Source organism: Paraburkholderia sejongensis (genome assembly GCF_020880815.1).
In the GTDB taxonomy this organism is placed as follows: domain Bacteria; phylum Pseudomonadota; class Gammaproteobacteria; order Burkholderiales; family Burkholderiaceae; genus Paraburkholderia; species Paraburkholderia sejongensis.
Genome location: NZ_JAJITD010000008.1, coordinates 1 through 56,694, shown reverse-complemented (window position 1 = coordinate 56,694; position 56,694 = coordinate 1). Strand labels below are relative to the sequence as shown.

At 64.8% G+C, this 56,694-nt stretch carries 51 protein-coding genes and 2 tRNA genes; 25 read left to right on the top strand and 28 right to left on the bottom strand.

What is annotated here, in order from left to right; genetic code table 11:
- Window positions 1-56: 56 nt before the first annotated feature.
- From LJ656_RS17060 to LJ656_RS17040, 5 genes are all read left to right on the top strand, one after another.
- Window positions 57-524, top strand: a complete 468-nt coding sequence (locus tag LJ656_RS17060; protein WP_230510569.1) for a DUF4863 family protein — start codon at window positions 57-59, stop codon at window positions 522-524.
- Between the two features lie 124 nt (window positions 525-648).
- The gene (locus LJ656_RS17055; RefSeq protein WP_230510568.1) at window positions 649-2,280 is read left to right on the top strand and encodes a benzoate-CoA ligase family protein; all 1,632 of its coding nucleotides are present in this window, start codon (window positions 649-651) and stop codon (window positions 2,278-2,280) included.
- 12 nt (window positions 2,281-2,292) lie between these two features.
- Window positions 2,293-3,189, top strand: a complete 897-nt coding sequence (locus LJ656_RS17050) for an alpha/beta fold hydrolase (protein ID WP_230510567.1) — start codon at window positions 2,293-2,295, stop codon at window positions 3,187-3,189.
- A 124-nt stretch (window positions 3,190-3,313) separates the two neighbouring features.
- The gene (locus tag LJ656_RS17045; protein WP_230510566.1) at window positions 3,314-3,625 is read left to right on the top strand and encodes a hypothetical protein; all 312 of its coding nucleotides are present in this window, start codon (window positions 3,314-3,316) and stop codon (window positions 3,623-3,625) included.
- 103 nt (window positions 3,626-3,728) lie between these two features.
- Window positions 3,729-5,846: a phosphocholine-specific phospholipase C gene (locus tag LJ656_RS17040; protein WP_230510565.1), complete on the top strand. Its 2,118-nt coding sequence runs from the start codon at window positions 3,729-3,731 to the stop codon at window positions 5,844-5,846.
- Window positions 5,847-5,950: 104 nt separating this feature from the next.
- Here the strand turns inward: LJ656_RS17040 and LJ656_RS17035 are convergent, their stop codons facing one another.
- Complete coding sequence (locus tag LJ656_RS17035) at window positions 5,951-6,331, bottom strand: DUF5594 family protein (protein WP_230510564.1); 381 nt, start codon at window positions 6,329-6,331, stop codon at window positions 5,951-5,953.
- Between the two features lie 276 nt (window positions 6,332-6,607).
- Between LJ656_RS17035 and LJ656_RS17030 the strand changes: the two genes are divergently transcribed.
- Window positions 6,608-7,474 (top strand): hypothetical protein, encoded by an 867-nt coding sequence (locus LJ656_RS17030; protein ID WP_230510563.1) that lies wholly within the window; start codon window positions 6,608-6,610, stop codon window positions 7,472-7,474.
- Between the two features lie 45 nt (window positions 7,475-7,519).
- On the opposite strand, the gene LJ656_RS17025 is transcribed toward LJ656_RS17030, so the two are convergent.
- Complete coding sequence (locus LJ656_RS17025; protein WP_230510562.1) at window positions 7,520-8,428, bottom strand: LysR family transcriptional regulator; 909 nt, start codon at window positions 8,426-8,428, stop codon at window positions 7,520-7,522.
- A gap of 180 nt (window positions 8,429-8,608) precedes the next feature.
- Between LJ656_RS17025 and LJ656_RS17020 the strand changes: the two genes are divergently transcribed.
- The 4 genes from LJ656_RS17020 (at window position 8,609) to LJ656_RS17005 (ending at window position 13,682) form a co-directional block, all read left to right on the top strand.
- Window positions 8,609-10,735, top strand: coding sequence for a 3-hydroxyacyl-CoA dehydrogenase NAD-binding domain-containing protein (locus tag LJ656_RS17020; RefSeq protein WP_230510561.1), 2,127 nt, complete (start codon window positions 8,609-8,611; stop codon window positions 10,733-10,735).
- Window positions 10,736-10,813: 78 nt separating this feature from the next.
- Window positions 10,814-12,022 carry an acyl-CoA dehydrogenase family protein gene (locus LJ656_RS17015; RefSeq protein WP_230510560.1) on the top strand — a complete coding sequence of 403 codons (1,209 nt, stop codon included), beginning with the start codon at window positions 10,814-10,816 and terminating at the stop codon, window positions 12,020-12,022.
- Window positions 12,023-12,034: 12 nt separating this feature from the next.
- A complete protein-coding gene (locus tag LJ656_RS17010) occupies window positions 12,035-13,216 on the top strand; it encodes an acyl-CoA dehydrogenase family protein (protein ID WP_230510559.1) in 1,182 nt (393 codons plus the stop codon).
- Between the two features lie 49 nt (window positions 13,217-13,265).
- Entirely contained in the window at window positions 13,266-13,682 is a 417-nt protein-coding gene (locus LJ656_RS17005) for a lysozyme inhibitor LprI family protein (RefSeq protein ID WP_230510558.1), read from the top strand.
- Window positions 13,683-13,843: 161 nt separating this feature from the next.
- Here the strand turns inward: LJ656_RS17005 and LJ656_RS17000 are convergent, their stop codons facing one another.
- Window positions 13,844-14,092 carry a tautomerase family protein gene (locus LJ656_RS17000; protein WP_230510557.1) on the bottom strand — a complete coding sequence of 83 codons (249 nt, stop codon included), beginning with the start codon at window positions 14,090-14,092 and terminating at the stop codon, window positions 13,844-13,846.
- A gap of 28 nt (window positions 14,093-14,120) precedes the next feature.
- Complete coding sequence (locus tag LJ656_RS16995) at window positions 14,121-14,834, bottom strand: SDR family NAD(P)-dependent oxidoreductase (protein ID WP_230510556.1); 714 nt, start codon at window positions 14,832-14,834, stop codon at window positions 14,121-14,123.
- Here LJ656_RS16995 and LJ656_RS16990 point away from each other — a divergent pair.
- A complete protein-coding gene (locus tag LJ656_RS16990) occupies window positions 14,790-15,854 on the top strand; it encodes a LysR family transcriptional regulator (RefSeq protein WP_329958880.1) in 1,065 nt (354 codons plus the stop codon). The two genes, LJ656_RS16995 and LJ656_RS16990, sit on opposite strands and share 45 nt — an antisense overlap.
- A gap of 109 nt (window positions 15,855-15,963) precedes the next feature.
- Here LJ656_RS16990 and LJ656_RS16985 read toward each other — a convergent pair.
- From LJ656_RS16985 to LJ656_RS16915, 15 genes are all read right to left on the bottom strand, one after another.
- Window positions 15,964-16,040 (bottom strand) — tRNA-Pro (locus tag LJ656_RS16985).
- A gap of 78 nt (window positions 16,041-16,118) precedes the next feature.
- On the bottom strand, window positions 16,119-16,553 hold the full coding sequence (locus LJ656_RS16980) for a MerR family transcriptional regulator (protein ID WP_230510555.1): 435 nt from the start codon (window positions 16,551-16,553) through the stop codon (window positions 16,119-16,121).
- Between the two features lie 44 nt (window positions 16,554-16,597).
- Entirely contained in the window at window positions 16,598-17,008 is a 411-nt protein-coding gene (locus LJ656_RS16975) for an integration host factor subunit alpha (protein ID WP_075301562.1), read from the bottom strand.
- Between the two features lie 68 nt (window positions 17,009-17,076).
- A complete protein-coding gene (pheT, locus tag LJ656_RS16970; protein ID WP_230510554.1) occupies window positions 17,077-19,512 on the bottom strand; it encodes a phenylalanine--tRNA ligase subunit beta in 2,436 nt (811 codons plus the stop codon).
- A 164-nt stretch (window positions 19,513-19,676) separates the two neighbouring features.
- Window positions 19,677-20,690 (bottom strand): phenylalanine--tRNA ligase subunit alpha, encoded by a 1,014-nt coding sequence (gene pheS, locus LJ656_RS16965; RefSeq protein ID WP_230510553.1) that lies wholly within the window; start codon window positions 20,688-20,690, stop codon window positions 19,677-19,679.
- A gap of 158 nt (window positions 20,691-20,848) precedes the next feature.
- Window positions 20,849-21,208, bottom strand: a complete 360-nt coding sequence (gene rplT, locus LJ656_RS16960) for a 50S ribosomal protein L20 (protein ID WP_006052502.1) — start codon at window positions 21,206-21,208, stop codon at window positions 20,849-20,851.
- A gap of 29 nt (window positions 21,209-21,237) precedes the next feature.
- Window positions 21,238-21,435, bottom strand: coding sequence for a 50S ribosomal protein L35 (gene rpmI, locus LJ656_RS16955; protein ID WP_006052501.1), 198 nt, complete (start codon window positions 21,433-21,435; stop codon window positions 21,238-21,240).
- 257 nt (window positions 21,436-21,692) lie between these two features.
- A complete protein-coding gene (gene infC / locus LJ656_RS16950) occupies window positions 21,693-22,217 on the bottom strand; it encodes a translation initiation factor IF-3 (protein ID WP_075301568.1) in 525 nt (174 codons plus the stop codon).
- 50 nt (window positions 22,218-22,267) lie between these two features.
- The gene (gene thrS, locus LJ656_RS16945) at window positions 22,268-24,175 is read right to left on the bottom strand and encodes a threonine--tRNA ligase (RefSeq protein ID WP_230510552.1); all 1,908 of its coding nucleotides are present in this window, start codon (window positions 24,173-24,175) and stop codon (window positions 22,268-22,270) included.
- Between the two features lie 250 nt (window positions 24,176-24,425).
- Window positions 24,426-24,502, bottom strand: a tRNA-Val gene (locus LJ656_RS16940).
- Between the two features lie 96 nt (window positions 24,503-24,598).
- Complete coding sequence (locus LJ656_RS16935) at window positions 24,599-26,842, bottom strand: RelA/SpoT family protein (protein WP_230510551.1); 2,244 nt, start codon at window positions 26,840-26,842, stop codon at window positions 24,599-24,601.
- Between the two features lie 78 nt (window positions 26,843-26,920).
- Window positions 26,921-27,274, bottom strand: a complete 354-nt coding sequence (locus LJ656_RS16930) for a RidA family protein (protein ID WP_230510550.1) — start codon at window positions 27,272-27,274, stop codon at window positions 26,921-26,923.
- Between the two features lie 102 nt (window positions 27,275-27,376).
- Window positions 27,377-28,291 carry an alpha/beta fold hydrolase gene (locus LJ656_RS16925; protein WP_230510549.1) on the bottom strand — a complete coding sequence of 305 codons (915 nt, stop codon included), beginning with the start codon at window positions 28,289-28,291 and terminating at the stop codon, window positions 27,377-27,379.
- Window positions 28,292-28,577: 286 nt separating this feature from the next.
- Window positions 28,578-29,219 carry a CoA transferase subunit B gene (locus LJ656_RS16920; RefSeq protein ID WP_230510548.1) on the bottom strand — a complete coding sequence of 214 codons (642 nt, stop codon included), beginning with the start codon at window positions 29,217-29,219 and terminating at the stop codon, window positions 28,578-28,580.
- A 2-nt stretch (window positions 29,220-29,221) separates the two neighbouring features.
- Complete coding sequence (locus tag LJ656_RS16915; RefSeq protein WP_230510547.1) at window positions 29,222-29,926, bottom strand: CoA transferase subunit A; 705 nt, start codon at window positions 29,924-29,926, stop codon at window positions 29,222-29,224.
- 269 nt (window positions 29,927-30,195) lie between these two features.
- Between LJ656_RS16915 and LJ656_RS16910 the strand changes: the two genes are divergently transcribed.
- Complete coding sequence (locus LJ656_RS16910; protein ID WP_230510546.1) at window positions 30,196-30,741, top strand: LuxR C-terminal-related transcriptional regulator; 546 nt, start codon at window positions 30,196-30,198, stop codon at window positions 30,739-30,741.
- 73 nt (window positions 30,742-30,814) lie between these two features.
- On the opposite strand, the gene LJ656_RS16905 is transcribed toward LJ656_RS16910, so the two are convergent.
- Window positions 30,815-31,246, bottom strand: coding sequence for an acyl-CoA thioesterase (locus tag LJ656_RS16905; protein ID WP_075301584.1), 432 nt, complete (start codon window positions 31,244-31,246; stop codon window positions 30,815-30,817).
- Window positions 31,247-31,337: 91 nt separating this feature from the next.
- A complete protein-coding gene (locus tag LJ656_RS16900; protein WP_075301586.1) occupies window positions 31,338-32,114 on the bottom strand; it encodes an SDR family oxidoreductase in 777 nt (258 codons plus the stop codon).
- Between the two features lie 187 nt (window positions 32,115-32,301).
- On the opposite strand from LJ656_RS16900, the gene LJ656_RS16895 reads away from it, so the two are divergent.
- Complete coding sequence (locus LJ656_RS16895; protein WP_230510545.1) at window positions 32,302-33,975, top strand: electron transfer flavoprotein-ubiquinone oxidoreductase; 1,674 nt, start codon at window positions 32,302-32,304, stop codon at window positions 33,973-33,975.
- A 113-nt stretch (window positions 33,976-34,088) separates the two neighbouring features.
- On the opposite strand, the gene aroC is transcribed toward LJ656_RS16895, so the two are convergent.
- From aroC to LJ656_RS16880, 3 genes are all read right to left on the bottom strand, one after another.
- The gene (aroC, locus tag LJ656_RS16890) at window positions 34,089-35,189 is read right to left on the bottom strand and encodes a chorismate synthase (protein ID WP_230510544.1); all 1,101 of its coding nucleotides are present in this window, start codon (window positions 35,187-35,189) and stop codon (window positions 34,089-34,091) included.
- Window positions 35,190-35,263: 74 nt separating this feature from the next.
- The gene (locus LJ656_RS16885; protein ID WP_230510543.1) at window positions 35,264-37,201 is read right to left on the bottom strand and encodes an MFS transporter; all 1,938 of its coding nucleotides are present in this window, start codon (window positions 37,199-37,201) and stop codon (window positions 35,264-35,266) included.
- A 164-nt stretch (window positions 37,202-37,365) separates the two neighbouring features.
- Window positions 37,366-37,836: a CBS domain-containing protein gene (locus LJ656_RS16880; protein ID WP_230510542.1), complete on the bottom strand. Its 471-nt coding sequence runs from the start codon at window positions 37,834-37,836 to the stop codon at window positions 37,366-37,368.
- A 286-nt stretch (window positions 37,837-38,122) separates the two neighbouring features.
- On the opposite strand from LJ656_RS16880, the gene LJ656_RS16875 reads away from it, so the two are divergent.
- From LJ656_RS16875 to LJ656_RS16865, 3 genes are all read left to right on the top strand, one after another.
- Window positions 38,123-39,478 carry an O-acetylhomoserine aminocarboxypropyltransferase gene (locus tag LJ656_RS16875; RefSeq protein ID WP_230510541.1) on the top strand — a complete coding sequence of 452 codons (1,356 nt, stop codon included), beginning with the start codon at window positions 38,123-38,125 and terminating at the stop codon, window positions 39,476-39,478.
- Entirely contained in the window at window positions 39,475-40,308 is an 834-nt protein-coding gene (locus LJ656_RS16870) for an alpha/beta fold hydrolase (RefSeq protein WP_230510540.1), read from the top strand. The genes LJ656_RS16875 and LJ656_RS16870 overlap by 4 nt, the downstream gene beginning before the upstream one ends.
- A gap of 255 nt (window positions 40,309-40,563) precedes the next feature.
- A complete protein-coding gene (locus tag LJ656_RS16865) occupies window positions 40,564-40,884 on the top strand; it encodes an Mpo1-like protein (RefSeq protein ID WP_230510539.1) in 321 nt (106 codons plus the stop codon).
- A gap of 49 nt (window positions 40,885-40,933) precedes the next feature.
- Here LJ656_RS16865 and LJ656_RS16860 read toward each other — a convergent pair whose 3' ends face one another.
- Window positions 40,934-42,247, bottom strand: a complete 1,314-nt coding sequence (locus tag LJ656_RS16860; protein WP_230510538.1) for a YihY family inner membrane protein — start codon at window positions 42,245-42,247, stop codon at window positions 40,934-40,936.
- Window positions 42,248-42,390: 143 nt separating this feature from the next.
- Between LJ656_RS16860 and wrbA the strand changes: the two genes are divergently transcribed.
- From wrbA to LJ656_RS16840, 4 genes are all read left to right on the top strand, one after another.
- Window positions 42,391-42,993 carry an NAD(P)H:quinone oxidoreductase gene (gene wrbA, locus LJ656_RS16855; RefSeq protein ID WP_230510537.1) on the top strand — a complete coding sequence of 201 codons (603 nt, stop codon included), beginning with the start codon at window positions 42,391-42,393 and terminating at the stop codon, window positions 42,991-42,993.
- Window positions 42,990-43,421, top strand: coding sequence for a DUF2069 domain-containing protein (locus LJ656_RS16850; protein ID WP_230510536.1), 432 nt, complete (start codon window positions 42,990-42,992; stop codon window positions 43,419-43,421). Before wrbA ends, LJ656_RS16850 begins: the two co-directional genes overlap by 4 nt.
- A 37-nt stretch (window positions 43,422-43,458) precedes the next feature.
- Complete coding sequence (locus tag LJ656_RS16845) at window positions 43,459-44,877, top strand: FAD-binding oxidoreductase (protein WP_230510535.1); 1,419 nt, start codon at window positions 43,459-43,461, stop codon at window positions 44,875-44,877.
- A 130-nt stretch (window positions 44,878-45,007) separates the two neighbouring features.
- Window positions 45,008-45,814: a metallophosphoesterase gene (locus tag LJ656_RS16840; RefSeq protein WP_230510534.1), complete on the top strand. Its 807-nt coding sequence runs from the start codon at window positions 45,008-45,010 to the stop codon at window positions 45,812-45,814.
- A gap of 118 nt (window positions 45,815-45,932) precedes the next feature.
- Here the strand turns inward: LJ656_RS16840 and LJ656_RS16835 are convergent, their stop codons facing one another.
- Complete coding sequence (locus tag LJ656_RS16835) at window positions 45,933-46,085, bottom strand: hypothetical protein (RefSeq protein ID WP_230510533.1); 153 nt, start codon at window positions 46,083-46,085, stop codon at window positions 45,933-45,935.
- Between the two features lie 255 nt (window positions 46,086-46,340).
- Window positions 46,341-47,279, bottom strand: a complete 939-nt coding sequence (locus tag LJ656_RS16830; protein WP_230510532.1) for a LysR family transcriptional regulator — start codon at window positions 47,277-47,279, stop codon at window positions 46,341-46,343.
- Window positions 47,280-47,651: 372 nt separating this feature from the next.
- On the opposite strand from LJ656_RS16830, the gene LJ656_RS16825 reads away from it, so the two are divergent.
- From LJ656_RS16825 to LJ656_RS16810, 4 genes are read left to right on the top strand one after another with little or no spacing between them, the layout of a single operon-like run.
- Window positions 47,652-49,262 (top strand): efflux transporter outer membrane subunit, encoded by a 1,611-nt coding sequence (locus tag LJ656_RS16825; RefSeq protein WP_230510531.1) that lies wholly within the window; start codon window positions 47,652-47,654, stop codon window positions 49,260-49,262.
- An 11-nt stretch (window positions 49,263-49,273) separates the two neighbouring features.
- Window positions 49,274-51,487 carry an FUSC family protein gene (locus LJ656_RS16820; RefSeq protein ID WP_230510530.1) on the top strand — a complete coding sequence of 738 codons (2,214 nt, stop codon included), beginning with the start codon at window positions 49,274-49,276 and terminating at the stop codon, window positions 51,485-51,487.
- Window positions 51,477-51,677, top strand: a complete 201-nt coding sequence (locus LJ656_RS16815) for a DUF1656 domain-containing protein (RefSeq protein ID WP_230510529.1) — start codon at window positions 51,477-51,479, stop codon at window positions 51,675-51,677. Before LJ656_RS16820 ends, LJ656_RS16815 begins: the two co-directional genes overlap by 11 nt.
- A gap of 13 nt (window positions 51,678-51,690) precedes the next feature.
- On the top strand, window positions 51,691-52,566 hold the full coding sequence (locus LJ656_RS16810) for an efflux RND transporter periplasmic adaptor subunit (RefSeq protein ID WP_230510528.1): 876 nt from the start codon (window positions 51,691-51,693) through the stop codon (window positions 52,564-52,566).
- Window positions 52,567-52,620: 54 nt separating this feature from the next.
- On the opposite strand, the gene LJ656_RS16805 is transcribed toward LJ656_RS16810, so the two are convergent.
- Window positions 52,621-54,327, bottom strand: coding sequence for a methyl-accepting chemotaxis protein (locus LJ656_RS16805; protein WP_230510527.1), 1,707 nt, complete (start codon window positions 54,325-54,327; stop codon window positions 52,621-52,623).
- Window positions 54,328-54,732: 405 nt separating this feature from the next.
- Here LJ656_RS16805 and LJ656_RS16800 point away from each other — a divergent pair, with 405 nt between their 5' ends.
- On the top strand, window positions 54,733-55,995 hold the full coding sequence (locus tag LJ656_RS16800) for an MFS transporter (protein WP_230510526.1): 1,263 nt from the start codon (window positions 54,733-54,735) through the stop codon (window positions 55,993-55,995).
- Window positions 55,996-56,694: the final 699 nt, after the last annotated feature.

Sequence of the window (56,694 nt, the reverse complement as noted above, 5' to 3'; positions counted from 1 at the left end):
CGAAAGTGCCGGTGCACGGGCACGTACCCGGCGCTCGCGCGCATCTGGAGGCTCGCATGTCCCCACAGGATTTCCAGCGTCTGATCGCAGGCGTGACCGGGCAACTAGCCGGGCGGCCGGTCGACGCCGAGCTCGCCGCGTGGCTGAACGACACCTGGCCCGCCGACAGCCCGACTTTCCAGCAACTGGCCAGCGCGTGCCGCAGCGCTATCGCCAGCGGCTGGATGTGCAACCGCGAAGGCGGCGGCATCCGCTACGGCCGTGTGTTCAACGCGTTGCCCGAGACTCATGGCTTTTCGGTCGACGTCGTCGACATGCGGGACATCGCCGGTCCGCACCACGTGCATCCGCACGGCGAAATCGACCTGATCATGCCGCTCACCGAAGGCGCGACGTTCGATGGCCACCCGGCCGGCTGGTGTGTGTACGGCCCCGGCTCCGCGCATCGGCCGACGGTCGCCAACGGCCAGGCGCTGGTGCTGTATCTGCTGCCGCAAGGCGCGATCGAATTCACGCGCGCGTAAGCCGCGCGCCGCGCCGCCCACGCCACGACATCGCAGCCCACACCACGCCCCACGCGAACAATTCGCAGCGAGCGGCTCACGAGCACATAACGGCCGGAGCGCGCCCCACCGATGGAGGAGACCTATGGAAGCCCTGCTGGAAAAGGCCGAGTCGCAGCCCGTCGCGCCGCCGCCGTCGTTCAACTTCGCCGCGCATCTGTTCCAGCTGAACGACGCGCGCGCGAGCAAGCTCGCCTATCTCGACGATCACGGCACGCTGACTTACGGAGAACTCGAGCAACGCGCGCGCCGCTGCGCCAGTGCGCTGCGCGCGCTCGGCGTGCACCCGGAGGAGCGCGTGCTGCTGGTGATGCTCGACACCGTGTCGCTGCCGGTCGCGTTTCTCGGCACGCTGTATGCGGGCATCGTGCCGGTCGTCGCCAACACGCTGCTGGGTGCCGCCGACTACGCGTACATGCTCACGCACAGCCAAGCGCGCGCGGCGATCGTTTCGGAACCCTTATTGCCCAATGTGATCGACGCGCTCGCCAGCGTCGAGCACGACGGTTGCCAGCTGCTGGTGTCGCAACCGTACGGCACCGCCGCGGCGGCAGCCTCTGCGCCGGCATCGCCCGCATCGCCCGCATCGCTCGCATCGCCCGTTCCGCCGCGCTTCGAAACGCTGCTCGACGCGGCGCCGCCCGCGCTCAAAGCCGGTCCGACCGGCGCCGACGACATCGCGTTCTGGCTGTATTCGTCCGGCTCCACCGGCAAGCCGAAAGGCACCGTGCACACGCATGCGAATCTGTACTGGACCGCCGAGTTGTACGGCAAGCCGGTGCTCGGCATCGTCGAAAGCGACGTGGTGTTTTCGGCGGCGAAACTGTTCTTCGCGTACGGACTCGGCAATGCGCTGACCTTTCCGCTGTCGGTCGGCGCGACCGCGATCCTGATGGCCGAGCGCCCGACCGCCGACGCGATTTTCACGCGCCTCGTGCGGCACCGGCCGACCGTGTTTTACGGCGTGCCGACGCTGTACGCGAACATGCTGGAGTCGCCGAATCTGCCGGCACGCGCGGACGTCGCGATACGGATTTGCGCGTCGGCCGGCGAAGCGTTGCCGCGCGAAGTCGGCGAGCGCTTCACCGCGCACTTCGGCGCCGAGATCCTCGACGGCATCGGTTCGACCGAAATGCTGCACATCTTCCTGTCGAATCGCCCGGGCGAAGTCGAGTACGGCACAACCGGTCGCCCGGTGCCGGGCTACGAAGTCGAGTTGCGCGACGAATCCGGGCAGCCGGTGGCCGACGGCGAAGTCGGCGATCTGTTCATCAAGGGTCCGAGCGCAGCGTTGATGTACTGGAACAATCGCGAGAAAACCCGCGCGACCTTCCTCGGCGAATGGATCAGAAGCGGCGACAAATACCGGCGCCTCGCGAACGGCTGCTATGTGTACGCGGGCCGCAGCGACGACATGCTGAAGGTGAGCGGCCAGTTCGTGTCACCGGTCGAGGTCGAGATGGTGCTGGTCGAGCATCCCGCGGTGCTCGAAGCGGCGGTGGTGGGGCTCGCGCGCGACGGCCTCGTGAAGACGCGCGCGTTCGTCGTGCTCAAGCGCGAGTTCGCGCCGTCTGAGATACTCGCGGACGAACTGAAGGCCTTCGTCAAGGGACGACTCGCGCCGCACAAGTACCCGCGCGACATCGTATTCGCCGACGACCTGCCGAAAACCGCGACCGGCAAGATTCAACGCTTCAAGCTGCGCGAACTATCATGAGGTAACCGATCGATGCAGAACCCTGCTTGCGCTGTAGCCTCCGCTGTTGCCCCTTCCATTGCCTCCGAGAAGGCCCCCGCGAACGCATCCGCCGCTGTGAGCCGCTTCGCCGAGTTGCCGGCGAGCGGGTCGCATGGGCCGTTGCGCATCGAATATCGTTGGGTCAACGAAGCCGCGCAAGCCCCGGAAAATGCGCCGATCGCGGTGTTTCTGCACGAAGGCCTCGGTTCGATCGCGATGTGGCGCGACTGGCCGCAACGCTTGTGCGAACGGCTCGGCATGCGCGGGCTCGTCTATTCGCGGCCCGGCTATGGACTGTCGACCCCACGCGAACCCGATGTGAAATGGCCGCTCGATTTCATGACCGCGCAGGCGCGCGACGTTCTCCCCGCGCTGCTCGACGCGCTCGACATCGATACGCAACAGCGCCGGCACATGTGGGTGATCGGCCATAGCGACGGCGGCTCGATCACGCTGCTGTACGCGGCGCTCTATCCGGATGCGCTGGCGGGCGCGGTCGTGATCGCGCCACATGTGTTCGTCGAAGACATCTCGGTGCAAAGCATCGCGCAAACCAGACAGCTTTACGAAACCACCGACCTGCGCGCGAAGCTCGCCCGCTATCACGCGGACGTCGATTCCGCGTTCTACGGCTGGAATGACGTCTGGCTCGATCCTGCGTTCAGGCAGTGGTCGATCGTCGACGCGCTCGCGCCGATCGAAAGGCCGCTGCTCGCGATTCAGGGCCACGACGACAACTACGGCACGATGGCGCAGATCGACACGATCGCCGCGCGCGTGCCGCACGCGCGGCTCGTCAAACTCGATACGGGCGGACACTCGCCGCATCGCGATGCGCCCGCTGCTCTGAACGACGCGATCGCCGCGTTCGTCCGCGCACAGCCATAAACGCCGCGGCGCGGCTCTTGCGCCTTGTTCATAAAAATTACACGGTTCGGCACTTATGCTCTCGCATCGCTGACCTCGGCACCTCGATGCCCAGGCATCCCTTCCCCGTGCCGGAGACAGTGCCATGCCCCTCGTGTCGAAGCCGTTCCGGGCGCCGTCGCGCAAACGTTTGGCACGCGCACTGACGCTCGGCGTGCTGTGCGCGCTCGCCGCCGGCTGCGGCAACGACGATAAGACCAACCGTACGCCTACGCTCAGTGCTACTGAGCATTCCGCCGCCAACAGCTTTAACGGCTCGGGCGACGCGCCGCCGGGCACACCCGCGCCGGCCATCCTGACGATCCAGACTCCCGCGGCATCCTCGTCCGACGCCGGCACCGCGCTGTCGGCGACCGCGCCGCCGCTCGCACCGCCCATGATCCACAGCGTGGATTGAGTTTCATGCTGCGCGCGGCGGCCGGCCTGTCCCCCCGCGGCAGCGCAGCACATCGTCCCCCTTCGCTCTATCCTTTCGTCCACCGAAGATCAAAGCCACCACCATGACCTCAAAAAATCGCCGTGATTTTCTCCGCTCGGCCGCGCAAGCGGCCGGTTCGTTCACCGCGCTCAGCATGCTGCCCGCCGGCATTCGCAACGCGCTCGCGATTCCGGCCAACAACCGCACCGGCACGATCCGCGACGTCGAACACATCGTCGTGCTGATGCAGGAAAACCGCTCGTTCGATCATTACTTCGGCTCGCTCAAAGGCGTGCGCGGCTTCGGCGATACGCGCGCGATCAAGCTCGCGAACGGCCAGCCGGTCTGGTATCAGCCGATGACCACCGATACCGCCGGCGCCGGCTATGTGCTGCCGTTCCGCCCGGGCGCGCCGAACCTCGGCCTGCAATTTCTGCAGGATCTCGCGCACGACTGGGGCAGCACGCACGCCGCGTGCAACGGCGGACGCAACGATCAGTGGGTGCCCGCGAAAGGCACGACGACGATGGCCTATCTGACGCGCGAGGACATGCCGTTCCACTATCAACTCGCCGACGCGTTCACGATCTGCGACGCGTACCACTGCTCGCTGATGGGGCCGACCGATCCGAACCGCTACTACATGTGGAGCGGCTGGGTCGGCAACGACGGCAGCGGCGGCGGTCCGGTGATCGACAATTCGGAACTCGGTTACGGCTGGTCGACGTATCCGGAAGTACTGCAAAACGCCGGCATCTCGTGGAAGATCTATCAGGACATCGGCACCGGGCTCGATGCGAACGGCTCGTGGGGCTGGACGCAGAACCCGTATATCGGCAACTACGGCGACAACTCGCTGCTCTACTTCAACCAGTACCGCAACGCGCAGCCGGGCAATCCGCTGTACGACAACGCGCGCACCGGCACCAACGCGGCAAAGGGCGACGGCTATTTCGACATCCTCAAGCGCGACGTGGAGAACAACGCGCTGCCGCAAGTGTCGTGGATCGTCGCGCCGGAAGCGTACTCCGAACATCCGAACTGGCCGACCAACTACGGCGCGTGGTACATCGATCAGGTACTGCAGATCCTCACGTCGAATCCCGAAGTGTGGAGCAAGACCGTGCTGCTGATCAACTACGACGAAAACGACGGCTTCTTCGATCACGTCGCCGCGCCGTTCGCGGCCGCGTCGGGCGCGAACGGTCTGTCGACTGTCGACACCACGCACGAAATCTATCCGGGCGACGCGAAGACCGCGGCGGCGCCGTACGGGCTCGGGCCGCGCGTGCCGATGCTGGTCGTCTCGCCGTGGTCGAAAGGCGGCTATGTGTGCTCGGAACTGTTCGACCATACGTCGGTGATCCGCTTCATCGAAAAACGGTTCGGTGTCCATCACAATCTGGGCGAATCGAACATCACGCCGTGGCGTCGCGCGGTATGCGGCGATCTGACTTCGGCGTTCGACTTCGCCAATCCGAACGCGGCGATGCCGTCGCTGCCGTCCACGAGCGGCTACGTGCCGGCCGATCAGCAGCGCCACGACGATTACAAACCGCAGCCGCCGGCCGTGCAGGCCATGCCGAAACAGGAAGCCGGCGTGCGTCCCGCCCGCGCGTTGCCCTATGAACTGTTCGTGCGCGCGGACGAAGGGGCGAACGGCAAATTGACGATGCGCTTCATCAATACCGGTCGCGCGGGCGCGGTGTTCCTCGTGTATGCGGCCAACAGCACGACTGCGCCGCTCAGCTTCACGGTCGAGGCGGGCAAGCGTCTGCACGACACCTTGACGCTCGATGCGGACGGCAGCTACGACTTCACCGTGCACGGCCCGAACGGCTTCCTGCGCCGCTTTGCCGGCAAGGTGGCCGCGCACGGCGGTGGCCATCGCGCTGACAGCGCGCGGCCGGTCGTCGCCGACGGCTACGACGTCGCGAACGGCAATCTGCAACTGCGGCTCCAGAACGACGGTAGCGCCCGTTGTCAGTTCACCATCGTCAACGCCTACGATCCGAACCATCCGATCCGCCACACGGTGCGCGGCGGCGATCACGACGAGTTATATCTCGATCTGCGCAACGCGCACGGCTGGTACGACCTGGCAATCACCGTCGATACCGACCCGGCGTTTGCACGACGCCTCGCCGGTCACGTGGAAACCGGCAACAGCAGCATGAGCGATCCGGCGTTGGGCGCTTAAGCGTTTCGGCGCGCTTTCATGAAGCGCGTTTGTAAAGGCGACGGCCGCTGCGTGTCTGCACGCGGCGGCCGTGGTTTTTCGGGGCTCCCGATTCGGGAGGAATGCTACGCTTCGAAATCGAGCCCGCCGATCAACATGATCGGATCGCCCTGCGTATGCGTGAGGAAATCGAGTTCGCGCGCCTGCGTCCATGCGGTGAGCTTGCGCGGCAATGCCGCCAGATAGCGGGCGAAGCGCGCGCCGCCCGACTCGTTCATCAGCCGCTCGATTTCGTCGCTGTCCCACGTCAGATAGAGATTCAACGGATACGGATAGTGGCCGACATCGCCGAGCGGCGCCGCGTGAATCCGCAACCGCGTCGGTTCGCCGTGGCCGCCGTGCGGCAACACATCGGTATGCACGGTCTTCGCGAAACACGCGGCGATCGCTTCGGCGATGCGCGGCGCGAACTGCTGGTCGAAACGAATCGCACTCTCCGGGCGCATCCAGGATCTCCGGTTTTTATTGGTCGTGGTGGTGGGTGGGTGATCGTAGCATGGGCATCGGCATGCGCAAGGCCGCCGGGATCCCCAATCCTCGCGCATCTGACATAACCCAGACCCGATCCGCCTATTTCTCTGTCGCGACTCGTCAATTCGCGACAACTCCTGTGCAATTTCGGCCCTTTACGTCTGATGTTCTCCGGGCGGGCTAGCATCGACCCTGGTTGACGTAACGCGCCGGTCGCGTCGCGTCGCTCGATTGTTTTTCCCGGAAGGCTTATGAGCAAGGCAAGATTCGCATCGTTCTGGCATGGCCCGGAACTCTCCCCGTACGAAATCGCCTGTCTGAATTCGTTCACGTTGTACGGCAGCGAGGTCGCGCTCTACAGTTACGAGCCGATCGCCAATCTACCGCCGCGCGTGATCGCGAAGGACGCGAGCGCGATTCTGCCGCGCGATTCGCTGAACGATTTTCCGATTAACGGTGTGCCGTCGATGGCGCACTTCACCGACTATTTCCGCTTCGTGCTGTTCACGAAGACCGATGAAATCTGGGTCGATACCGACATGCTGCTGCTGCGCGACTTCGACCTGGGCGCGAAAGGCGATCTGATCGGCCGGGAAACGCCGACGAGCATCTGCACCGCGCTGTTGCGGCTCGATCCGGATCATCCGCGCCTGAACGATCTGATCGTGCGCGTCGAAGCGATGAAAGGCACCGAGATCAAGTGGGGCGCCACCGGTCCGCGCCTGTTGACCACCGTCTACGGCGTGAAGGCCGGCATGCCCGAAAGCCTGTTCTATCCGGTGCATTTCGACGACTACTACAAGCCGTTCCTGCCACGCTATTTCGACGAATGCGCGGCGCTCTGTTCCGATGCGTACACCCTGCACCTGTGGAACAACCGCGTCGTCAAAATGGGCCTGTTCAAGCGCGTCGGTCCGCCGGTCGGCTCGTTCCTGCATCACGTTTTCGAGCAAACGGGCGCGAATGGGATGTTCCGCGAGTTCTACCCGACCAACGTGATGCAAGCGATGATCGACAACGCGGAGGAGAAAGTCGGCAGCGACGAAGGCGTGCGCAAGCTGCTGCGCGTCGGCGTGCCGATGGTCAAGACCGCGATCGCGCGCCGCTTAGGCGCCTAACTCCCTCACCGCCTCTGCGCTTGAGCGCCCCTATACGCGTAACCGCTACGGTTCCCGCGCGGCTTGCGCGGCGTGAGTCTGCTCGAGGATGAATTCGATGAACGTCGCGGCCGCGCGCGTGTGATGGCGATTCGGCATATAAAGCAAGTACATGTGGGTGCCGAAGATGCTGAGCCGCCATTCGTCGAGCGCGGTGCGCACCTCGCCGCGCTTCAGAACGTCCTGCACCACGTAGTCGGGCACGAGCCCAACGCCGAGGCCAGCCAGCACCGCCTCCCGCAAAAATAGAAAGTTTTCCGAAATAATTGTCGGTTCGAGCAGCACTTCGTGCCGCTCGTCATGCAGATAAGCGGCGAGCCGCAGCTGTTTGCCGATCACGGCCGCGGTGATCAGCGGCGCGGCGCGCAGATCGTCGAGCGTCGCCGGCATGCCGCGCGTTTGCGCGAACTCCGACGACGCGCACGCAACGTAACGGACCGGCCCCATATCGCGCGCAACCAGATTCTGCGGCGGCTCCGACATCACCCGCACCGCGATATCGACCTCGTCGCGCAACAGATCTTCGACACGGTTCTCGAACATCACGTCGAGCACGATCCCCGGGTACAGCCGCTTGAACGCGATCAGCCAGTCGGACATCACGAGCTGGCCGTAGCCGCTCGGCACGCTCAGCCGCACCCGCCCCTGCAGACTCTGCCCGAGTGTAGTCACCGACTCGCGCGCGGCCAGCAGTGCGTTCTGAATGGTGCGGCCATGCTCGTAAAGCCGCAGCCCGATCTCGGTCGGCTCGACGCGGCGCGTGGTACGCCGCACCAGTTGCAGACCGACCGAGCGCTCGAGCTGGTTCAGGTGATAGCTGACGTTCGCGCGGCTCATCTTGAGCCGGCGCGCGGCCTCGCTCAGATTGCCGGCATCGAGAATATCGACCAGCAGAGTCAGGGAATTGACGTCCATCGTCGCGTCGTTGTCAAAATAATTTTGACAGTCTGTCAATCATCCATGTGATTGTCAACGAACCTTGACCGCTCCAGAATGGGATCATCGGGCGCACGTTTGCTGCGTACTGCGCGTTTTTTTCTGCATGTACCGGCTACGCACGCGCCCTCGCCAATCGAACCAAAAGGAGACGCCCCGATGACCCTTCCCCTTTCAGCCGACGTCGTCACGCGCGAGTTGCGCGGCAAGGTGCTGCTCGTCACCATCGATCATCCGCCTGTCAACGCACTGTCGGCCGACGTGCGGCGCGGCCTGCTCGCGGCGATCGAAGCGGCCGACGCCGAGCCCGCGATCGGCGCCGTGCTGCTGATCGGCGCGGGGCGCAACTTCATCGCCGGCGCGGACATTCGCGAGTTCGGCAAGCCGCCGGTTGCGCCCGCGCTGCCGGACATATGCAACCGCATCGAGGCGTGCAGCAAACCGGTGATCGCGGCGTTGCACGGCGCGGCGCTCGGTGGCGGGCTCGAGGTGGCGCTCGCCGCGCATTACCGGATTGCGGTCGACGGCGCGAAGCTCGGCTTGCCCGAAGTGCAACTCGGTCTGCTGCCGGGCGCCGGCGGCACCCAGCGCACCCCGCGCCTGATCGGCGCGCAGGCCGCGCTCGATCTGATTCTGAGCGGCCGGCACGTGGGCGCGCAGGAAGCGCTCGCGCTGGGCCTGATCGATCGCATCGGCACGAGCGACGACATCCTTGCCGAGGGCCTCGCGTACGTGCACGAACTGCTCGCCGCCCATGCCCCGGTAAGACGCACGCGCGACGCCGCCGCGCTCGCCGATCGCGCGGCGAGCGCGGCCGCAATTGCTACCGCACGCGCGCAGACCGCGAAGCAATCGCGCGGCCTGTTCTCGCCGCTGAAGATCGTCGACGCGGTCGAAGCCGCGCTCGAACAGCCCTTCGACGAAGGTCTGAAAACCGAGCGCAAACTGTTTCTGCAATGCCTGGACAGTCCGCAACGCGCAGGGCTGGTCCATGCATTCTTTGCCGAACGCGAAGTGCTGAAGGCGCCGGAAACGCGCGACGCGAAACCGCGCGCGCTGAACGCGCTCGGCGTAATCGGCGGCGGCACGATGGGCGCCGGCATCGCGGTCGCGGCACTCGATGCGGGCTTGCCGGTGACGATGATCGAACGCGACGGCGCGGCACTCGCGCGCGGCCGCGCGCACATCGAAAAGGTCTACGACGGCCTGATCGCAAAGGGTCGCATGAGCGCGGAGAAGAAAGCCGCGACGCTCGCGCGCTGGAACGGCAGCACCTCGTACGATGCGCTTGCGCACGTCGACCTCGTGATCGAAGCGGTATTCGAGGACCTCGACGTGAAGAAGGCGGTGTTCGCCGAACTCGACCGCGTCTGCAAGCCGGGCGCGGTGCTCGCGACCAACACGTCGTATCTCGACATCGACGCGATAGCCGCCAGCATTTCCCGCCCCGCCGACGTGATCGGCCTGCACTTCTTCTCGCCGGCCAACATCATGAAGCTGCTCGAGGTGGTGGTGCCGAAACAGGTCAGTGTGGACGTGGTCGCAACCGCGTTCGAGCTCGCGAAGAAGCTGCGCAAAACGCCGGTGCGCGCGGGCGTGTGCGACGGCTTCATCGGCAACCGGGTGCTCGCCGTGTATCGCGCCGCCGCCGATGCGCTGATGGAAGACGGCGCGTCGCCCTACCAGATCGATGCGGCGGTACGCGCATTCGGCTTTCCGATGGGCCCGTTCCAGGTGGTCGATCTCGCCGGCGGCGACATCGGCTGGGCCGCGCGCAAACGCCGCGCGGCGACCCGCGATCCGCAAGCGCGCTATGTGCAGATCGCCGACCGTCTGTGCGAGCGCGGCTGGTTCGGCCAGAAGAGCGGCCGCGGCTTTTATCTGTACCCCGAAGGATCGCGCAGCGGCACGCCGGACCCGGAGGTCGAGGCGATCGTCGACGCCGAACGCCAACGCGCCGGCATCACGCCGCGCAGCTTCACGGACGACGAAATCATCCGCCGCTACATGGCTGCGATGATCAACGAAGGCGCGAACGTCGTGCACGAAGGCATCGCGCTGCGCCCGCTCGACGTCGACGTGACCTTCCTGTACGGCTACGGCTTTCCGCGCTACCGCGGCGGCCCGATGAAATATGCGGACATGGTCGGCCTGCCGACGATACTCGCGGACATCCGCGCATTCGCAAAGGAAGATCCGCTGTTCTGGCGGCCGTCGCCGCTGCTGGTCGATCTGGTCGAACGCGGCGCCGATTTCGCGAGCCTGAACCACACCGCGCACGCGTAGCCATCATTCACCGCATCGCGACTGGCGCCACTTTACGTGACGAGCGCCGGTCTACTGAACTCCCATGGAATAACCGCGATGGATCTGAACTTCACCCCCGAAGAAGAAGCGTTTCGCACCGACGTGCTGACGTTTCTGCGCGACCACCTCCCGCAGCGCCTGGCCGACAAGGTACACGGCGGCCGCCGTCTGACACGCGACGATATGGCCGAATGGCATGCGATCCTGCACCGCCAGGGCTGGCTGGCGAACCACTGGCCGAAGGAGTACGGCGGCCCCGGCTGGAACGCGGTGCAGAAATTCATCTTCGAAAACGAATGCGCATTGGCCGGCGCGCCGCGCGTCGTGCCGTTCGGCGTCAACATGCTCGGCCCGGTGCTGATCAAATACGGCAACGACGCGCAGAAACGCCACTGGCTGCCGCGCATTCTCGACGGCTCGGACTGGTGGTGCCAGGGCTACTCCGAACCGGGCGCCGGCTCCGACCTCGCGGCGGTCAAGACCACCGCGGTGCGCGGCACCGACGCCCAGGGCGAGCACTACATCGTCAACGGCCAGAAGACGTGGACCACGCTCGGCCACTACGCGAACATGATCTTCTGTCTCGTGCGCACCGCGACCGACGTGCGCAAGCAGGAAGGCATCAGCTTCCTGCTGATCGATATGAATACGCCGGGCGTCGAAGTCCGGCCGATCATCACGCTCGACGGCGAACATGAGGTCAACGAAGTGTTTTTCACCGATGTGCGCGTGCCGGTCGAAAACCTCGTCGGTGAACAGAACAAGGGCTGGACCTACGCGAAGTATCTGCTCACGTATGAGCGCACCAATATCGCGGGCGTCGGCTTCTCGGTTGCCGCGTTCAACCGCCTGCGTAAGATCGCCGCGAAGCAGCGGCGCAATGGCCGCCCGCTCGCCGAAGACCCCGCGTTCGCCGCCCGCATGGCGCGCGTCGAGATCGACCTCGAGAACATGAAGACCACCAACCTGCGCGTGATCGCGGCGGTCGCGGGCGGCGGCGTACCCGGCGCCGAGAGTTCGATGCTGAAGATTCGCGGCACCGAGATCCGACAGGAAATCTCGTCGCTGACCCGCCGCGCGATGGGCGCGTACGCGCAGCCGTTCGTCGAGGAAGCACTGCACGAGGGCTTCGATGGCGTGCCGGTCGGACCCGACGAAGCGGCGAGCGCCGCGTCGCTGTACTTCAACAATCGCAAGCTGTCGATCTTCGGCGGCTCGAATGAAATCCAGAAGAACATCATTTCCAAAATGATCCTCGGACTGTAAGAGGCGCACGTCATGAATTTTCAGCACTCCGAAGACCGCCGCATGCTGGCGGATACGCTGAACCGCTTTGTCAGCGAGCAATACGGCTTTGCGACGCGCGACGCGATCGCGCGCTCGGCGCAAGGCTTCAGCACCGAACTGTGGGCGCGCTTTGCGGAGCTCGGCGTGATCGGCGCGTTATTCGATGAAGCGAGCGGCGGGTTCGGCGGCGGCGGTTTCGATATCGCCGTCGTGTTCGAGAGCCTCGGGCGCGGTCTCGTCGTCGAGCCGTTTCTCGATACGTTGATCGTCGGTCGGGCGCTCGCGCGCGCCGGCAACGACGCGCAGCGGGCGCTGGTGGGGTCGTTGATCGACGGCTCGCGGATCGTCGCGCTCGCGCATGGCGAACCGGACAGCCATTACGAACTCGCGCGCGTGACGACGCGGGCGCAGCGCGACGGCAACGGCTGGACGTTGAACGGCGCGAAGGCGGTGGTTCAGCACGGCGAGCACGCATCGCACTTCCTCGTCTCCGCGCGCACCCATGGCGACGAAGATGACGAAGCCGGCATTTCGCTCTTTATGGTTGCGCGCGATGCCGCGGGCGTTGGCGTGCGCGGCTATCGCAAGATCGACGGCGGCCGCGCGGCCGAAGTCAGCTTCGACAACGTCCGGCTCGGCGACGATGCGTTGCTCGGCCCTGCCGACCAGGGCTTCGCGACGCTCGAATACGCGGTCAGTTGCGGCGTGCTTGCACTATGCGCGGAAGCGGTCGGCGCGATGGACGTCGCAAAGGACTACACGCTCGACTACCTGCGCACCCGCAAACAGTTTGGTGTGCCAATCGGCAGCTTCCAGGCGTTGCAGCACCGGATGGCCGGCCTGCTGCTCGAAATCGAGCAGGCGCGCTCGGCGGTGATCAACGCCGCGGCCGCGCTCGACGGCGAGCGCCATGCGCGCGAGCGCGCGGCGTCGGCGGCGAAGTACAGCATTGGACGGATCGGCACGCTCGTCGCCGAAGAGTGCATCCAGTTGCATGGCGGGATCGGGATGACATGGGAACTGCCGCTTGCGCATTACGCGAAGCGCCTCGTGATGATCGATCATCAACTTGGGGATGAGGATCATCATCTGGAGCGGTTTGTGGCGTTGGGGGTGGGGCAAGGGGTGGGTGAATGCCAAGCAGTGCCCGCAGTGCGCGTACGCGGGGCCTGACAAGTCGTCGCCGTGAAGAAGCGGCGCCGTTCATCACACAGCGATAGCAATGAAATACTTAACTCTGGCACTAGTGCTCGTCGGCGCCTGCGCGTCGGCGCTTGCCGCCGACCCAGTCGAAGAAATCGCAAAACGAAGTGGACTGCCTGCCAGCGAAGTCACGGCAACCTTGGCCGATTGCGAAGCCAATCAAACGAGCATGAACTTTTGCGCGTGGCGTGATCAGATCGTCTCTGAACAAAAGCTGGAGCTCGCGGTGGCCGCGAAGGCAGGCTCGTCGGCCGCCTGCGAAAAGGCACTGAAAAAGAAGATCGCCGTGTGGAAGAAGCGTCGCGACGCTGAGTGCTCCAGATCCGCCTCGCGGCAATGGGGTGGCGGCTCGATGTTGCCCACGGCGGCCGCAACGTGCAAAACCGCCGAGACCGATCGCATGCGCGAAACGATCGCGGCCACGGAGTGCAAATAGTCGTCCGGCGAAAGTGAGTTCGCTATCGAAGAGTTGACAGCAGCTTTTATCGTAGTGACCTCCCTGCCCCATCGCCCGCGCCTGACCGTCCTCGGCCGAACCAAGATCCTCAGTTCTGCCAAGGACGGCTCAGCGCGCCCACTCGCCCCCCGACACCACCTCTACTTCAACTTACCCTCGGCCGCTTCGCGTTCCTGCTGACGATATTCGGGCACCGTGACCCCGCCGACACCCCAATTCTCCATATCGACCTCGTCGATCACAACGAAGGTGGATTGCGGCGGCTTGCCCATCACCTCGAACAGCAGATCGCTGACGCCCTTGATCAACGCCATCTTCTGCTCCGGCGTCGTCGCCGCCGCGCCCGGCACGGTGCCTTCGCGCGTCACCTTGATGTTCACGTACGGCATGGCCGTTCTCCTTGTCCAATGATCGGCATTACCACCGGCCCGCGTGCTGGCCGCCATCGACGCTAAGCGTCTCACCGGTCACGAAGCCCGCGCGTTCGAGGTACAGCACGGCGTCGACGATCTCGTGAACCTCGCCCATCCGGCCGAGCGGATGCAGGCCGGCGAGAAACTCGTGCGTCTGCGGTTGATGCATCGGCGTTTTGATGATGCCGGGCGCGACCGCATTCACGCGGATGCCGCTGCGCGCGTATTCGATCGCAAGCGAGCGCGTGACCGCGTCGAGGCCGCCCTTGGTCAGGCCGGCGAGACCCGACGGCGCACCCGCGATCGGCTGATCGACCAGCGCCGTCGTGATCTGCACGATATGCCCTCGACGTTGCGCGAGCATGTGCGGCAGTACCAGTTGCGTGACGTGGAAGAAGCCTGCGAGGTTCACGTCGATCACACTCCTGAAGTCGTCGAGCGTGTAGTCGGTGAATGGCTTGCCGATAAAAATGCCGGCGTTATTAACGAGCGTGTCGATCCGCCCAAAACGCTCGCGCGCGGTTTCGACGACCCGTTGAGCGACTTCGCGATCGCCGATGTGACCGGGCACCGCAATCACACCGCTATCGTCGCTCGCCTGGATGCTGCGCGAATTGGCGACGACGACGTAGCCATTGTCCCGATAACCTTTGACGATGCCGGCGCCGATTCCTTGCGACGCGCCGGTGACGATCGCGACTTTCTGCTGACTGGTCATGATGATTCTCCGAATGAATGGTTTGCGGCGCCGGCCCGCCGGGTTCGACAGGTTTTCGGCTACCCTTATGCTGCAGCGACCGGCCAAGCGTACGCTGCTCGCCCCTTTCGGAACATTCGCTATTCGCGCTCAATGGCTGAGAAAAAACGCACAGAGGCAGACTGGGAGGACATCCGCGTGTTTCTCGCGCTCGCCCGTCACGGCAGCCTGTCGGCCGCCGCGCGCACACTGTCGGTCAATCACGCGACCATCTCGCGCCGGATCCGCTCACTGGAAGCTTCGCTCGGCGACAAGCTCGTCGAACGCCGGCCGGAAGGCTACGTGCTGACGCCGGCGGGAACTCGCACGCTGAGCGCGGCGCGAGAAATGGAGAAGGCGGTGCAAACGCTCGGGCGCGGTGAACTCGACGGCGCACCGAAAGGCCTCGTTCGCATCAATGCTTCGCCGGCGCTTTCACAAGGATTCCTGATCAGTCGACTCGCAAAGCTGCCGCTGCTCTACCCTGGCATCGACATCGATCTCGCCACCGACCTGCGTTCGATCAGCCTGGACCGCCACGAGGCGGACATCGCGATTCGCCTCGATCCGCCGCCGGTCGCGGACCTGATCGCGAAGCGTCTGGGATCGATGGCGTATGGCTTTTATGGAGTGCCCGCGATTTGCCAGCGAGTCGAAGATGGCGAAGCGCCGGTCTTTGTCGGCTTCGACGAAACCAACGCGGACATTCCCGATGCGAGGTGGCTGACGCGCGAATATCCGCACGCGCGGGTCGCGTTCAGGGCCAACAATCAGATTGCTCAGGCGAGCGCCGCACGTTCCGGTGTCGGCCTTGCGCTACTGCCGCATTACATCGGGCGCAAGGAGCCGGATTTGCGGCTGTGCCAAATCACGCCAGTACCGCCGCCGAGAGAGATATGGCTGCTGATTCGTGAACAGGATCGCAACGACCTACCGGTCAGAACCGTGGTCGAGCATCTGATGCGGGCGTTTGCGGATGAAGAGAGACTATTTGCGGCTTGAGGTCGTGCGTTGCTTGACCCGGGGCACATTGTATTGATGCTGCATGGCATGACCCCCGCCAGAAACGAAAAAAGGACCTACGGCTTTCACCATAGGTCCTTCTATTCTTTGGTCGGGGCGAGAGGATTTGAACCTCCGACCACCTGCACCCCATGCAGGTACGCTACCAGGCTGCGCTACGCCCCGAACAGCAAGAAATTATAACAGACACTTTATTCGATTAGAACCGCCAGACGGAAAACTAAACGCGTCTCTCGGCATCGGCTATTGATGTCCACCGAGCAGATCGATCACGCTCTGCAGTTCCTTGCGCAACTTCTCGACATCCACCGCATCCCCGGCGCCCGCTGCGGGCGAAGCGGAAGGCTGCACCGCCGCCACACCACCGCCCTCGCCTTCCTCGGCCAGCGCATCCGGCGCAGCGCCGCCGCCATGCGAATCGAGACGGTTACGCGCGCCGTTGATCGTGAAGCCCTGTTCGTACAGCAATTCACGAATCCGGCGGATCAACAACACCTCGTGATGCTGGTAATAGCGACGATTGCCGCGCCGCTTGACCGGCTTCAACTGGGTGAACTCCTGCTCCCAATAACGCAGCACATGAGGTTTCACGCCGCATAGTTCGCTGACCTCACCAATCGTGAAGTAGCGCTTAGCTGGAATCGGAGGCAACACGACTTTTTCGATCGTCGCGGTCATCGTCAGTTAGCCGTGATGGATTGCGCAAAAGCGCGCCAGGCAGATCAGCGCGCGAAGCTCGCTTCAGCGCCGTTCTCGACCAGCGCCTTCAGCTTTTGACTTGCATGAAACGTCACCACACGACGCGCTGCGATCGGAATCGCCTCGCCGGTCTTCGGATTACGGCCCGGACGCTGCGGCTTGTCGCGCAACTGAAAGTTACCGAAGCCCGACAGCTTGACGCTGTCGCCGCTCTCCAGCGCGTCGCGGATCACTTCGAAGAAGGCTTCGACCATGTCCTTCGCTTCCCGCTTGTTGAGCCCGACATTGTCGAACAGCAACTCGGCAAGCTCCGCCTTGGTGAGCGTCGGCGTTTCGGTGGAAACGACGGCGGGTGATGTCGGAATATCTCGAATCATGGCGCTGCGTTGCGCCGTAAGAAGGGCTTCGAAATCACTCGAGTTCATTTCATTCATATCTATCAAATGGCGCGCCAAGCATAAAACAATGGATGCGGAAACAGCCGTGCAATTGTCAAATGCGGTTATCCGCGCAGCCGTGCGCCATATACTCGAGCCAGACGTTCCACCAGAGTTTGAATAGCCAGATCGACCGTTTCATCCTGAAGGGTTCCGCCAGTATCTTGCAAGGTCACACGGAACGCAAGGCTTTTCTCGTGCGCGGCCAGACCACCGGAAGTGTTTGATTTTGGACGGAATTCGTCGAAAAGCGCAACCTTCTGGACGCTCTTGCAAGCGGGTTCCGACAGGGCCTTCTGAAGCTCGTCGAGCAGCGCCTGGACCTCGATTTTTTGATCGACGACCACCGCGATATCGCGTCGTACCGGCGGGAATTTCGATACTTCCGACGGAACCGGCAATACTCGCTGCATTAATGCTTCGGCTTCGATTTCAAACAGAATCGGCGCATGCGGTAAATCATATTTTTGCATCCAGCGCGGGTGCAATTCGCCAATCCAGCCGACCGCGCGGCCATTCAGTTCGATACGCGCACTGCGTCCCGGATGGAGCGCCGGATGCTCGGCCTTCACGAAGCGCGCAGTGGCCGGCGCGAGCAGCGCCTCGAGATCGCCCTTCACGTCGAAGAAATCGACCGCGCGCGTGGCCGCGCCCCACTGCTCTTCCAGAGCCGGACCATAGGCGAGGCCACCGATCATCTTCGGCTGCGCAAAACCTTCGACGGTCAGCTCGCCAGCCTTGACCGACGGATCGTGCAGGAACACGCGACCGGCTTCGAACACGCGCACGCGGTCCGCGGCGCGACGATTCAGGTTCGTGCGCAACACATGGATCAGGCTGCCGAACAGTGTCGTGCGCATCACCGACAACTGGCTCGCGATCGGGTTGAGCAGACGCACCGGGTTGCTGTTGCCCGCGAAGTCCTGCTCCCACTCGGCATCGACGAAGCTGAAGTTCACCGTCTCCGCGTAGTCGCGCGCGGCGAGCGCGTGACGAATCGTGTGGATCGAACGCTGCGTCTCGTTGGTCGCGCGCATTTCGCTGGCCGCGACCGGCGGCTTGGCCGGGATCTTTTCGAAGCCGTAGATACGCGCGACTTCTTCGATCAGGTCTTCTTCGATTTCAATATCGAAGCGGTACGACGGCGGCTGCACCGCGAACGTATCGCCGTCGCGCTCGAACGTGAGACCGAGGCGCGTGAAAATCTGCGCGATTTCATCGGCGCCGATCTGCACGCCGATGATGCGATTCGCGCGCGACACGCGCATCTTCACCGGCGCACGCTTCGGCACGTTGACGATCTGATCGTCGACCGGGCCCGCTTCGCCGCCGCAGATGTCGAGAATCAGCTGCGTGATGCGCTCGATATGCTCGACGGTCGTCGCATAGTCGACGCCGCGTTCGAAGCGATGCGCTGCGTCGGTCGAGAAGTTGTACTTGCGTGAGCGGCCGCGAATGCTATCGGGCCACCAGAACGCGGCTTCCAGATAGATGTTGGTGGTGTCGAGCGTAACGGCCGTGCTGTCGCCGCCCATGATGCCCGCGAGGCTTTCGATATGCTGCTCGTCCGCGATCACGCCGACCGTCTCATCGAGCTCGACCGTGTTACCGTTCAGCAACTTCAGCGTCTCGCCCTTGCGGCCCCAGCGCACGTCCATGCCGCCGTGGATCTTGTCCAGATCGAACACGTGCGACGGGCGGCCCAGTTCGAGCATCACGTAGTTCGAGATGTCGACGAGCGCGGAGATGCTGCGCTGACCCGAGCGCTCGAGACGCTCGACCATCCATTGCGGCGACTTCGCGCGCGCATTCACGCCGCGGATCACACGACCCGAGAAACGGCCGCACAGATCGGGCGCCGAAATTTTCACGGGCAGCGTTTCGTTGAGCTTTACCTGTACCGGCTTGATCTCGAGCGGACGCAGCGGCGCGCCGGTGATCGCCGAGGTTTCACGCGCGACGCCGAACACCGACAGGCAGTCCGCCTTGTTCGGCGTCAGCTTGATTTCGAACACGGTGTCGTCGAGATTGAGCGTATCGCGGATGTCCTGGCCGATCGGCGTGCCTTCCGGCAGGATCAGCAGGCCGCTGTGGTCTTCCGACAGTTTCAGCTCGCGTGCCGAGCACAGCATGCCCTGACTTTCGACGCCGCGCAGCTTCGACAGCTTGATCGCGAACGGCGCGCCGCCCTCTTCGGCCGGCGGCAATTGCGCGCCCACCAGCGCGACCGGCACCTTGATGCCGGGCGACACGTTCGGCGCGCCGCATACGATGTTCAGCGTCGTGCCGGTGCCGGCGTTGACCTGACATACGTTGAGCTTGTCCGCATCCGGATGCTTGACGACTTCCAGCACCTGGCCGACGACGATCTCCGAGGTCGGCGGCGCCGCCGGGCGCAGGTCTTCGACTTCGAGACCGGCCATCGTCAGCGCATGCGACAGCTCCTCGGTGGTCAACTGCGGATCGACAAAAGTTCTGAGCCAGGATTCCGGAAATTGCATGGTTCTGTGTACGTTCTGATCAGGTTAGGTCCACGTCCGGCGAATGCCTCGTGTCCGTAATGCACCGGTTTCGGACCGGCTTACTCGGCGCTGCCGGGGACGCTCGCGGCGCGCATTCGATGCGCCACCGCGTTCTATGCTTGGTCGCGCTCGCGCGCGCCGCTTCACGCGAATTGACGCAGGAAACGCAGGTCGTTTTCGAAGAACAGGCGCAGGTCCTGCACGCCGTAACGCAGCATCGTGAGACGCTCGAGGCCGCTGCCGAAGGCAAAGCCGATGTAGCGCTCAGGGTCGAGACCCATGTTGCGGATCACGGTCGGATGCACCTGGCCCGAGCCCGAAATCTCGAGCCACTTGCCGGCGTTCTTGCCCGTTTCGAACTGCATGTCGATCTCGGCCGACGGTTCGGTGAACGGGAAATACGACGGCCGGAAGCGCACGAGAATGTCGTCGCGCTCGAAGAATTTCTTCAGGAAGTCAGTGTAGACGCCCTTCAGGTCCGCGAAGCTGATGTCCTCGGCGATCCACAAACCTTCGACCTGGTTGAACATCGGCGAGTGGGTCGCGTCGCTGTCCACGCGATAGGTGCGGCCCGGCACGATCACCTTGATCGGCGGCGTGTTGGTGCGCGCGTAGCGGACCTGCATCGGGCTCGTATGCGTGCGCAGCAGCAGAGGACGGCCGTCGGCATCTTTGCCGTCGACGTAGAAAGTGTCCTGCATCGAACGCGCCGGATGATTTTCGGGGCTGTTCAGCGAGGTGAAGTTGTACCAGTCGGTTTCGATCTCGGGGCCGTCGGCCACGTCGAAGCCGATCGTGCGGAAAATCTGTTCGACGCGCTCCCAGGTGCGCATCACCGGATGCAGGCTGCCCGTACTGGCGCCACGACCCGGCAGCGTCACGTCGATCGACTCGGCGGCCAGACGCTGGTTCAGCAGCGCGTCGGCGAGGGCCTGACGGCGCGCGGTCAGCGCGGCTTCGACCTGCTGTTTGACGAGGTTGATCCGTGCGCCTTCGGTCTTGCGCGTGTCGGGATCGAGTTTGCCAAGGCCCTTCAACAGTTCGGTCAGCGCGCCCGATTTACCGAGAAAGCGCGCCTTCTCGTTCTCGAGCGTGGTGACGTCGGGGGCTTCTGCGAAGGCTTTTTGCGCGTCGGCGACAATCTGGTCCAGATCCATTGATCCCATCATTTCAACGTCAGTGTTCTATCGAAACAAAACTGGTTCTACCAACAAAAACGGGGCTCGGTGAGGAGCCCCGTTTTTGTTGCAGCGTCACCGAGACAACCGGATGTTCGCTGCTACGAACCACGCAGTTTTAATTGCCAGAAGCGCAATCAGGCTGCAACGGCGGCTTTCACCTGCTGAACGATCGCAGCAAAAGCAGCCTTGTCGAACACAGCCATGTCGGCCAGCACCTTGCGGTCCAGTTCGATCGACGCCTTCTTCAGGCCATTGATGAACACGCTGTACGTCATGTCGTGCTGACGCACCGCCGCGTTGATACGCGTGATCCACAGTGCGCGGAACACACGCTTCTTGTTGCGGCGGTCGCGGTAGGCGTACTGGCCTGCGCGCATGACCGCCTGCTTGGCGATGCGATAGACGTTATTGCGACGGCCGCGGTAACCCTTGGCCAGCTTGATGATCTTCTTGTGACGGGCCCGTGCGGTAACCCCACGTTTTACTCGAGGCATGTTTCGCTCCTATGAGTGTCGGTTAAGGGTTAAGCGAACGGCAGCATTGCGCGAACGGAGTTCAGATCGGAATCATGAACTGCCGTGGAGCCGCGCAGATGGCGTTTGTTCTTGGTGGTCTTCTTGGTAAGAATGTGACGCTTGAAGGCCTGACCGCGCTTGACGGTACCGCCCGGACGCACCACGAAGCGCTTTGCAGCGCTCTTCTTGGTCTTCATCTTCGGCATGACAACTCCATTATTAGATGGACATGGGTGTGCGGTCGACCAGATAGCCATTTCCCGCCCTTCGAAACCCACTCCACTTGGTATGCAGACCGCCGATACCGCCAGCGGCCGCTTTCCGGGACTCGCCGCGCACTTGCGTACGCGCCGTTCCGAAACCTTCCTGCGCCGCACCGGACCCCGGCACGGCGACAAACAAACCTGCGCCACCGGAGCGCGCGCCACATGGCGCGCCGCCGCTCCGGATCACTGCTGTGCGCTTACTTCTTTTTCTTCGGAGCGAGCACCATGATCATCTGGCGCCCTTCCATCTTCGGCATCTGCTCGACCTGACCGACTTCGTCGAGGTCGGTGCGCAGGCGTTCGAGCATGCGCATGCCGATTTCCTGGTGAGCCATTTCGCGGCCCCGGAAACGCAACGTGATTTTGGTCTTGTCGCCGTCTTCGAGGAAGCGAATGAGGTTGCGCAGCTTGACGTTGTAGTCACCGTCGTCGGTACCCGGGCGGAATTTGACTTCCTTGACCTGGATGACCTTCTGCTTGAGCTTGGCCTCGTGTTGCTTCTTCGCTTCCTGGTACTTGAACTTGCCGTAGTCCATCAAACGGCAAACCGGCGGAACCGCTTGCGGAGCGATTTCAACCAGATCGACGTCCTGTTGTTCCGACATACGGAACGCCTCAGCGAGCTTTACGATGCCGAGTGGTTCGTTCTCGACGCCGACCAGTCGCACCTCGGGTGCAGTAATCTCACCGTTGATGCGGTGCGCAGACTTATCAGTAGCGATGTTACGTTTCCTCTAAAAATTAAAAAAAACGAGCCGGGCTGCCAAGTGGCTCAGTTGAACGACTGCACGTCCTGGCGCAGACGCTCAATGAAGGAATCGACGGGCATCACACCCAGATCGACACCACCACGGGCACGCACGGCTACCGTTTGTGCTTCACGCTCCTTGTCGCCGACGACCAGCAGGTACGGGACCTTTTCCAGCGTGTGCTCGCGTATTTTATAGCTAATCTTCTCGTTGCGCAAATCAGCCTCAACTCTAAGCCCTTGTTTTTGCAACGATTGGGCCACAACCTGCGCATATTCGGCCTGGTTTTCCGCGATATTCATCACGACAACCTGCATCGGCGCGAGCCACGCAGGCATTGCACCAGCATGGTGCTCGATCAGAATCCCGAGGAAACGCTCCATCGAACCGACGATTGCCCGGTGCAGCATGATCGGCCGGCGGCGGCTGTTGTCTTCTGCCACGTATTCGGCGCCGAGGCGTTCCGGCAGCACCATGTCGAGCTGTAGCGTGCCGCACTGCCATGAGCGACCGAGCGCGTCCTTGATGTGATATTCGACCTTCGGACCGTAGAACGCGCCCTCGCCCGGCAGCTCTTCCCACGTCACGCCGCATGCGGTCAACGCCTCGCGCAGACCCTGCTCCGCGCGATCCCACGTCTCGTCGGTGCCGGCGCGCGCATCGGGGCGCAGCGACAGCTTGATTTCCACGTTATCGAAGCCGAAGTCGCGGTAGACGCTCATCGCCAGCGTGTTGAACGCGATCGATTCGTTGATGAACTGATCTTCGGTACAGAAAATGTGTGCGTCGTCCTGCACGAAGCCACGCACGCGCATCAGGCCGTGCAGCGCGCCCGACGACTCGTTACGGTGGCACGAGCCGAACTCCGCGTATCGCAGCGGCAGATCGCGATACGAGCGCAGACCGTGGTTGAACACCTGCACGTGACCCGGGCAGTTCATCGGCTTGATCGCGTAGTCGCGCTTTTCCGATTCCGTCGTGAACATGTTTTCACGATAGTTCTGCCAGTGGCCCGACGCTTCCCACAGCGAACGGTCCATGATCAGCGGCGTCTTGATTTCAAGGTAACCGGCGTCGTTCACGCGACGGCGCATGTACTGCTCGACCTGCTGCCACAGCGTCCAGCCACGCGGATGCCAGAACACCATGCCCGGCGACTCGTCCTGCATATGGAACAGGTCGAGTTGCTTGCCGAGCTTGCGGTGGTCGCGCTTTTCCGCCTCTTCGAGCATGTGCAGATACGCTTCCTGGTCTTCTTTCTTCGTCCAGGCCGTACCGTAGATGCGCTGCAACTGCTCGTTCTTCGAGTCGCCGCGCCAGTACGCGCCCGCGACCTTCATCAGCTTGAAGACCTTCAGCTTGCCGGTCGACGGCACGTGCGGGCCACGGCACAGATCCGTGAAGCCGCCGTGCGAGTACAGCTTGATTTCGTCGCTGGCGGGAATCGATTCGATGATCTCGGCCTTGTACTTTTCGCCGATGCTCTTGAAGTAGTCGACCGCTTCGTCGCGCGACACCACGCGGCGCGTTACCGGCTCGTCCTTCTTCGCGAGTTCCTGCATGCGCTTTTCGATCTTTTCGAGATCTTCCGGCGTGAAAGGACGGCTGTACGAGAAGTCGTAATAGAAACCGTTGTCGATGACCGGGCCGATCGTGACCTGCGCTTCCGGGAACAGATCCTTCACCGCGTACGCGAGCAGGTGCGCGGTGGAGTGGCGGATGATATCGAGACCGTCTGCGTCCTTCTCGGTGACGATGGCGAGCGCCACATCGCGATCGATCAGCGTCGACGTATCGACCAGCTCGCCGTCGATCTTGCCGCCAAGCGCGGCTTTCGCGAGGCCAGGGCCGATCGAGGCGGCCACTTCGGCGACGGTCACCGGATGCTCGTACTGTCGAACAGAACCGTCAGGCAAACGTATCGAAACCATTGCGTTCTCCGTGGTGCCGACCGGCGGCGGCACATACAACCATCAAAAAAAGCCAAAAAAAATGCGGCCCCGCTTTCGAGGGGCCGCATTCACATTTCATGCAAACTTCACTGGCGAAATTGGTCCTCGACTAGCGTCGCTCCGAAGTAGTCTCGGTCAACGTTCGCGGTGTCATAACCGTATTCGCCTTTTGCGCTCGAGGCGCTTACTGCGTTTGCGAAACCCCGGCGGACCGGAGTTTCATTTTCGTTGGTAGGCTCGATTGGACTCGAACCAACGACCCCCACCATGTCAAGGTGGTGCTCTAACCAGCTGAGCTACGAGCCTGAAGAAACGAGAGTATATGGGGTCTAGCAGAGCTTGGCAAGCACTTTTATGCAGAGACTTTAAATCCCGTCCCCGCCGCGCCAAACCGCCGGCGCGTCAGTTCTTGCGCGTCGCCCTGACCACGCCGGTGATTTCGCCCAGTAGCGTGCACGCGCGCTGGATCTGCGCGGAACTCGACACCTCCACGGTGAACTGCATGAACGCGGCGTTACGGCGCGATTGCGTCTTCACGCCGATCACGTTCATCTTTTCCCGCGCGAATACTTCGGAGATATCGCGCAGCAGACCCTGCCGGTCGGTCGCCTCGATGCTGAGGTCGACCGGGTAGACCGACTGGCCGCGCCCGCTCATCACGTCCGCCGACCACGCGGTCTGCAGCACGCGCTCGGGCGCGCGCTCGGCCATCCGCCGGAACGTCGCGCAGTCGCTGCGGTGGACCGACATACCCTTGCCGCGTGTGACGAAACCGGCGATGTCGTCGGGCGGCGCCGGGCGGCAGCAACGCGCGAGCTGGGTCAGCAATGCATCGACACCCACCACCAGCACCCCGGTCGACGCACCGCGCGCGACGCTCGCGCCGCTGCTGCGCTTCTCGAACTTTTCCGGCGCATCGATTTCGGGTTCTGGCGGCGGCGCATCGTGCAGCGCCTGCTCGACGAGCCGCAGGCTGAACTCTTCCTTGCCGACCACCGAGAACAGATCGTCTGTAGTCTTGAAGCCGAGTCGTGCGGCCAGTTGATCGAGATTGACCGAAGTCTTGCCTTCGCGCTGCAAGGTCTTTTCAACCATCGCGCGGCCGCTCGCGATGTGCTCCTGCAACTCGACCGCGTTGAACCACGCGCGCACCTTCTGCCGCGCACGCGGACTTTGCAGATAGCCGAGCTGCGGATTGAGCCAGTCGCGCGACGGACCTCCCTCCTTCACCGCGACGATCTCGACCGTCTGGCCGTTCTGCAACGGCGTGTTCAGCGGCACCATCGCGCCGTCGACGCGCGCGCCGCGGCAGCGATGCCCCAGTTCGCTATGCAGGTGATACGCGAAGTCGATCGGCGTCGCGCCGTGCGGCAGCGGAATCACGCGCGCCTGCGGGGTCAACACGTAGATCTGGTCGTCGTCGAGCGTGGCCTGGCGCAGTTGCTCCCAAGGTTGCGCCGCGCGCTCGTCACCGTGCTCGCCCTCCGAGACCTCGTCCTTCCACGCGAGCAGCTGACGCAGCCACGCGATCTTCTCGTCGTATTTTTCGTTCGCCGCGAAAGTGCCGCCGTAGCCGCGCGCGCCCGCTTCCTTGTAGCGCCAGTGCGCGGCCACGCCGTACTCGGCGAAGCGATGCATTTCCTGCGTGCGGATCTGCACTTCGAACGCGCGGCCGTCGTCGCCGATCACGACGGTGTGCAGCGACTTGTAGCCGTTCGGCTTGGGTCGCGAGATGTAGTCGTCGAATTCCTTCGGCACCGGCTGCCACAGGTTGTGCACGATCCCGAGCACGGTGTAGCAGTCCTTGATGTCCGGCACGATCACGCGAAAGGCGCGCACGTCGTAGAGCTCGGCGAAGTCGAGCTCCTTGCCGCGCATCTTGCGCCAGATGCTGTAGATATGCTTCGGGCGGCCGCTCACTTCCGCGCGGATGTGAGCGGCGGCCAGCTCCTGCTGCAAGCGTTCGATCGCTTGCGCGACGTAGCTTTCGCGCTCCACGCGTTTTTCGTCCAGCAGCTTCGCGATGCGCTTGTACGTGACCGGCTCCTCGAAGCGGAACGCGAGGTCTTCGAGCTCCCACTTCAGTTGCCAGATACCGAGCCGGTTCGCGAGCGGCGCATAAATATCCAGCGTTTCGCGCGCGACGTCCGGCGACGGCGTGATCTTCGCCGCCGCGTAATAGCGCAGCGACTGCAGCCGCGACGCGAGCCGGATCAGCACCACGCGAATGTCCTGCGCGAACGCGAGCAGCATCTTGCGCAGCGCCTCGACCTGCGCGCGACGCGCGGCCTGCGCATCGCGCCCCGCCTCGGGCATCGCGTTCTGCGCGGCGCGCAAACTGACCGTGCCGAGACGCAACAGCTTGCGCACGTCGCCGACCAGTTGCGCGACCTCTTCGCCGAAGTTGTCGGCGATCACGCGCTCCGGATCGCGCAGGTGCGGCGTCAGCGCGAACAGCGCCGCCGCCAGCACCGCAGGCGGATCGACGTTGAGCTTGCGCATGATCAGCGCGGTGCCCTCCGCGTGATCGGCGAGCAGCTCGCCCGACGCCAGCCGCACCTCGCCCGCATGCTCGCGTACGAACGCCATCGCTTCCTCGAACGAAGGATAAGGATGAGGCGCGTTCGTAACGGTTTCGGTATTCATGGTGCGACGGCCCGCCGGGCCAGACGATTCAATGGGATTTCAACAACGCCGCGGTCCAGCGGTTGGACCAGCGGCGCATTAGCTGCGCTGCGCGGCAACCACGACGATTTCGACGAGGCACTTCGGGTTCGCGAGCTTCGCTTCGACGGTCGCGCGCGGCGGCGTGTCGCCCTGCGCGACCCACTCGTCCCACACCGCGTTCATGCCGGCGAAATGCACCATGTCCGAGATGTAGATCTGCACCGACAGCAGCAGCGACTTGTCGCTGTTCACTTCGCCCAGCAGACGGTCGATGTGGCCCAGCACCTCGCGCGTCTGGCCGGTGATGTCCTGCGTGTCGTCTTCGGCGATCTGGCCGGCGAGGTAGACGGTGCCGTTGTGCACGGCGATTTCCGAAAGACGCTTGCCGACGTGGTGACGAATGACTGCCATGAAAAATCCTGAGCTGGTTGGTTAATCGACATGCATCCGATCGAATGCATCTCGCATGACGTTTCGAATCAGGCCGCTCGAAATGTCATGCGGAACTCAACATTATCGCGCGTTCGCGGCCGTGCCGATAAAGAACTGCCGCGCGAGCGCGATCTGCTCGGCCGCGAGAAACGCCGGCGCATGCCCGACGCCGGCGATTTCCGCGCTCGACACCGCCGGCCCGGTCGCGACCATTTTCGCGACGGTGTCGCGCGACAGCAGATCCGACTGCTCGCCGCGCACCACCAGCACCGGCCCCTTGAACGCGGCGAGCGCATGCCACAGCGCCGCCTCGCCGAGCTTCGCGGCTTCTTCGGTGACCGCGGCGAACGGCTGCGCGATGCGCGGGTCGTAACGCAGCACCCACGCGCCGTCCTGTTCGCGCAGCAGCGGCGTATTGATCTCGCGCCATTCGTCCGGCGTCAGCGGACCGAAGCTTTGCGCGAGCTGCGCCGCGTAGTCGACGCCCTGCTGCAAGCTCTCGAAGCGCGCGGGCTTGCCCAGGTAATCGCCGATCCGCTTCACCGCGACCGGTTCCAGATGCGGCCCGACATCATTCAGCAGCAGCTTGCGGATCGGCGTGTCGGGCAGACCGGCGAGCGCCATGCCGATCAGCCCACCCATCGAGGTGCCGAACCAGTCGACCGTCTCGACGTCGAGCCGCGCGATCAGCGTCACCATGTCGGCGACGTACTGCGGCACAGCGTAGAAGTTGGGGTTCGCGAGCCACGAAGACAAGCCGCGGCCGACCACGTCCGGGCACACCACGCGGTAGGTGTCGGCGAACTCGGCGGCAACGCGGTCGAAGTCGCGGCCCGAACGTGTCAGGCCATGCACGCACAGCAGCACGCGCGGATTGTCCGGGTCGCCCCACTCCGTATAGGCCACGCGATGCAGGCCGGCGCCGCTCGCGCACTGCACATAGCGTTGACGCGGCTCGGGCCGCGCGGCGGCGGAGGCGGAAGTCGTTGCGGTCATCTGGGGTCCTTGCAAAAAGGGCTACGGATTGGCCCGGTCGATACGCGCTGACGCGGGAACGACGCCATCGACACGCCCCACCCGCGTTCAATCTGTCGAAGATTGTAAACCGCTTCGCCGCGCCGCACGGACCGGCCGAAAGGCATAGGACGGTCCGCTCGAAGCGCTCGCGCACCCCGCGCGCGCCGCGCCAAAAGCACAACGGGCGAGACTTTCGTCTCGCCCGTGCGGACTACCCTGTTGCCGCCCCTCGTCACAGCAACGAGAAGGCGGCTTCGCGAACCGCTTAGCTCACCGCGCTCACGTCCAGCGGCGCGCCGGTCTTCGCCTTGATTTCATCGACGCTGACGCCCGGCGCCAGTTCGGTGACCTTCAGCCCCGCGTCGGTCACCTCGATCACGCCGAGGTCCGTGATGATCTGATCGACCACGCCGACGCCCGTCAGCGGCAGCGTGCATTCGTCGAGAATCTTGTGCTGGTCGCCCTTCGCGACGTGCTCCATCAGCACGACCACGCGCTTGACGCCGGCGACGAGATCCATCGCGCCGCCCATCCCCTTGATCATCTTGCCCGGGATCATCCAGTTGGCCAGATCGCCCTTCTTGCTGATCTGCATCGCGCCGAGAATCGCCAGGTTGATGTGGCCGCCGCGAATCATCGCGAACGAATCCGCCGACGAGAAAATCGACGAACCCGGCAGCGTCGTCACCGTCTGCTTGCCGGCGTTGATCAGATCGGCGTCGACTTCGTCTTCGGTCGGCGACGGGCCGATCCCGAGCAGGCCGTTTTCCGATTGCAGCCACACTTCGACGCCGGCCGGCACGTGGTTCGCAACCAGCGTCGGCAGCCCGATGCCGAGGTTCACGTAAAAGCCGTCCTGCAGTTCTTTCGCCGCGCGCGCGGCCATTTCCTCACGAGTCCATGCCATGATCAGTCTCCTTTCGCGCGGACGACGCGTTGTTCGATGCGTTTTTCCGGATGCGCATTCAGCACGATGCGCTGCACGAAGATGCCAGGCGTATGGATCGCGTCCGGATCGAGTTCGCCCACCTCGACGATCTCCTCGACTTCCGCGACCGTGATGCGGCCGGCCATCGCGCACATCGGGTTGAAGTTGCGCGCGGTGCGGCGATAGATCAGGTTGCCGGACTTGTCGGCCTTCCATGCCTTGACGAGCGCGACGTCAGCGGTCAGCGAATGCTCGAGCACATAGTGGTTCTCGCCGAACTGGCGGGTTTCCTTTCCCTCGGCGATCAGCGTGCCGTAGCCGGTGTTGGTGAAGAAGGCCGGGATGCCCGAGCCGCCGGCGCGCAGCTTTTCGGCGAGCGTGCCTTGCGGGGTGAATTCGAGCTCGAGTTCGCCGGCCAGGTACTGGCGCTCGAACTCCTTGTTCTCGCCGACGTACGACGAGATCATCTTCTTGATCTGGCGCGTCTCGAGCAGCAGGCCGAGGCCGAAACCGTCGACGCCCGCGTTGTTGCTGATACAGGTGATGCCCTGCACTTTGGTGTCGCGCAGCGCCGCGATCAGCGCCTCGGGAATCCCGCACAGTCCGAAGCCTCCGACGGCGAACGTCTGGCCGTCCTTGACGATGTCTTTCAGCGCCTCGGCGGCGCCTGGATAGACCTTGTTCATCAGTATGTCCCTTCCTCTATGGAAATCCGAAACCGGTTGCCGGCCGCCGGATGTGTGCGGCCGGCATCGCATCAAGCGAATTGGTGCGCCGCTAGCCGATGCCGCTACGTCATTCTAGTCATCCGCGGCAGGAGCGCCCGTGCGTTCGACCACTTCGCGCCGGTGCCCGCCGCGGCGTCCTGCGCCGCGTTGTCATCTGCGCGAAAGAGTACGCTGGGCGTGCCATACGGCACAATACGCAAAAATACATAAGTACTTGCCGCCCGCCCATGCCCGCCCTGGATTACCGCACCGCGTTTCACCTCGCGCCGATCGGCCTCGTGCTGTCGCGCGAACGCTTCATCGAAGACTGCAACGACCAGCTCGCCTCGATTTTCGGCTACGCGCGCGACGCGTTGATCGGCCAGTCGTTTCAGGTGCTGTACCCGTCGGCCGATGAGTTCGAGCGGATCGGCGCGCGCATTCCGCCCATCATGACCGCCCAGGGCAGCTACGCGGACGACCGCATCATGAAGCGCGCGAACGGCGAACTGTTCTGGTGTCACGTGACCGGGCGCGCGCAGCAGCGCTCGGACCCGCATGCGGCGGGCGTCTGGACTTTCGAGGATCTGAGCGCGACGCGGCGCGTCGCGGTCGAGTTGACGCCGCGCGAGCGGGAGATCGCCGCGCAGCTGGTGACAGGTAAAACCAGCAAGCAGATCGGCCGAGCGCTCGAGATCAGCCCGCGCACGGTCGACGTGTACCGTGCGCGGCTGATGCGCAAATACGATACGGGGAACGCGACCGAACTGTTGCAGCGGCTGCTGGGAAATTGACGGTGGGGAAATTGACGGTGGGGAAATGGAAGGCCCGGGGTAGCGGGCCTTCGCGAGCCGCGAGCCGGCGTTATCAGTCAGCCTTGACCAGCGCCGCCTGCTCGATCGCCGCGCGCAGCACGTCCGGCACCGGCACCGACTTGCCGGCCGCGTAGTCGATCCACACGCAGCGCGCGGCGCCACGCGCGTACAGCGTGTCCGGCTGATCGGCGCGCACGAGTTCGAACGCGGTATCGAAGCTGCTGCGCCCCGGCGTCGCCACCGACATCCGGCCGATCACGTCGCCCGGATAGTGCAGCTGCTTCAGAAACTCCATCGACGCATTGACGATCACCGGCCCCTGCCCGTCCGCGCTGCTGCCGATGAAGCCCATATGCTCGAACCACGAAATCCGCACCTGCTCCATATAGCGGAAATAGACCGTGTTGTTGACGTGGCCGAACGCGTCCATGTCGCCCCAACGAATCGGCATCTTCATTTCGAAAACTGCGTGAAAATCGCTCATTCTTAACTTCCGTTCTTCCTTTGCTGCTTTTGAAGCGGCGAAACCTCGAAGCATTGAAACGTTGAAAAAACCGGCGGCCGGCGCGGCGCGCTCAGGCGAGCCCGAAGCCGTCGTCGGCGGCGATCACCGAGCCGTTGATGAACTGCGATTCGTCCGCCGCCAGCAGCAACAGCAGCCCGTCGAGATCCTCCGGCTTGCCGACGCGATGACGCGGCAGCAGCGACACGAGCTTCTGCCCCTGCTCGGTCGACCAGTGATGATGGTTGATTTCGGTGTCGATATAGCCCGGGCAGATCGCGTTCACGTTGATCCCGTGCTTGCCCCATTCGAGCGCCATCGCTTTCGTCATATGGACGACCGCGGCCTTGCTCATCGAATACAGGCCGATCTGCGGCAGCACCCGCAGCCCCGCCATCGAAGCAATATTGATGATCCGGTACGACGGCTTCTGCGCGCCGTTGCCGCGCATGATCATGCGCTTGGCGACTTCCTGCGCGACGAAAAACGCGCCGCGCGTATTCGTGTCGAACACGTATTCGAAGTCCGCCGGGGTCACCTCGGAGAGCTTCTGGGTGGTCGACACGCCCGAGTTGTTGACGAGGATGTCGATCGTGCCGGCCTCGGTTTCCGCATGCGCGACCGCCGACTTGATGCTCTGGTAATCGGTCACGTCGAGCGAGACGACGTGCGCCGCGCCGCCCGAGGCCTCGATTTCCGCCCGCAATTCCTTCAGCCGCTCGGTGCGCCGGCTCGCCAGCACGACCTTCGCGCCCGCCTGCGACAGCACCTGCGCGAAGCGCTTGCCCAATCCGCTCGAAGCGCCGGTGATCAGCGCAACCTTGCCTTCCAGATTGATCGAACGGCCCATTGTCGTTCCTTGTTCGTTGGTAAAGACGACTGCGGTTGACGGGTGCGGTAGGACCATCGCTGCGGGCCGATACCGTATCACAAAATAGAACGATCGTGCTAATCGGTTTGCTCCGGGTTGCGGTGCGAGAATCGATCGCCCACAATACGAACCCGAAAAAAGCATTCTAACGGTAAGAGGAGCATCAATGACCCCCGCAAGTCTCATTGAGCAGTACGGCCCGCGCGAGTCGATGGAGTATGACGTCGTGATCGTCGGCGGCGGCCCGGCTGGCCTGTCGGCGGCGATTCGCCTGAAGCAGCGCGCCGCCGCACAGGGCGTCGAGCTGGGCGTGTGCGTACTGGAAAAGGGCTCGGAGATCGGGGCACATATCTTGTCGGGCGCGGTGATGGACCCGCGCGCGCTTACCGAACTGATCCCCGACTGGAAGGAAAAAGGCGCGCCGCTGACCGTCGACGTGACCGAAGACCGCTTCCTGTTCCTGACGGAAACCGGCGCGAAGAGCGTGCCGACCTGGGCGTTGCCGGACAATTTCAAGAATCACGGCAACTACGTGATCAGCCTCGCGAACGTGACGCGCTGGCTCGGTCAACAGGCCGAGGCGCTCGGCGTCGAAATCTTCCCGGGCTTTCCGGCGGCCGAGGTGTTGTACAACGACGACGGCTCGGTCAAGGGCGTCGCGACCGGCAATCTCGGCATCGGCAAGGATGGCGAGCCGACCGAGAACTTCCAGCTCGGCATGGAACTGCACGCGAAGTACACGCTATTCTGCGAAGGCGCGCGCGGCCACCTCGGCCGTCAGCTGCACGACAAATTCAAGCTGCGCGACGGCGTCGACCCGCAGGTCTACGGGATCGGCATCAAGGAACTGTGGGAAATCGATCCGGCAAAGCACAAGCCGGGTCTGGTGATGCACACCGCCGGCTGGCCGCTCCAGAACGACACCTACGGCGGCTCGTTCCTCTATCACATGGATAACAACCAGGTCGTGGTCGGCTTCGTGGTCGGCCTCGGCTATTCGAATCCGTATCTGTCGCCGTTCGAGGAATTCCAGCGCTACAAGACCCATCCGGCGATCCGCGCGATTCTCGAAGGGGGCAAGCGCGTGTCGTACGGCGCACGCGCGATCACTGCCGGCGGCCTGATGTCGCTGCCGAAGCTGGTGTTCCCGGGCGGCGCGCTGGTCGGCGACGACGCGGGCTTCCTGAACGCATCGCGGATCAAGGGTTCGCACGCGGCGATCAAGACCGGCATGCTCGCCGCCGACGCCGCGTTCGACGCGGTGCAGGCCGGCCGCCAGGCGGACGAGCTGACCGCTTACCCGGAAGCGTTCAAGACCTCGTGGCTGCACACCGAGCTGTATCGCGCGCGCAATTTCAAGCAGTGGATGAGCAAGGGCCTGTACCTGGGCACGCTGATGGTCGGCATCGAGCAGAAGCTGCTGGGCGGCAACGTGCCGTGGACGCTGCATCACCAGCATTGGGATCACGAGATGCTGAAGCCGGCGTCGCAGTGCAAGCCGATCACCTATCCGAAGCCGGACGGCAAGCTGACGTTCGACCGGCTCTCTTCGGTGTTTATCTCGAACACCAATCACGAAGAGAACCAGCCGGCCCACCTGACGCTGAAAGATCCGTCGGTGCCGGTCAACGTGAACTGGCAGACCTATGCGGGTCCCGAGTCGCGCTACTGCCCGGCCGGCGTCTACGAGTTCATGAAGAACGACGACGGCAACGAGCGGCTGGTCATCAATGCGCAAAACTGCGTGCACTGCAAGACCTGCGATATCAAGGACCCGACGCAGAACATCGTGTGGGTGACGCCGGAAGGCGGCGGCGGTCCGAACTATCCGAATATGTAAGCAGGCACTCGCCCAATGAAATCGGGGCGCCCGGCGAAAGCCCGGTGCCCCGATTTTTTTTCGAGCGCCGCGGCGGCGCGCGGCGCTCAGTGCTTGCGTGACGGCGGTTAGCGTTACGGCGCGCTTGCCGCGATCTTCGGCGTGCTGACCTCGACGTCGCCGCATTGCGCGCGATGGCGCAGCGCGTGATCGATCAACACCAGCGCGAGCATCGCCTCGGCGATCGGCGTCGCGCGGATGCCGACGCACGGATCATGACGCCCGAAGGTTTCGACGACCGCCGGCTGGCCGGCCTTGTCGATCGAACGGCGCGGCGTGCGGATGCTCGACGTCGGTTTGATCGCGATCGACACGGTGATGTCCTGGCCGGTCGAAATCCCGCCGAGCACCCCACCCGCGTGATTGCCGACGAAGCCTTCCGGCGTCAGTTCGTCGCCATGCACCGAGCCGCGTTGCGCGACGCTCGCGAAACCCGCGCCGATCTCGATGCCCTTCACCGCATTGATGCCCATCATTGCATGCGCGATGTCCGCGTCGAGGCGGTCGAACAGCGGCTCGCCGAGCCCGACCGGCACGCCCGAGGCCACCACGTTCACGCGCGCGCCGATCGAATCGCCGTCCTTGCGCAGCGCGTCCATATACGCTTCGAGTTGCGGCACGATCTGCGCATTCGGCACGAAGAACGGGTTCTCGCGCACCTGCGCCCAGTCGACGAACGGCACGTCGATCTCGCCGAGCGCCGCCATGTAGCCGCGAATCTCGGTGCCGAACTTCTCGCGCAGCCACTTCTTCGCGACCGCGCCCGCGGCGACCGTCGGCGCGGTCAGGCGCGCCGACGAACGGCCGCCGCCCCGATAGTCGCGGATCCCGTATTTCTGCCAGTAGGTGTAGTCCGCGTGGCCCGGGCGGAAGGTCTCGGCGATATTGCCGTAGTCCTTGCTGCGCTGGTCGGTGTTGCGGATCACGAGCGCGATCGGCGCGCCGGTGGTCTGGCCTTCGAACACGCCCGACAGGATCTCGACCTTGTCTTCTTCCTGGCGCTGCGTGACGTGGCGCGACGTGCCGGGCCTGCGGCGATCGAGTTCGAACTGGATGTCGGCTTCGCTGAGCGCCATGCCCGGCGGGCAGCCGTCGATCACACAGCCGATAGCGGGACCGTGCGATTCGCCGAAGGTCGTGACAGTGAAAAGCGTACCGAGGGTGTTGCCGGACATGGGCGTCGTCCAAAGAAATGCGGGGAGAACGCTATTATGCCAGCCTGTCCGGGTTCAACGCCCGCCCTCCCCCGCTATTTGCGCGCGCCGCGCAGCTCGGTCACGATCTGCTGCAGCCTTTCCGGCGTCGCCATCTGCGGCTCCAGCGGCTCGCCGACCGCCAGACTGAGCCGGCTCATCACGCCCTTGCGGATCGGCCGCGGCCAATGGGCGTCGGTCGAGCGCGAAAACACACTGCCCCACAGCCCGCGCAGCGCCATCGGAATCACCGGCGCCGGCGTACGCGTCACGATCTCCGTCACGCCATGGCGAAACGGATTCATCTCGCCTGTGCGGGTCAGCTTGCCCTCGGGAAAGATGCATACGAGCTCGCCGTCGGCGAGCGCCTGCGCGCACAGATCGTAGGCGCGCGCGAGCAGCGCCGCGTCCTGATGCGCGGGCGCGATCGGAATCGCCTTCGCATGCCGGAACAGCCAGCCGATGAACGGCGAGCGGAAAATCTGATGATCCATCACGAAGCGGATCGGCCGCGGGCTTTCGGCCATGATCACGATCGCGTCGACGAAGCTCACGTGATTGCACACCAGCACCGCGGCGCCCCGTTCGGGAATCCGCTCCGCGTGCACGAGCCGGATCCGGTAGAAGGTATGCACGAGCACCCACGCGACGAAGCGCAGCAGGAACTCCGGCACCAGCGAATAGATATAGCCCGCGACCACCACGTTCAGCAGCGCGGTGACGAGAAAGATCGCCGGAATGCTGAAGCCCGCTGCGGTCAGCCCCATCGCCATCAGCGCGGAAACGATCATGAACAGCGAGTTCAGAATATTGTTCGCCGCGATGATGCGCGCGCGATGGCTCGGCTGGCTGCGGCTCTGGATCAGCGCATACAGCGGCACGCTGTAAAAGCCGCCGAACATCGCGAGCAGAAACAGGTCGGCGAGCACGCGCCAATGCGCGGGCCGCGCGAGGAATTCGCCGACGCTCAGCAGATGGCCGGCCGGCGGCAGCGCGTGGCTCGCGAAAAACAGATCGATCGCGAATACGCTCATGCCGATCGAGCCGAGCGGCACGAGCCCCACTTCGATGCGCCGCTTCGACAGCTTTTCGCACAGCAGCGAGCCGCTGCCGATCCCGATCGAGAACGTGCCGAGCAGCACCGTCACCACATCCGGATCGGCGGACAGCACGTCTTTCGCGAAATTGAAGAACGACGCGAGGAAGGTCGCGCCGACGAACCACAGCCACGAAATGCCGAGCAGGCTCAGGAACACCGTGCGGTTTTCGCGCGCGAGCTTCAGGTTGCGCCACGTTTCGCTGACCGGATTCCAGTTGATGCGCAGTTCGGGCTGCGGCGCCGGCGTGGCCGGCACAAAAGCGGACACCGCGCGGCCGATCAATGCAATTGCGATACACGCAAAGGCCAGCACCACCGCGCCATGCTCGGCGAACCCGGCACCCGCGCCGCCGACGATCGTGCCGAGCAGAATCGCGACGAACGTGCCCATCTCGACCATCCCGTTGCCGCCCACCAGTTCCTGCTTCGACAGATGCTGCGGCAGATACGAGTACTTGACCGGCCCGAATACCGTCGAATGCACGCCCATCAGGAACGTGCACAAATACAGCAGCGGCGCGCTATGCATCCAGAAGCCCGCGCCGCCGACCAGCATCACGCCGATCTCGAAGGTCTTCACGAGCCGCGTGAGCAGCGCCTTGTCGTACTTGTCGGCGATCTGGCCCGAGGTCGCCGACAACAGCACGAACGGCAGGATGAAGATCGCCGAAATCAGGAATGCCGCGGTCTTCGGATCGACGCCCGAAAAGCGCGCCGCCTGGTACGTGACCAGCGACGTAAAGCCGATCTTGAACACGTTGTCGTTCATCGCGCCGAGAAACTGCGTCCAGAAAAACGGCGCGAAGCGGCGCTGACGGAGCAGCGCGAACTGGGATTCGTGCCGGTCTTGCGCGTGAGCGGCGCGACGGGCGGCAGGCAGCGGACGATCGTTCATAAGGTCTGGGAACGGCAAGCGGGTCTGGCAACGACGGGGCTGACCGGGGCCGGTAACGGCACAGATGGGCAGATACAAAAAAAGCGCACGCTCTCGCGTACGCTCGCTGTCGGATCCCGCGCGCTGTGCTCACCTCGCCGGGCGCGCGGTCCAGGCCACGCGCATCAGCGCGCCGGCTGCTGTGCCTGCTGCCCTTCCGGTTCTTCCGGCCAGTCGCGGATATACGCCTTCAGCATCCGGTTCTCGAAGCCCTGCTCCTCGACCACTGCCTTCGCGACGTCGTAAAACGAAATGACGCCCATCAGCGTACGGCTTTCCATGACCGGAAGATAACGCACGTGATGCTCGAGCATCATGCGGCGCACTTCGTTCACGTCGGTTTCCGGCGTGCAGGTGAGCGGATGGTCGTCCATCACCTTGCGGATCGTCGAGGTGCCGACGCTGCCGCCGTTCCGGCTCAACGTCAGAATGATTTCGCGAAACGTCAGCATGCCGACGAGGTCGCCGTACTCCATCACCACGAGCGAACCGATATCGTGCTCGGCCATCGTGTTGACCGCATCGTGCAGCGTGGTATCCGGCGTGACCGTAAAAAGGGTGTTGCCCTTGACTTTAAGAATGTCGCTGACTCGCATGATCTATCTCCTGATACCGCTAATTCCGGCGCTGCATGAAATGGTGTTCCGATCCTAGCGGAAAGGTCCATAAAAGGAAAGCGGCCCGCCAGGCAACGCGCAGCGGGCTCAAGCAATCTCAAATTCGTACCGCGTCAAGGATGCATTCCCGCTTAAATCCGCCCTTCGGCGCAGACCCATATCGGGACAAACCCGGGGAAAACCTCGCTTGAACCCGCGCTCGCCGCTCGATAGGATGGCCGCCACCCTGATCCTTCGCGCGGCCGTTCGAGGCCCGCCGCCCACGATGTCCGCCAACCGTTTCGACACGCTTGCGCTGCACGCCGGCGCAGCCCCCGACCCCGCCACCGGCGCGCGCGCGACGCCGATCTATCAGACCACGTCGTTCTCGTTTCGCGACGCCGATCACGCCGCCGCGCTGTTCAACATGGAGCGCGCCGGCCACGTCTACTCGCGCATTTCGAACCCGACCGTCGCCGTGTTCGAGGAGCGCGTCGCCGCGCTCGAAAACGGCGCGGGCGCGATCGGCACCGCGAGCGGCCAGGCCGCGCTGCACCTCGCGATCGCGACGCTGATGGGCGCGGGTTCGCACATCGTCGCCTCCAGCGCCCTGTACGGCGGCTCGCACAATCTGCTGCACTACACGCTGCGGCGCTTCGGCATCGAGACGAGCTTCGTGAAGCCCGGCGACCTCGACGGCTGGCGCGCCGCGCTGCGCCCGAACACGCGGCTTCTGTTCGGCGAAACGCTCGGCAACCCGGGCCTCGACGTGCTCGACATCGCCGCGCTCGCGCAACTGGCGCATGAACACCGCGTGCCGCTGCTGGTCGACTCGACCTTCACGACGCCCTACCTGCTCAAACCGTTCGAGCACGGCGCCGACTTCGTCTACCACTCGGCGACCAAGTTTCTCGGCGGCCACGGCACGACGATCGGCGGCGTGCTGGTCGACGGCGGCACCTTCGACTTCGACGCGTCGGGCCGCTTTCCCGAATTCACCGAGCCTTACGACGGCTTTCACGGCATGGTGTTCGCCGAGGAGAGCACGGTCGCGCCGTTCCTGCTGCGCGCGCGCCGTGAAGGTCTGCGCGACTTTGGCGCCTGCCTGCATCCGCAGGCCGCGTGGCAGCTGCTGCAAGGGATCGAGACGCTGCCGCTGCGGATGGAGCGGCACGTCGCCAATACCCGGCGGGTGGTCGAGTTTCTGGCCGCGCATCCGGCGGTCGAAAGCGTCGCCTACCCGGAACTGCCGACGCATCCGGACCATGCGCTCGCGAAGCGGCTGCTGCCGCGCGGCGCGGGCGCGGTGTTCAGCTTCAATCTGCGCGGCGACCGCGCGGCCGGGCGCAGCTTCATCGAGGCGCTGACCCTGTTCTCGCACCTCGCGAACGTCGGCGACGCGCGCTCGCTGGTGATTCATCCCGCATCGACCACGCACTTCCGGATGGACGCCGATGCGCTCGCCGCGGCCGGGATCGCCGAGGGCACGATCCGGCTGTCGATCGGGCTCGAAGATCCCGACGACCTGATCGACGATCTCAAGCGCGCGTTGAAAGCCGCGCAGAAGGCGACGCAGGGCGGGCGCGCCGCGAACCCCGCGCCCGCCGGCGCGACCCACCCTTCGCGTCCGGAGTCGGCATGATCGTCACCGTTCAACGCAAACCCGCCTACGCCTACACCGGCGGCAAATCCTTCGACGCGAGCCTGCCGACCGCGGTGTTCCTCCACGGCGCCGAGCACGACCACAGCGTGTGGGCGCTGCAAAGCCGCTACTTCGCGCATCACGGCTTCGGCGTGCTGGCGGTCGATCTGCCCGGCCATCGCCGCAGCGCCGGCCCTGCGCTCACGAGCGTGGGCGCGCTGGCCGACTGGCTCGCCGCGCTGCTCGACGCGGTAGGTGTGGCGCGGGCGTTCGTCGCCGGTCACAGCATGGGCTCGCTGATCGCGCTCGATTTCGCCGGCCGCTATCCGCCGCGCGCGACGCATCTCGCGTTGCTCGCTACCGCGCTGCCCATGAGCGTGTCCGACGCGCTGCTCGACGCCGCGCTCGAGCGCGAGCCGGAAGCGATCGCGATGGTCAACCAGTGGTCGCATTCGACGCTCGCCGCGAAGCCGTCGTGCCCCGGCCCCGGCTTCTGGCTGCGCGGGATGAACCAGCGGCTGATGGAGCACGTCGCGGCAAGCGGCGAGCCGCATCTGTTTCATACCGATTTCACCGCCTGCCACCAGTACGCGGACGGTCTGAAGCGTGCGGCACAGGTGCGCTGCGCGACGCGTCTGATCGTCGGCCGGCGCGATGCGATGACGCCGCCGCGCGCGGCGCGAGCGCTGGCCGAGGCACTCGCGCAAGCCGGCGTCGCCGTCGATACCGTGACGCTCGACGCGGGCCACGCACTGATGACCGAGCAACCCGACGCGACGCTCGATGCGCTGTTCAGCTTCGCGTCGCAAGCGCCGCGTGCAGCGCGCTAACTGCGCGCTGTCTCGCAGCCGGCGCGGACCGCGAATGGCAACGCGCAGTGCGTGCCACTTATCGTCACGGAGTGTCAGAAAATTGCCTGGGAGACGTCGCTGAAGGCTCGCCGCAACGCCACCGCAGGGGCCACGATACCGGCGACGGATGCGCCGCGCCATCGGCCGAACGGCCAGCTTGCAGCGGGCTGACGATCGCCGGACAATGACAGAAACCCGTCGTTTTCCGCCCCGCGCCCAGACCCAGAGGCCATCATGGCTCATACCGCGCATACCGATCACTTCGCGAGCTTCGCGGAGTTTTATCCGTACTACCTGAGCGAACATGGAAATATCGTGTCGCGGCGCCTGCATTTCGTCGGCTCGCTCGGCGTGATCGGCTGCCTCGCGATGGCGCTTGCCACCGGCAACTGGCTGTGGCTGCCGGCGGCCGTGGTCTGCGGCTACGGCTTTGCATGGGTCGGCCACTTCTTCTTCGAGAAGAACAAACCGGCCACCTTCCGTCATCCGTTCTACAGCCTGATGGGCGACTGGGTGATGTTCAAGGACATCTGCGTAGGGAAGATTTCGTTGTAGTTCTGGCGACGCGCGGCGCCGCGCTCGAACGGCGGCGGCACGCGTCCTCTCAAGCCGCCTGGTGCGGCATCGAAGCGGTAGCCCCCTCGCTGTCGCCGGCCCGAGCCGCCTTAGCCGCAGTCCGCGCGGCAAGCAACGCGGCCAGCGTCACCCGCAGCTTGTCGTTATCGAGCGCGCCCAGCAGCATGTCGGCGTCCACCCGCGTCGAGTCGAGTTCGAGCTGGTACGTGAGTTCCGCGCGGTCGATCACGAACAGGTCGAATAGCCGCTGCACCGTCACCTGCGCCGGGTTTGCGATCAGCACGAAGTGCGGACCGGTACGGTCCTCCTCCAGTCGCGCGATCCATTCGATGTCCTCCAGCCGTTGCAGCAGCATCAGCGTCGTGTCCTTGTCGCGGCGAAGCATGCGCGCGAGTTCGGGCATCGTGTAGCCGCGCTTGCCGGCTTCGCGCGCTTCGCACAGACACGCGAGCAGTTCCAGCGAATCGAACAGATTGCTGCCGTTGAAAACCGGCCGGTGAAACTGGCCGATACGAATAGCCGGCAGCGCCGACGCGATCATCGCGCCGGTCAGCGTGATGAACCAGCACAGATACACCCACAGCAGAAACAGCGGGACCGCGGCGAACGCGCCGTACACCGCCGTGTAAGTGGGAATGCGGCGCACGTAGTAGCCAAAGCCGCGCTTCGCGAGTTCGAACGCGACCGCGGCGATCATGCCGCCGACCACCGCGTCGCGCCATTCGACGCGGGTATTGGGTAAATAAACGTAAAGAATCGTGAACGCGAGCACTGTCAGCGGCAGTGTCGCGCTCGCCAGTGCCCATTCGATCAGCGGCGTGATGCGCTGAGCGGCCGAGAAGGTCATGGACTGGGTGAACAGATACGACGAGATCGACAGGCTCACGCCGATCAGGATCGGCCCGAGCGTAATGATCGCCCAGTAGACGAGGATGCGCTGCGCGACCGGCCGCGCCTTGCGCACGCGCCAGATCACGTTGAACGCGGATTCCACGGTCATCATCGTCATCACCGCGGTGACGAACAGAACGATCATGCCGATCGTCGTCAGCCCTTTGGCCTTCGCGGCGAACTCGTTCAGATACCTGAAGATCTGGTCGTTCAGTTGCGCGGGCATCAGGTGATCGGCGAGAAAAAACTGCAGCGACGCCTGGAACGAACTGAAGATCGGAAACGCGGTGAACAGCGCGAACGCCACGGTGGCGAGCGGCACCAGCGAGAGCATCGTCGTAAACGTCAGGCTGCCTGCCACCTGCGGAATCCGGTCCTCGCCGATGCGTTGCGCGGCGAATTGCGCAAGCCGTTTGAGCGTGTCGAGATCGAAACGCATCCTGGACAACAAACCTGCCTCCTTGCTCCCTGAAGCGCTGATTGCACAACGCTGATTCTGCCCTGCGGGCACCGCTTGCGACACCTGGCCGAACGGCCAGCAGTGGCCTGTGCAGCGGACCGAACCCCTATAATACCCGTTCACCGATGAGGCCTATGAAAGACATTCTCGTGCTTTATTACAGCCGTCACGGCGCCACCCGCGAGCTCGCGCTGGCGATCGCGCACGGCGTCGACAGCGTCCCCGGCATGCAGGCGCGCGTGCGCACCGTGCCGGCGGTTTCCACGGTCTGCGAGGCGAGCGAGCCGGACATTCCCGCCGAAGGCCCCCCGTACGTCGAACTGCGCGATCTCGAGGAATGCGCGGGCCTCGCGCTCGGATCGCCGACCCGCTTCGGCAACATGGCGGCCGCGCTCAAATACTTTCTCGACGGCACCACGCCGCAGTGGCTCGCCGGCGCGCTGTCGGGCAAACCGGCTTGCGTGTTCACGTCGACCGGCAGCCTGCACGGCGGCCAGGAATCCACCTTGCTGTCGATGATGTTGCCGCTGCTCCATCACGGCATGCTGATCGTCGGCATCCCTTATACCGAGAGCGCGCTGTCCACCACGCAAACCGGCGGCACGCCGTACGGCGCGTCGCATTTCGCGCGCGCGGGCAGCGCCGCGCAAGGCATCTCCGCCGACGAGCGCACGCTGGCCGTGGCGCTCGGCGCACGCGTCGCGCGCACCGCCGCGTCGATGAGCGAGCGGCCGTGAGCGGCGCAACCGCCCCGCCCGTACAGCCGAAAGCCGCCGCCGCGCTGCTCGCGGCCTTCACGCTCGTCGCGATGATCGTGCTCGCGATCGCGTGGGAATGGTGGCTCGCGCCGTTGCGGCCCGGCGGCTCGCTGCTGGTGCTCAAGGCGTTGCCGCTGCTCAGCGCGCTGCCGGGCGTGTGGCGGCGCCGGCTCTATACGCTGCAATGGGCGTCGATGCTGATCCTGCTGTACTTCGCCGAGGGCGTCGTGCGCGGCTGGAGCGATCCCGGCTTGAGCGCGCGACTCGGCTGGCTGCAAGCCGCGCTTGCAGTGATCTTTTTCGCGAGTACGCTCGCCTATGTGGGACCGTTCAAGCGCGCGGCGAAACTGGCGGCAAAACGAGCGGCCAACGCGGCCGCCGCAACCGCCCACCACGACCCGCGCTGAGCCACCCGTCACAAGTCCCGACTTTTCGACTGCCCCCATGACCGACAACGCCTTCCTCACCGCCTGCCGCGACGCCATCGGCGCGTCCCACGTACTGACCGACCCGCACGACACCGCGCCCTATCTGACCGACTGGCGCCGCCGCTACAACGGCGCGGCCTGCGCGGTACTGTGCCCGGCCAACGCCGACGAAACCGCCGCGCTCGTCAAACTCGCGGTCGCGCATCGCATCGCGCTGGTGCCGCAAGGCGGCAACACCGGCCTGGCGGGCGGCGCGACGCCCGACGCGAGCGGCGCGCAGGCGGTGCTCAGTCTGCGCCGTCTGAACCGGGTGCGCGACATCGATCCGCACAACAACACGATCACCGTCGAAGCCGGCGTGATCCTCGCCGACGTGCACAAGCACGCGGAAGCGGCCGGCCGGTTGTTTCCGCTGAGCCTCGCCGCCGAAGGCAGCTGCACGATCGGCGGCAATCTGTCGACCAATGCGGGCGGCACCGGCGTGCTGCGCTATGGCAACACCCGCGAGCTGTGTCTCGGCCTCGAAGTCGTGACGCCGCAAGGCGAGTTGTGGGACGGTCTGCGCGGACTGCGCAAGGACAACACCGGCTACGATCTGCGCGACCTGTTCATCGGCGCGGAAGGCACGCTCGGTGTGATCACCGCGGCGGTGCTGAAACTGCATCCGCAGCCGGCCGCGCGCGTCACCGCGCTCGCCGCGCTCGCGTCGCCGCATGCGGCGCTCGATTTTCTCGCGCTCGCGCAACGTGTTGCCGGTCCGTTGCTGACCGGCTTCGAGCTGATGTCGGATTTCTGCCTGCGCCTCGTCGGCCGGCATTTCGAGCAGATGCGCTACCCGTTCGCCGAACCGCACGCGCAGGTCGTGCTGCTCGAACTGTCGGACAGCGAAAGCGAGGCGCACGCGCGCACGCTGTTCGAGTCGATGATGGAAACCGCGCTCGAACAGGGTCTGGTGGAAGACGCGGTGGTCGCGGAAAACCTCGCGCAGTCGCGCGCGTTCTGGAATCTGCGCGAACACATTCCGCTCGCGCAGGCCGAGGAAGGGCTGAACATCAAACACGACATCGCGGTGCCGATCTCGCGCATCGGTCACTTCATCGAGACCACCGACGCCGCGGTCGCGCAAGCGGCGCCGGGCGCGCGGATGGTCACCTTCGGCCACCTCGGCGACGGCAATCTGCACTACAACGTGCAGGCGCCGGAGGGCGTGGATGCGAACGCGTTTCTGAAGCAGTATCAAGGCCCGATCAACCAGATCGTCTACGACAGCGTGCACGCGCATCGCGGCAGCATCAGCGCGGAGCACGGGCTCGGCCAGCTGAAAATCGACGAGGCCGCGCACTACAAGCAGGATGTCGAGGTACGCATGATGCGCGCGATCAAGGCCGCGCTCGATCCGCTGAACCTGATGAATCCGGGCAAGGTGCTACGCTGATAAACAAGTGCCCGCTCACATTTGGCGCGGAACCTCCGGCCGCCGGCGTCGCTGACGTCAGCGGCGGATCATCGCTTAACGCAACCAGTCTGCGCGCTGCCGCGCGCGGACATTCGCAGGAGTCGCGTCCGTGAAGATTCGCGTGCTGTCCGATCTGCATCTGGAAAACGACGAACCTGAGTTGATCCCGCACGCGCAGGCCGATCTGATCGTGCTGGCCGGCGACATCCACAATCACGCTGCGGGTCCGCGCTGGGCCGCGCAGGCGTTCGACGGCCAGGTACCGGTCGTCTACGTGCCGGGCAATCACGAGTATTACGACGGCGAGTTCGGCGCGCTCGAACGCGCGCTGTTCGACGCGGCGGAGCAGGTCGACAACGTGCACGTGCTGAACAACGCGACGCTGGTCGATCCGCACGGCCGCTGGCGGGTGCTCGGCACGACCCTGTGGACCGACTTCGCGCTGTACGGCGCGACGCCCGCCGAACTCGATTCCTCGATCGATGCCGCGCGCCGCGTGATGCTCGATTATCGCGGGCTGATCCAGATGAACTGGCCGCACGACACGCACGACGCGGCGCGCGACTTCACGCCCGCCGATTCGCTCGCGCTGCACCGGCACGCGCGCGCATGGCTCGAAGCCGAACTCGCGAAACCGTTCGCCGGGCAGTCGATCGTGGTCACGCATCACGCGCCGCATCGGTTGAGTCTGGCCGAACGTTATGCACTGGACCGCGTGTCGGCTGGCTTCGTCAATCACCTGCCGCAGCTCGTACGCCCGCCTGTCGCGCTGTGGATTCACGGCCACACGCATACGTCGTTCGATTATGTGGTCGACGGCACGCGCGTCGTCTGCAATCCGCGTGGCTATTTCGACCGGCGTACGGGTCAGTGGGAAAATCCGCAGTTTGCGTGGGATAAGGTCGTCGAGATGTGACGCTTGTGGGGTGCAAAGCGGGGAAAATGCCGGTGCGATGCCGGCTTCAGACGAGCACGCGCATGACTTCACTTCGAAAATCTGTTCGCGCGCGACCCACGGGCCCCGCGCGTTCGGCTCAGCGCTCGCGCCGCCGCGCATCCGGCCGCTCGATCTTCACCGGCGCGAGTTGCGGCTGCTGTTCGCGCATCCGGCGCAGCAGATCGCGCGACGCGGCGATGCCGATCAGTCCAAACATAACGGCCACGCCGATCATCAGATGCGTATCCATGAATTTGTCGTCCTTCAGTGGTTGCGAGGTGCCGAACGGCGGTGAATCCGGCGCGAGCCGTGTGGTCAAGCGTAAGCGGCGGCGCGTGAACGACACGTTAGCAAATCGACCGCGCCCGAACAGTAAGGAAGTGTTGCGACGCGACGCGGATGTAACAGCCTGTCACGCGGCGGGTCGCTCGAACGTCAAGCTTTGCAGCCACCTCCGCACGGCACGATCGCGGCAAGACCGCGGCCGCGGCTGCGGCGCGCAACTTCAGGAGCGAGCGAACTGCCGCAATTCCGCCTGGTCCGCCGCGAGCGTGGACGGCAGCTCGTCGCGCAGGAATTCGACCCACGTGCGGATCTTCGCATCGAGATACTGGCGCGACGGGTACAGCGCATACAGGTTCATTTCCTGCGACGTGTACTCGGGCAGCAGCCACACGAGCTTGCCGCTGCGCAAACCGCTGATCGCCGAATAGATCGGAATCAGCGCGATGCCCATCCCCTGCGAGACCGCCCCGACCATCGCCTCGGCAACATTCACCTGAAACTTCGTGGCGCCGAGCGCGATGACTTCCTCGCCGTTCGGGCCGTCGAAGGTCCATTTGTCCGGCGGATACACCGGCGAGACCATCTGCAGGCAGGTGTGCTGCGCGAGGTCGGACGGCGTGAGCGGCACGCCGTGGCGCTCCAGATATTCCGGCGACGCGCACGCGATGCTGAACGCGCTGCCCAGGCGCTGCGACACCAGCCCCGAATCCGGTAGGCCGGTCGCGAGCGTCAGCGACACGTCGAAGCCCTCGTCGAGCAGATCGGGCATGCGCTGCGCGAGCGTCAGCTCGATATGCACGTCCGGATAGCGCTCCTGGTAGCGGCCCACGGCCGGCACCACGTAGTGCTGGCCGAAGCTCGTCATCGCGTGGACCTTGAGCTTGCCGGACGGGCGCGCGTGCGCATCGCTGGCCTCGGCTTCCGCCTGATCCACGTACGCGAGAATCTGCTCACAGCGTTGCAGATAGCGCTCGCCGGCCTCGGTGAGCGCGATGCGGCGCGTGGTCCGGTTCAGCAGCCGGGTGCGCAGATGTGCCTCCAGATCGGAGACTGCGCGCGACGCGTAGGCCGTCGTCGTATTCAGATGTTGCGCGGCGCCCGTGAAGCTGCCGGCTTCGACGACCCGGACGAAAACGCGCATGTTTTGAAGCGTATCCATACCCATTCCTTTGTCGACTGGAGTTAGCGCTTCAGCTGTCGATCGGCGTTAGCGCTTTAGTACTCAGTCCGATCCCATGCAGAGCTGCTTACTGCGGTCCCGTGCAACCCCGTTGCGGTCGATCCGGAGTTCACGCACAGCTACGTTTCCGGTCCCCGCAACGCCGTCACACCGAGCCCCCAAAGAGCGCTTGCGCGCCCCTTTTCGCCTTTTGCAACCGAATTGCGATTAATCGGCGGCGATTGTTACACGATTCGCAAAGGCAATTATCTCACGTCTTGTAAAAATGCCTTGCACCTTTACCGGTTATTCCCCAATCGATCGAAAAATATAATTGCGCACAAGCTTCTATAGTCAATTTTGGAGGAAATCGTGCAGTCTCCGGTACCCAACGGGATCGCCGCGGCCGCGGTTCTTACGATCCTATTAACAATCGCAGGATGTGCAAGTACCGGAGGCATTGCGCCGCAAACGCACACGATCGCGCCCGCATCGCTCGATGCCGGCAACGCGATCCGCGCCGCCAACGCCGACGCCCAATGGCCCACCGCCGACTGGTGGCGCGTCTATAACGACCCGCAGCTGAACCAGTGGATCGACGCTGCGCAGGCCGGCAATCCGAGCCTGGCGATCGCCCAGGCGCGGGTGCGCGAAGCCGCATCGATGGCCGGCGTCGCGCGCGCGGCGCTCGCACCGCAGGTCAACGGCAGCCTGTCGATCCAGCGTCAGAAGTGGGCCGACAACGTTTACTACGGTCCGGGACCTCTGGCCGGCGAGCAATCGTGGAACAACACCGGCACGCTCGGACTGTCCTATCACCTCGACCTGTGGGGCAAGGACAAGAACGCCGCCGAGCGCGCGCTCGATCTCGCGCACGCGAGCGCCGCCGATGCGCGCGCCGCCCAGCTCGAACTGCAGGCGAACGTGGTGCGCACCTACATCGAGATGTCGATGAACTACGCGCTGCTCGACATCGCGAAGGCGACGCTGCAGCAACAGCAGCAGATCGTCGATCTCGCGACGCGGCGCCTGAAGGGCGGCATCGGCACGCAGCTCGAAGTGAGCCAGGCCGAAACGCCGATGCCCGAGTACGAACGCCAGATCGACGCGCTCGAAGAAAAGATCGCGCTCGGCCGCAACCAGCTCGCCGCGTTGGCCGGCAAGGGTCCTGGCGCCGGCGACTCGATCCAGCGCCCGGCGCTGTCGCTCGCGGCGAACGCCGGCCTGCCGGCCGCGCTGCCCGCCGAACTGATCGGCCATCGCCCCGACGTGGTCGCGGCGCGCTGGGGCGTCGCCGCGCAGGCGCGCGGAATCGACGTCGCGAAGGCCGGCTTCTATCCGGACATCAACCTGCTCGCGTCGATCGGCGGCTATGCGGCGATGGGGCCGCTGTTCCAGTTCCTGAAGGCGCCGTCGCACAGCTGGAGCGTGGGTCCCGCGCTGTCCCTGCCGATCTTCGACGGCGGCCGGCTGCGCTCGCAACTCGGCGCGGCGTCGGCGGGCTACGACGAGGCGGTCGAGCGTTACAACCAGTCGATCGTCACCGCGCTGAAGGACATCTCCGATCAGGTGATCCGCATCCGTTCGCTGTCGACCCAGGCGGAAGACGCCGACCGTTCGGTCGCCGCGGCCCGCCGGAACTACGATCTGTCGCGCGAGGGTTACCGGCGCGGCCTGACCGATTATCTGAACGTGCTGATCGCGCAAAGCCAGTTGCTGCGCGCGCAGGAAGGCGTCGCGAAGGTACAGGCCGAACGGCTCGGCGCGCATGCGTCGCTGATGACCGCGCTCGGCGGCGGCCTCGACGATCCGGCCAACGGTCCGCAGGACAGCGAAACGCTGCCGGCGCACGGCAAGGGCAAAAGCGGCGCAGCCGCGCAGGCCGACGCCGGCGCAGCCGCCCAGCCCGACGCCGCCACGCACGCCACCGCGGCCGCGGCCAGCACCGCCCCCGCCGCGCCGCGCGCGGCCGCGGCCGAGTAAGGAAGCCGGCCATGTCCGCCCCCTCCTCTCACGCCGCTCGCCCGGCCACGCTGGCCGATTTCCGCAAGGCCGCGCTCGAATGGGCGCGTACCGACGGCCTCACGTGGATCTACATCGCCAAGGCGCTCGCTGCGTGCTTCCTCGCGCTCGGCGTCGCGATGAAACTCGATCTGCCGCAGCCGCGCACCGCGATGACGACCGTGTTCATCGTGATGACGCCGCAAAGCGGCGCGGTGTTCGCAAAGAGCTTCTACCGGATCTGCGGGACCCTCGTCGGCCTCGTCGTGATGCTCGCGCTGATCGGCCTGTTCGCGCAGCAGCCGGAGCTGTTCATCATCTCGACCGCGATCTGGGTCGGCATCTGCACCGCTGGCGCCGCGCGTAACCGCAACTTCCGCTCATACGGCTTCGTGCTGGCCGGCTACACGGCCGCGCTGATCGGGATCCCCGCGTCGCAGCATCCGGACGGCGCGTTCCTGTCCGCGCTCACGCGGGTCGCCGAAGTCGTGATCGGCATCATCTGCGCGGGCGCGGTCAGCGGCCTCGTGTTCCCGCAGTTCGCCGGCCTGCAGATGCGCAGCACCGTACGCGCGCGCTTCTCCGCTTTCGTCGAATACGTGTCGGCGTCGCTCGCCGGGAGCAACGACCGCGCGCAGATCGAGGCGACCAATGCGCGCTTCGTCGCCGATATCGTCGGCTTTGAGGCCGCGCGCAGCGTCGCCGTGTTCGAAGGCCCCGATTCGCGGATGCGCGGCGGCCGCCTCGCGCGCCTGAACAGCGAGTTCATGACCGCGTCGACGCGCTTTCACGCGCTGCATCAGCTGATGAACCGGCTGCGCGAGCGCGGCACGCACGGTGCGTCGGTGGCGATCGCCGCGCTCGAGCCGTACTTCCGCGAGATCGCGCCGCTGCTCGCGAAGTCGGGCGAACCGGTGCTGTCGGCGGCCGACGCCGCGCATGCCGCCGCGCAACTGGACGCTTACAAGGCCGAGCTGCCCAAGCGCGTGCGCGCGACCCGCGCCGAGCTGGAGGACCATCCCGACGCGCCGCTGCTCGAATTCGACACCGCCGCCGAACTGCTGTACCGCTTCATCGACGATCTGTATCAGTACGCGGCCACCTACGCGTCGCTGGCGGTCGACACCCATGCGCGCGAGCGCTGGATCGAGCGTTACGAGCCGAAAACCAATGCGATCGCCGCCGGCGTCGCGGGCCTGCGCGCGACCATCGTGATGCTGGTGCTCGGCGCGTTCTGGATCGCCACCGCGTGGCCGAGCGGCTCGACGCTGGTGCTGAACGCCGCGGCCGTCTGCGCGCTCGCGTCGTCGGCGCCGAATCCGAAGCGCATCGCGTTCCAGATGGGCGCCGGCACGCTGCTCGCGACGTTCGCCGGAATGCTCGCGGTGTTCGGCGTGTATCCGCATATCGACGGCTTCGTGCTGCTGTGCGTCGCGCTCACGCCGTTCCTGCTGCTCGGCGTATTCATGACCACGCGGCCGCAACTGGCCGGCTACGGGATGGGCTACTGCATCTTCTTCTGCTTTCTGGCCGGCCCGGACAACGTCGTGCACTACGACCCGAGCGCGTTCATGAACGATGGGCTCGCGCTGGTGCTCTCGATGCTGGTGTCGTCGATCGCGTTCGCGGTGCTGTTGCCGCCGTCCACGCCGTGGCTGCGCAAGCGCCTGCTGGTCGACCTGCGCCGCCAGGTGGTGGTGGCCGGCCGCGCCGGTCTCGCGCGGGTGCGCTCGCGTTTCGAGAGCGGCGCGCGCGATCTGATGTTCCAGATCAACGCGCTGTCGCCGGACGAACCGGACACGAAGCGCGACACGCTGCGCTGGCTGTTCTCGGTGCTCGAAGTCGGCAACGCGGTGATCGATCTGCGCCGCGAAGTCGCGACGCTTCCCGCGCATCCGCGCAACGACAAGGGCGCGCCGTGGCGGCTCGCGCTCGACGGCCTGCTCGACGCGCTCGCCGCGCTGTTCGAGCGGCCCCGCGAGGACCGCTTCGCGCGTGCGCTGGACGCGACCGCCGACGCGCTCGCCCAAGTGCAGCATTTGATGGACGGTTTCACGCCGTCGCGCGACGAACGCCATCAGTTGCAACGCATCCGCAGTCATCTGCATTTCATTCGTACCGCGCTGCTCGATCCGCAGTCGCCGCTCGCCGCGGCGATCAATGCGCCGGCCCGCGCGCCCTCAGAAGGAGTTCCCCATGCCGCGTGATATCGCCGTGCTGGACGCTTATATGCCGGCCCTCGTGCTGCTGTTCATCGCCGGTGCCGCGCTCACCTGGGTGCTCGATCGCGTGATCGCCTATACGGGCCTGTATCGCATCGTGTGGCACCCCTCCCTGTTCCGGGCCAGCTTGCTCGTGTCTGTGTGCGGCCTTCTCGGCCTCGCCGTTTATCGTTGATCAGAGTCGAAACATGACCATCCGAAATCTTGTGGGCTTCTTCGCGACAGCCGTCATTTTTATCGTCGCGATCCTGATTGGCCGCGTGCTGTGGGTCCATTACATGGATGAACCGTGGACCCGCGACGGCCGCGTGCGCGCCGAGATCGTCAACGTCGCGCCGGACGTGTCGGGCGCGATCGTCGATCTGCCGGTCAAGGACAACCAGCTCGTGAAAAAGGGCGATCTGCTGATGCAGATCGATCCGTCGCACTATCAGATTGCGGTCGAGCAGGCGCAGGCCGCCGTCGCCGCGCGCAAGTCCGAACTGCAGATGAAGCGCGACGACGCGCAGCGGCGCGCCGACATGGATTCGCTGGTGGTGTCGAAGGAAAGCCGCGAAAACGCGTCGCATACCGCGTCCGCCGCCGAGGCCGCGTATCAGCAGGCACTCGCCGCGCTCGATGCGGCCAAGCTGAACCTCGAGCGCACTCGCGTGGTGTCGCCGGTCGACGGCTACGTGACCAACCTCAGCGTGTTCCGCGGCGACTATGCGACCGCCGGCAACGCGAAGCTCGCGATCGTCGACAGCCACTCGTTCTGGGTCTACGGCTACTTCGAGGAAACCAAGCTGCCGCGCGTGCGCATCGGCGACAAGGCCGAGGTGAAGCTGATGAGCGGTGGTACGCTGCAAGGCCACGTCGAAAGCATTTCGCGCGGCATTTACGACCGCGACAATCCGCAAAGCCACGAACTGCTGGCCGACGTGAACCCGACCTTCAACTGGGTGCGTCTCGCGCAACGCGTACCGGTGCGCGTGAAGATCGATTCGGTTCCCGACGACGTGATGCTCGCCGCCGGGACGACTTGCACGGTGGTCGTGCAACCGGGGTCGGCCCAAAAGAGCTGACGTGAAGACGGCAAACCCGCAAGGCCGTTTTGCCGAGCGGGCTCGATCCCCGCTCTACAGCCGGAACTTGCCGACCATCGCCTTCAGCCCGCGCGCCTGATCGTCGAGCGAGCGGGCCGCGGCGCTCGCCTGCTCGACCAGCGCCGCATTCTGCTGGGTGCTGGCATCCATCTGCGTGACCGCGAGACTGATCGCCTCGATGCCGGTGCTCTGTTCGGACGAGGCCGCCGAGATTTCCCCGATGATGTCGGTCACGCGTTTGACCGCCCTGACCACTTCGTCCATCGTCTGACCGGCGTCGGCGGCTAGCGCCGAGCCATTGCCGACCCGCTCCACCGAGGTCTGGATCAAGCCCTTGATCTCCTTGGCCGCCGACGCGCTGCGCTGCGCGAGATTGCGCACTTCCGCCGCCACCACCGAAAACCCGCGCCCCTGCTCGCCCGCGCGCGCCGCCTCCACCGCCGCGTTCAGCGCGAGGATGTTGGTCTGGAACGCGATGCCCTCGATCACGCCGATGATGTCGCCGATGCTGCGCGCGCTGTCATTGATGTCGCTCATCGTCGCGACCACCCGGTGGACCACCGCGCCGCCCTGCTCGGCGATCTCCGACGCGTTGCTCGCGAGCGTGCTGGCCTGCTTCGCGTTGTCGGCGTTCTGCCGCACCGTGGAGGTCAACTGCTCCATGCTGGTTGCGGTGCGCTCGAGCGCGAACGCCTGCTGCTCGGTGCGCTGCGACAGGTCGAGATTGCCCATCGAGATCTGCGCGGACGCGGTCGCGATCGCATCGGCGCTCGACGCGATGCCGGCCACGGTGCTCGCGAGTTCGCTCTGCATGCCGGCGAGCGCATGAAGCAGGCTCGACTGATCTTTGCCGCCGAGCGCGATGCGGTTCGACAGATCGCCGGCCGCGATGTGGCTGGCAATGGTCTTCGCGTAAGCGGGCTCGCCGCCTAGCTGCGCGGTGAGACGCCGCACGACCCACGCGGCGATGCCGAACGCGAGCACGATCAGCGCGAGCGTCATCACCGCGATCATTACGAACGACGAGCGATAGATAAAGCCGGATGCGTCGATCGTCGCCTTCGCGGCGATGCCGCGCTGCGCGACCAGTTCGTCGACGAGCTTTTCGAGTTTGCCGGTTTCGACCAGCAACGAGACGTCCTGGGTGCCGACCTGCCAGTTCATCTGCGACAGGTCGAGTGGTTGCGCCTTCACGAGCGTCACGAAATCGCGCAAATGGCCGCTCCATGCGCCGACCGCGGCGGCAAATGCCTTCTGCCCGGCGAGCGCTTTCGGGTCACCGGTATCGACGTACTGCTGCAGCGTGCGCAACTGCTCGCCCAGCCCGGCAAGACCGCGCTCGATGTCGGCGCCCAGTTCGTCGCGCTCCTTCGCGGTGGTCGCGGTGAGCAGCATCTTTTGCGCGCGGCTCGCGCGCAGCATGTGGCCGCGCGCCTCTTCGGCGGCGCGGCTGGCGACGTGGCCCTGGTCGTAGATCGACTGCGCGGACGCGGCGAGCCGACCGATCTGCAACAGCGAAAACACCCCGATCAGCAGCGTGCCGAGCAGCAGCACCGCAAACGCGATGCGCAGTGTCGCCTTGACCGACAAGCCGGCGGCCCGCGCGGCGGCAGGCCCCGGCTCCGCGCGATAGACGCCGGCAGCGCGGTCGCGCTCCGTTCGTGCGGCCGGATCTGTCCCGGCCGGTCCGCTCTCCAGCCACCCCGCGCGCTGTGCGCCGCTTCGCGCCATCGTTGTCATGTTCCCCGTTCCCCATCTATCGACGCGCCGGAAAGGTCGGTTCCGGCACGACTCGTTATCTCTGCCGGGTCTACGGCAACAAACTGCGCAACCTTGAATCCGCGCCCGCGTGCGCTTTATACCGCGACCAAAAATCGCGACAAAATAGTCCGTCGCCGTGGTAGCGCAAAACGATTTCCGCTGGGTTCGTCGGCTAGAGGGGCGTCGCCGGTGTCCGATTCGCGACAAAATTTGTCCTTACAATTGGCAGGCGCCACATTAAACTTCGACAACTACTTAAAAACGCCGGTTAACGCGACGAAATGCCGCGAAAACCTCACGTAGCGCGCTTACGAGGCGCGCTACCCGACCGGCTCATCGACGATGTCCCATTCCACCGTTTGCCTGATTTCTTTTTTCTAGCGTATGGAAACGAGCCTCGATAAAAGCGCCCTTGCCGGCGCCGCCGCCACGGGCGCGGCCACGCCGCCCACTTCAGCCGCCCCGGCGGCCAGGGTTCAGCGCACGGTCTACTCCGTGCTCGGCGCGATCAGTTTTTCGCACCTGCTGAACGACATGATCCAGTCGCTGATTCTCGCGATTTACCCGATGTTCAAGGACAACTTCTCGCTGTCGTTCGGGCAAATCGGGCTGATCACGCTGACCTACCAGATCACCGCATCGCTGCTGCAACCGCTGGTCGGCAGCTATACCGACAAGCATCCGAAGCCCTACTCGCTGCCGGTCGGCATGGGCTTCACGCTTGCCGGGCTGCTGCTGATGTCGGTGGCGCCGAGCTTCGGCGTGCTGCTGATCGCGGCGGCGCTGGTCGGCTGCGGCTCGTCGGTGTTCCATCCGGAGTCGTCGCGGGTCGCGCGGATGGCCTCGGGCGGCCGTCACGGCCTCGCGCAGTCGCTGTTCCAGGTCGGCGGCAACGCGGGTTCGTCGCTCGGGCCGCTGCTCGCCGCGTTGATCGTGATTCCGCACGGCCAGCGCAGCATCGCGTGGTTTTCCGCTGCGGCGCTGGTGGCGATCGTCGTGCTCACGCAGATCGGCCGCTGGTACAAGCGTCATCCGTCGGTGAAGAAGGCGCGTGGCCAGGGGATGCAGGCCGTGCTGCCGCGCCGTCAGGTGATGCTCGCGATGAGCGTGCTGGTGCTGCTGGTGTTTTCGAAGTACTTCTATCTCGCGAGCATCAATAGTTACTTCACGTTCTATCTGATCGACAGGTTCCATCTGTCGGTGCAGGCCGCGCAGGTGCATCTGTTCGTGTTCCTGGCCGCGGTTGCGGCGGGGACGGTGATCGGCGGTCCGATCGGCGACAAGATAGGTCGCAAGTATGTGATCTGGGTGTCGATTCTTGGCGTCGCGCCGTTCACGTTGCTGTTGCCGTATGCGAATCTGTTCTGGACTGGCGTGCTGACCGTCGTGATCGGGGTCGTGCTCGCTTCCGCGTTTTCGGCGATTCTCGTTTATGCGCAGGAGTTGATTCCCGGGAAGGTCGGGATGGTGGCGGGGCTTTTCTTCGGCTTTGCTTTTGGGTTGGGCGGCGTGGGTGCCGCCGTGCTCGGGCAGCTCGCCGATGCCACTAGCATTGCGTTTGTTTATAAGGTTTGTTCGTTCTTGCCTTTGATTGGGGTGTTGACTGTGCTTTTGCCGGATGTCGAGGGGAAGCTGGTCAAGGGGTGATTGGCCCCTTGGGCGGGGTGGCGCTTTTTTGTCTGTGTTCTTTATTGTGTTGGCCTTTCCTTGTGTTCTTGTCGGTCTATTAGCTCTGCCCCTGTGCGGGGCGGCACCTACTTTCTTTGCGGCTGCAAAGAAAGTAGGCAAAGAAAGCAGCTTCACACCGCTAATTCTTAAGCGGGAACCGTAGCGGGCCATTGGTAGTGGTGCATCTGGAATCCGTGTCCCCGCACATTCGGCGGTAGTGACAAAGCCATCATTCTTCCGGCGGCGCTACGCGCGCCGAAGCCCCGCTCAAAAACCGCCCGCCGTTTTCACGCCCCTCCCCTCGGCGCAGCCGAGGGCCCCGCTGCGCGGGCCTCCCGAGTGTTTCCCTGGCAGACCCGTCCGCGACGCACGCAGTGCGGAGTGGGAGCTGATGGTGGCTTTGTCACTAGCGCGGAGTGTGCGGAAGCACGGATTCCAGATGCACCACTGCCCTTTCCACGCCAGGGGACCCGCTTAAGAGCTAGCGGTGTGAAGCTGCTTTCTTTGCCTACTTTCTTTGCAGCCGCAAAGAAAGTAGGTGCCGCCCCGCACAGGGGACCTATCCGTCATTTTGTGGGCGGGGCATATCATGAAGGACCAAGGTCATGGATATGCCGATGAAGAAGAAACGCACCGTCGCTTCGCAGGCAGCGGCCCGAGGGCCGCTGCCTGCCCTGC

Bases quoted from the DNA above. Each gene is read 5' to 3' on its own strand.
- LJ656_RS16880 (WP_230510542.1), bottom strand. From the start codon at position 37,836: ATGCGAGTCAGCGACATTCTTAAAGTCAAGGGCAACACCCTTTTTACG.
- LJ656_RS17015 (WP_230510560.1), top strand. From the start codon at position 10,814: ATGGATCTGAACTTCACCCCCGAAGAAGAAGCGTTTCGCACCGACGTG.
- LJ656_RS16870 (WP_230510540.1), top strand. From the start codon at position 39,475: ATGATCGTCACCGTTCAACGCAAACCCGCCTACGCCTACACCGGCGGC.
- LJ656_RS16895 (WP_230510545.1), top strand. From the start codon at position 32,302: ATGACCCCCGCAAGTCTCATTGAGCAGTACGGCCCGCGCGAGTCGATG.
- LJ656_RS17030 (WP_230510563.1), top strand. From the start codon at position 6,608: ATGAGCAAGGCAAGATTCGCATCGTTCTGGCATGGCCCGGAACTCTCC.
- LJ656_RS16805 (WP_230510527.1), bottom strand. From the start codon at position 54,327: ATGACAACGATGGCGCGAAGCGGCGCACAGCGCGCGGGGTGGCTGGAG.
- LJ656_RS16935 (WP_230510551.1), bottom strand. From the start codon at position 26,842: ATGAATACCGAAACCGTTACGAACGCGCCTCATCCTTATCCTTCGTTC.
- LJ656_RS16995 (WP_230510556.1), bottom strand. From the start codon at position 14,834: ATGACCAGTCAGCAGAAAGTCGCGATCGTCACCGGCGCGTCGCAAGGA.
- LJ656_RS16905 (WP_075301584.1), bottom strand. From the start codon at position 31,246: ATGAGCGATTTTCACGCAGTTTTCGAAATGAAGATGCCGATTCGTTGG.
- rplT (WP_006052502.1), bottom strand. From the start codon at position 21,208: ATGCCTCGAGTAAAACGTGGGGTTACCGCACGGGCCCGTCACAAGAAG.
- LJ656_RS17000 (WP_230510557.1), bottom strand. From the start codon at position 14,092: ATGCCGTACGTGAACATCAAGGTGACGCGCGAAGGCACCGTGCCGGGC.
- LJ656_RS16975 (WP_075301562.1), bottom strand. From the start codon at position 17,008: ATGAATGAAATGAACTCGAGTGATTTCGAAGCCCTTCTTACGGCGCAA.
- LJ656_RS17020 (WP_230510561.1), top strand. From the start codon at position 8,609: ATGACCCTTCCCCTTTCAGCCGACGTCGTCACGCGCGAGTTGCGCGGC.
- LJ656_RS16930 (WP_230510550.1), bottom strand. From the start codon at position 27,274: ATGGCAGTCATTCGTCACCACGTCGGCAAGCGTCTTTCGGAAATCGCC.
- LJ656_RS17055 (WP_230510568.1), top strand. From the start codon at position 649: ATGGAAGCCCTGCTGGAAAAGGCCGAGTCGCAGCCCGTCGCGCCGCCG.
- LJ656_RS16920 (WP_230510548.1), bottom strand. From the start codon at position 29,219: ATGGCATGGACTCGTGAGGAAATGGCCGCGCGCGCGGCGAAAGAACTG.
- LJ656_RS17010 (WP_230510559.1), top strand. From the start codon at position 12,035: ATGAATTTTCAGCACTCCGAAGACCGCCGCATGCTGGCGGATACGCTG.
- wrbA (WP_230510537.1), top strand. From the start codon at position 42,391: ATGAAAGACATTCTCGTGCTTTATTACAGCCGTCACGGCGCCACCCGC.
- LJ656_RS16980 (WP_230510555.1), bottom strand. From the start codon at position 16,553: ATGACCGCGACGATCGAAAAAGTCGTGTTGCCTCCGATTCCAGCTAAG.
- LJ656_RS17050 (WP_230510567.1), top strand. From the start codon at position 2,293: ATGCAGAACCCTGCTTGCGCTGTAGCCTCCGCTGTTGCCCCTTCCATT.
- LJ656_RS17035 (WP_230510564.1), bottom strand. From the start codon at position 6,331: ATGCGCCCGGAGAGTGCGATTCGTTTCGACCAGCAGTTCGCGCCGCGC.
- LJ656_RS16800 (WP_230510526.1), top strand. From the start codon at position 54,733: ATGGAAACGAGCCTCGATAAAAGCGCCCTTGCCGGCGCCGCCGCCACG.
- LJ656_RS16915 (WP_230510547.1), bottom strand. From the start codon at position 29,926: ATGAACAAGGTCTATCCAGGCGCCGCCGAGGCGCTGAAAGACATCGTC.
- thrS (WP_230510552.1), bottom strand. From the start codon at position 24,175: ATGGTTTCGATACGTTTGCCTGACGGTTCTGTTCGACAGTACGAGCAT.
- LJ656_RS16845 (WP_230510535.1), top strand. From the start codon at position 43,459: ATGACCGACAACGCCTTCCTCACCGCCTGCCGCGACGCCATCGGCGCG.
- LJ656_RS16820 (WP_230510530.1), top strand. From the start codon at position 49,274: ATGTCCGCCCCCTCCTCTCACGCCGCTCGCCCGGCCACGCTGGCCGAT.
- LJ656_RS16810 (WP_230510528.1), top strand. From the start codon at position 51,691: ATGACCATCCGAAATCTTGTGGGCTTCTTCGCGACAGCCGTCATTTTT.
- LJ656_RS16910 (WP_230510546.1), top strand. From the start codon at position 30,196: ATGCCCGCCCTGGATTACCGCACCGCGTTTCACCTCGCGCCGATCGGC.
- LJ656_RS17005 (WP_230510558.1), top strand. From the start codon at position 13,266: ATGAAATACTTAACTCTGGCACTAGTGCTCGTCGGCGCCTGCGCGTCG.
- LJ656_RS17040 (WP_230510565.1), top strand. From the start codon at position 3,729: ATGACCTCAAAAAATCGCCGTGATTTTCTCCGCTCGGCCGCGCAAGCG.
- aroC (WP_230510544.1), bottom strand. From the start codon at position 35,189: ATGTCCGGCAACACCCTCGGTACGCTTTTCACTGTCACGACCTTCGGC.
- rpmI (WP_006052501.1), bottom strand. From the start codon at position 21,435: ATGCCGAAGATGAAGACCAAGAAGAGCGCTGCAAAGCGCTTCGTGGTG.
- LJ656_RS16830 (WP_230510532.1), bottom strand. From the start codon at position 47,279: ATGGATACGCTTCAAAACATGCGCGTTTTCGTCCGGGTCGTCGAAGCC.
- pheS (WP_230510553.1), bottom strand. From the start codon at position 20,690: ATGGATCTGGACCAGATTGTCGCCGACGCGCAAAAAGCCTTCGCAGAA.
- LJ656_RS16885 (WP_230510543.1), bottom strand. From the start codon at position 37,201: ATGAACGATCGTCCGCTGCCTGCCGCCCGTCGCGCCGCTCACGCGCAA.
- LJ656_RS16925 (WP_230510549.1), bottom strand. From the start codon at position 28,291: ATGACCGCAACGACTTCCGCCTCCGCCGCCGCGCGGCCCGAGCCGCGT.
- LJ656_RS17060 (WP_230510569.1), top strand. From the start codon at position 57: ATGTCCCCACAGGATTTCCAGCGTCTGATCGCAGGCGTGACCGGGCAA.
- LJ656_RS16835 (WP_230510533.1), bottom strand. From the start codon at position 46,085: ATGGATACGCATCTGATGATCGGCGTGGCCGTTATGTTTGGACTGATC.
- pheT (WP_230510554.1), bottom strand. From the start codon at position 19,512: ATGCAATTTCCGGAATCCTGGCTCAGAACTTTTGTCGATCCGCAGTTG.
- LJ656_RS16815 (WP_230510529.1), top strand. From the start codon at position 51,477: ATGCCGCGTGATATCGCCGTGCTGGACGCTTATATGCCGGCCCTCGTG.
- LJ656_RS16865 (WP_230510539.1), top strand. From the start codon at position 40,564: ATGGCTCATACCGCGCATACCGATCACTTCGCGAGCTTCGCGGAGTTT.
- LJ656_RS17025 (WP_230510562.1), bottom strand. From the start codon at position 8,428: ATGGACGTCAATTCCCTGACTCTGCTGGTCGATATTCTCGATGCCGGC.
- LJ656_RS16875 (WP_230510541.1), top strand. From the start codon at position 38,123: ATGTCCGCCAACCGTTTCGACACGCTTGCGCTGCACGCCGGCGCAGCC.
- LJ656_RS17045 (WP_230510566.1), top strand. From the start codon at position 3,314: ATGCCCCTCGTGTCGAAGCCGTTCCGGGCGCCGTCGCGCAAACGTTTG.
- LJ656_RS16900 (WP_075301586.1), bottom strand. From the start codon at position 32,114: ATGGGCCGTTCGATCAATCTGGAAGGCAAGGTTGCGCTGATCACCGGC.